Genomic DNA, 56228 nt, shown 5'->3' on the forward strand with positions numbered 1-56228 from the left:
GTGAGCCTGCGGTCCGGTGAGAGGGCCCGCTGCGCCGATCTTGACCGTTATCTCGTCTGAATTTGCTGCCTGGCTCGACGGCGATTCGGTTTTTCCACACCCGACGAACGCAACGCAAAGCACGACAGCCAAGGGAAACTTATTGATCAGCATATTGAATTCCAGCGAATGGACCGAGTGTCTGGATTATGCGGAGCCCCCTATTCCTTGTCAATTCAACATGTCCGGGCAACAATAAAGCCGGCGTTAGCCGGCTTTATCAGGTTGATGCTGTGAAATTCACTTACAGTTTCAGGATGAATTTCACCAAAGTCTTGATGTCTGCATCCGAAACCTTGGGAGAGTTGGGAGGCATCGGCATAGCACCCCACACACCGCCGCCACCCTTGGCAACCTTGGTGACCAGCTTGGCTTCAGCACCCTTATCGCCCTTGTACTTCTTGGCGATCTCCATCCAGCCCGGCCCAACCAGTTTCTTGTCGATGGCATGACATGCAACGCAGCCGCTCTTCTTGGCCAGTTCAGGCATTTCAGCAGCCATTGCGGAAGCGGCAGTCATCAGCCCTGCTGCTGCAATCATACTTGCGATGATGGTCTTCATATTCTCTCCTTTTTCAGATTGGACTTCATTTACCTGGATACAACGATTTGCAGTGCGACAAATTTATTTCGCCAAGTTCAATATGAATTTCACCAGTTGCCTGATGTCTGCATCCTTCACAGCGGGCGCATTACCGGGCATAGGAATGGAACCCCAATGGCCGGAGCCTCCATGGGAAACCTTCTGCACCAGCCCTTCGAACAATGGGTATTCCTTATCCCTGTATACGAAAACAGTCGCATTCTTATACTGTTTGGAAACATCCATCCAGGCAGGTCCAACCACTTTATGGTCGATCGCATGACAGGCATTGCAACTGTTCTTCTTGGCCAGGGGCGGCATATCGGTTGCCAGCGCAGAGCCTGCGGCCATCAGGCCAGCTGCTGTGATCATGCTTACGATGATGGATTTCATATGAGTTTCCCGATCTTCAGATTTGATTACGGTTGGCGGCCCGTTTTGCACGGTCTGGCGGCATTCTAAACAACCATGACAAAATTACAAACCGCCTTGATAGTGAAAGTAACGCAACACTCCCTGCAACGTTGACAACAGCCGCGCAGGGTTACTCTTCCGCATGTTCCAGCCAATTGAGCAGATAAGCCCATTGCTCAAGTTCCCGTCCGGCCAGCGAGGGCGGCAGATCGAACAAGGTCTTGCCTTCGAAGGCAGCATTGACGTAAACCTGTGCCTCGCGCAGATAGGCAAGGACCTGTAGATCCAGCCCCTTGAGGAATTGCTCCAGCGTCAGCGCGGCGCGGGTCCGCGGGTCCATGCGCATCCCCACGACACCGACGAATATCCTGCCTTTGCGTACGGTCTTTTCGTGATGCAGCACTTCCAGAAAGTCGCGGCTGGCATGGATGTCGAACGCCGAAGGGGCGATAGGCACGATCACTTTATGCACCAGCTTCAGGGCATGTTCAAGATTCTTGCCGTGTAATCCCGCGGGGGAGTCGATCACCAGCCAGTCCACCGGCATGTTTTTTTCCACATCGGATTGCATCAGCTCGATGGCCGGAAGTTGCACCGGGCGATTCGACAGCCATTGCGTCGCCGATTTCTGCCTATCCATGTCGAGGACCGCCACTCGCTGACCGCGCGAGGCCAGATAACCGGCAACATTGGTCGACAGAGTGGTCTTGCCACTGCCGCCCTTTGGATTTGCAATCAGTATGGCTTTCATGCCCCGCCCATTAGGTTTCGTAATCGCCGGTTATTTTTCCACTTGCGAAACGTCTCTGACTGCGCCTTTGTCCGCACTGGTCACCATGGCGGCGTAGGCCCTGAGTGCTGCCGATATCTTGCGCGGTCGCTCAGCGGCAGGTTTCCACGCTTGCCTGCCTTTTGCATCCATCGTTGCACGGCGTTGTGCCAGCTCGGCATCGGAGACCGCCAGACTAATGCTGCGATTCGGAATGTCGATCTCGATGCGGTCGCCTTCCTGTACCAGTCCGATCGCACCGCCACTGGCTGCTTCCGGCGAAACGTGGCCGATGCTCAGACCCGAGGTCCCGCCGGAAAACCGCCCATCAGTGAGCAAGGCACACGCCTTGCCCAAGCCTTTCGATTTCAGGTACGACGTCGGGTACAGCATCTCCTGCATGCCGGGACCGCCCTTGGGGCCTTCGTAGCGAATCACCACCACATCGCCAGCGACGATCTGGTCGGCGAGGATGCCTGCCGACGCCGCATCCTGGCTCTCGAACACGCGAGCGCGTCCGCTGAACTTCAGGATGCTCTCATCCACGCCCGCCGTCTTGACGATGCAGCCGTCCAGCGCGATGTTGCCGTGCAGCACCGCCAATCCGCCGTCTCTGGAATAGGCATGCATATTGTCGCGGATGCAACCCTTGACACGATCCGTATCCAGCTCCGGATACAGCATGGACTGCGAAAAAGCGATGGTGGTGACGACCCCCCCGGGTGCGGCACGGAAGAATTTCTGCACCGCCTCGTCCTTGCTCTGCGCGATATCCCACTGTTCGAGCCCGTCGCGCAAGGTCTTGCTGTGCACGGTACCAACTTCTCCATGCAACAACCCAGCTCTGTCCAGTTCGCCCAAGATCGCAGCGATGCCGCCGGCGCGATGCACATCTTCCAGGTGAAATTCGGACGATGGCGCGACCTTGCACAGGGTCGGCACATGGCGCGACAGCCGATCCATATCCTTCATGGTGAAATCCACTTCAGCTTCGCGCGCGATGGCCAGCAAATGCAGCACGGTGTTGGTCGAACCGCCCATGGCAATATCCAGGGTCATCGCGTTCTCGAAGGCATCGAAGGTCGCGATGCTGCGCGGCAGCACCGCGGCATCGTCCTGTTCGTAATAGCGCTTGGCAAGTTCAACGATCAGGCGCCCGGCGCGCAGGAACAGCTGCTTGCGCTCGGCATGAGTCGCCACCAGCGAGCCGTTGCCCGGCAAGCTCAAGCCCAAAGCCTCTGTAAGACAGTTCATCGAATTGGCAGTGAACATGCCGGAACACGAGCCACAGGTAGGGCATGCGGAACGTTCGATGGCATCCACTTCTGCATCGCTCACACGATTGTCGGCGGCAGCAACCATCGCATCCACCAGATCCAGCCCTTTCACTTTTCCTTGCCAGTTGACCTTGCCTGCTTCCATCGGTCCGCCGGAAACGAATACCACCGGGATGTTCAGGCGCATCGCGGCCATCAACATGCCGGGCGTGATCTTGTCGCAATTGGAGATGCACACCAGCGCGTCGGCACAATGCGCATTGACCATGTATTCCACGCTGTCTGCGATCAGGTCGCGGCTGGGGAGCGAATACAGCATGCCGTCGTGTCCCATGGCGATGCCGTCGTCGACAGCGATGGTATTGAACTCCTTGGCGATGCCGCCTGCCTTCTCGATCTCGCGCGCGACCAGCTGCCCCATATCCTTGAGGTGAACGTGACCGGGCACGAACTGCGTGAACGAATTGGCAATGGCGATGATGGGCTTGCCGAAGTCGCCATCGATCATGCCGGTGGCGCGCCACAGCGCGCGTGCGCCGGCCATGTTGCGACCGTGGGTGGAAGTGCGGGAACGGTATTGCGGCATGATGTCTCTCTAATGTAAAAATTAAGCACGTATAATCCGGTCACCAATTCTAACCCATTCGCCCTATGCTCGTTCACCCGCAATTCGACCCCGTCGCCATCCATCTTGGGCCTTTCGGCATTCACTGGTACGGATTGATGTACCTGCTCGGCTTCATGACTTTCCTCTGGCTGGGCAGGAAGCGCCTGCGCACAGTGAACCGCCCCGGCTGGGACGACAAGTTTCTCGATGACCTGCTGTTCTACGGCGTGCTCGGGGTGGTGCTGGGCGGACGTCTGGGCGAAGTGCTGTTCTACAACCCCGGCTATTATTTCTCTCACCCGCTGAAGATCGTCGCGGTATGGGAAGGCGGCATGTCGTTCCATGGCGGTTTCCTCGGCGTGATGGCGGCGATGATACTGTTCGCGCGTGGCCGCAACATCCGGTGGCTGGCACTGATGGATTTCATCGCCCCCCTGGTGCCTCCGGGCCTGGCATTCGGACGGCTCGGCAATTTCATCAATGGCGAGCTATGGGGACGCCCGACCGACGTGCCCTGGGCCATGATCTTTCCGCAAGTGGACAATATCCCGCGCCATCCTTCGCAACTGTACGAGTTCGCACTGGAAGGGGTCGCACTGTTCGCATTGCTCTGGTGGTATTCCGGCAAGGCGCGCCCGCAGGGCGCCATATCCGGGCTGTTCCTCATCGGCTACGGCAGCTTCCGATTCATCTGCGAATTCACGCGCAATCCAGACGACGGCATCTTCGGCCTGATGACCTTTGGAGTCAGTATGGGTCAATGGTTGAGCCTGCCGATGGTGCTCGCGGGCATCGCCCTGATGTATTGGTCATACAGAAGGGAATCCGGCTCGGGGATACGGGCCTGAGGCATGCATGCGTGCTGCAGCATGCCTCCCGCTTTCTTGACACTCCCTGCACCCTCCCAGATACTCCATGCATCCCATTAATCGAGGCCGCGCGTTTTGGACGATTTTTCGCTGAACACGCTGTTCACCGTTCTACTCATCTTTCTGGTCCTGGCGGGTTTCTTCTCGGCCTCGGAGACCAGCATGATGGCGATCAACCGCTATCGTCTCAGCCATCTGGTGCGCAAAGGCAACAAAAGCGCAAAACTCACCACCCGATTGCTGGCCCAAACCGACAAGCTGCTCGGCTCCATCCTGCTCGGCAGCACGTTGCTCAACGTTGCGGCTGCGACGCTGGCCGAGATCATCGTCCTGCGACTGTTTGGCCACGGTAACAACACTGCGGTACTGCTCGGTTCGCTGACCATCACTTTCGTGATCCTGATCTTCAGCGAGATCATGCCCAAGGTCATTGCAGCCAGCCATGCGGAACGCGTGGCCCTGCCTTCCAGTTATATCCTGGCCGTCATCATCAAGCTGTTCTATCCGGTCGTATCCATCGCCACCGCGATGGTGCGCGGGATGTTGTGGTTATTGAGAATCAAGGTGCAGGCCGACCACAGCCACCACAAACTGAGCCTGGAAGAATTACGCTCACTGGTATTGGAAGCAGGGAATTTCCTGCCGCGCAAGCATCAAAAGATGCTGCTGAACCTCGTCGATCTGGAACGCATCACGGTGAATGATGTGATGGTTCCGCGCAACCAGATCGAGGCGCTGGATATCGACACAGACCCGGCCGAATTGCGGCAACAGATCATCACCTGCCACCACACGCTGTTGCCGGTGTATACGGAAACACCCAGCAATGTCATCGGTGTCTTGCACGTAAAGCGTGTATTGCCCCTGTTACTGGAAGCCGCGCTGGATATTTCGCAATTCCGGAACATCCTGCACGATCCCTATTTCATACCTTCCGACACACCCCTGCTTAAGCAGCTGCAACAATTCCAGGAACGGCAGACGCGCATGGGGCTGGTGGTGGATGAATACGGCGAATTGCTCGGTCTGGTGACGCTGGAAAATATCCTGGAGGAGATCGTCGGCGATTTCACCACGCAGTCTCCTGCACAGACCGGAAAATTCCTGCGCCAGGATGACGGCAGCCTGTTGCTGGAAGGAAGCACCAGCCTGCGGGAATTGAATCGCAAGCTGGGTCTGCATCTGCCTCTGGGGGAAGCCAAAACACTCAATGGGCTGATTCTCGAACACCTGCAGGACATACCCGAGGCTGGAACCAGCCTTAAAATTGGCGACTATCCCATCGAGATCATCCAGACCCAGGATAGGGCGGTCAAAGTGGCGCGCCTGTTTCCCGCACAGAAACACCAGCCTTTACAAAGCGGGTAAAGCCATGCATCATGCAAAAGCCCTTAATAATCTGAAGCATTGCGCATAAATTTTCATTTTTGGCAGGCAATTCGCCATGACGGCATCTGAATCGAGGTCACAGGATGGCTACAGCAAGATCTGAAAAAACTAAAGAACAACAATATACCTGGGAAGGCAAGGATAAGGCTGGTAAAGCCGTCAAAGGCGAGATGCGCGGTGCGGGCGAGGCAAGCGTTTCCGCACACCTGCGCCGCCAGGGCATCACCGTCACCAAGATCAAGAAGAGTTCCACTGGCCGCGGCAAAGTCACCGAGAAAGATATCACACTGTTCACACGCCAACTGGCCACCATGCTGAAGTCGGGCGTACCCCTGCTGCAAGCCTTCGATATCGTCGGCAAAGGTCATGACAATCCTGCCGTCTCACGCTTGCTGTTCGACATCAAAACCGACGTGGAGACCGGCAGCAGTCTGGAACAGTCGTTCCGCAAATTCCCGCTGTATTTTGACGACCTGTATTGCAATTTGCTCGGCGCTGGCGAAGCAGCCGGTATCCTGGACAGCCTGCTTGACCGCCTGGCGACCTACAAGGAAAAGATCCTTGCCATCAAGAGCAAGATCAAGTCCGCGCTGTTCTATCCGATCTCCATCATCGTCATCGCTTTTGTGATTACCGCAGTCATCATGATCTTCGTGATTCCGGCGTTCAAAGATCTTTTCTCCAATTTTGGCGCAGACCTTCCCGGTCCTACGCTGGTCGTGATGGCCATTTCCGATTTCTTCGTGGCTTGGTGGTGGGCGATATTCGGCGGGGTCGGCGGAGCCGTGTACGGATTTTTCTACGCCTGGAAGCGCAACAAGACCATGCAACGGCGCATGGATCAGTTGATGCTCAAGATCCCGGTGTTCGGCCCGCTGGTACGCAAGGCTTCCATCGCACGCTGGTCGCGCACCCTGGCCACCATGTTTGCAGCTGGCGTGCCATTGGTCGAAGCGTTTGATTCGGTAGCAGGCGCCGCAGGTAATGCGGTCTATTACGACGCGACCAAGGCCATTCAGCGTGAGGTGACTTCAGGTACCAGCCTCACTGTCGCCATGCAAAATACCGATGCCTTCCCCAGCATGGTGTTGCAGATGGTGGCCATCGGCGAAGAATCCGGCGCGCTGGACGCGATGCTCGGCAAGGTGGCCGATTTCTTCGAGGCGGAAGTCGACGATGCAGTCGAAGCGCTGTCCAGCCTGATGGAGCCAGTCATCATGGTGGTACTGGGCACGCTGATTGGCGGCATGGTGGTAGCCATGTATTTGCCGATCTTCAAAATGGGCCAGGCCGTCGGCTAAGCAAATGACTCGTCAACTGGCGCGGCGCTGTCCGCGCCTTTTTTGTATATACAAGGTGATTCGATGCTATTAATGCTGCAATCCTCCCCCATGGTTTTTGCCTTATTCGCCGGCATCATTGGATTGCTTGTAGGCAGTTTTCTCAACGTCGTCATCCATCGCCTGCCCAAGATGATGGAACGTGACTGGCGCGCGCAATGCGCGGAGCTCAATGAGCAACCGGAGGAAAACGTTTCGCGCTACAACCTGCTGGTGCCGCGCTCTGCTTGTCCGCATTGCGGCCACGCCATCGGTGCCACCGAAAATATACCGATACTGAGCTACCTGCTCCTGCGCGGCAAATGCAAAGGGTGCGGTGCCGCCATCTCTCCCCGCTATCCCATTGTCGAGGCGATCAGCGCGATCCTGAGCGCCTATGCCGCCTGGCATTTCGGCTTCGGCATGGCCGGGATCGCCGCCATCGTTTTCGTCTGGGCACTGATCGCACTCACCTTCATCGACTTCGATACACAGCTGCTGCCGGACGACATCACGTTGCCGCTGCTATGGCTGGGCCTGCTGCTCAATCTCAATGGTGCTTTCACTTCGCTGCAGAATGCCGTCGTCGGTGCAACCCTGGGCTACCTCGCCTTGTGGGGCGTGTACTGGCTGTTCAAGCTTACTACCGGCAAGGAAGGCATGGGCTATGGAGATTTCAAGCTGCTTGCCACCATAGGTGCATGGCTGGGCTGGACGATGCTGCCGCTGGTCATCCTGTTGTCCTCGCTGGTCGGTGCCGCGGTCGGCATCTCTCTCATCGTCTTCGCCAAACATGGCCGCCACATCCCGATCCCCTTCGGCCCTTACCTTGCTGGCGGCGGCCTGATCGCGCTGTTCTGGGGGCAGGCATTGACCCAAAGCTATCTGCAACTGCTGGCTCCGTGAACTATCTGGTCGGATTGACTGGCGGCATCGGCAGCGGCAAAAGCACCGTCGCCGGCATGTTCGCCGAACTCGGTGCGCGTACCATCGACACCGACCTCATCGCCCACCAGCTGACCAAAGCTGACGGGGAGGCGATCGATGCGATACGCGCCTGCTTTGGGGAGCACTATATCGCCGCCGACGGCAGTCTGGATCGGGGAGCTATGCGCAAGCTGGTCTTCGCCAACCCGGAAGAAAAGCAGCGCCTGGAAACCATCCTGCATCCGCTCATCCTCGCACAGGCCAGGCAGCAGGCAGCATCACCCACCGACGCGCCTTACACACTGGTCGTCGTCCCCCTGCTGTTCGAAAGCGGACGTTACCGCGACTGGTTGCAACGCATCATTACCGTGGATTGTTCCGAGGAAGCCCAGATATCCCGCGCCATGCAGCGCAGCAGCCTGGACGAAGCCGCGATCCGGGCGATCATGGCGCAACAGGTCCGCCGTTCCGAGCGAACGAAGCTTGCCGATGAAGTCATCCACAACGATGGCAGCCTGGACGACCTGAAATTGCAGGTCGTCGGAATACATCGCCGTTTGTCGTCAATGGCCGATGAAAGCGATTGACGATACGCTGCGCTGCCTTTAATCTTTCGCATCCGATAAATCCAGTCCCGGACAGGCGAATGTGATCAGTTACGAGTTTCCTCTCAACGAACGAGTTCGTACCCTGCTGCGTCTGGAGGACCTCTTCTTCCGCATCAAGCGCTTCATCGATAGCGACGAGAGCCCGGATCATCATGCTGCTCTGGGCGTGCTTTTCGAGATACTGGAAGTCGCCTGTCGCGCCGATCTCAAATCCGACCTGTTACAGGAACTGGAACGCCAGAAAAAAGCGCTGAATGCGTTGCACAATAATCCGGAGATCCTCGAAGACGCGCTGGATGCAGTATTGAGCGAGATCGAGGGGGCCAGCACCCGGCTGCTCGGCATGAACGGCAAGATCGGCCAACACTTGCGCGATGACGAGTGGCTGATGGCGATCAAACAGCGCGCCTGCATCCCCGGCGGGGTATGCGAGTTCGACCTTCCCTCCTATCATTACTGGCAGCATCAGAGTGCCGAACACCGGCGCCAGAACCTGATTGCCTGGTTGAGCCCAATGCTGCCGTTACGTGACGGCATCACCATTCTCCTCAAGCTACTGCGCGAAAACGGCAAAGTGCATCACTTCACGGCCTTTCACGGCAGCTTCCAGCAAATGCAAGGCGGTCGCGTAGCCCAGATGCTGCGCATATCGCTTGATTCCGAACTGCTCTGCATCCCCGAGGTCAGCGCCAACAAATACGCCCTCAACATCCGCTTTGTCGAAGCGAAATACGCAGCCAAGACCGCGCTCTACAATCACGATGTCGCGTTCGACCTGACTTTCTGTTCGCTGCAATGAGCAAACCGCCGATCGTCACCTGCCCGAACTGCGGCAAAGAAATGGTATGGGACACCAGCAACCGTTTCCGTCCTTTCTGCAGCGAACGCTGCAAACTCATCGATCTGGGAAAGTGGGCGAACGAGGAATATCGCGTTGAGCAACGCGAGCAGGATCCGCCAGGATCGGATCACCAAGCCTGACGCAGCAGGGATATCCCATGTGCACCGTGCTGCCATGCCATCTGCATGTCGGCTTGCGACAGGCCACCCAGGGCATACACCGGGATAGTCGAACCGCCGGCCAACGCGGCGAATCTTTCCCAGCCCAGATACGACGCACCAAGATGGGATCGGGTCGGCAGCACTGGCGAGAGCAATGCGAAATCGCAGCCCAATGCTTCCGCACGACGCAACTCTTCCGCATTGTGGCAGGAAGCCGCACACCAGTCGATTGCCGGACGCAGCTTCAATGCCGCAAGCTGGGACGAAGTCAGTTGCACCCCGTCCGCGCCCACTTCCCGTGCCATCTCGATATCGCCGTTGAGCAGCACTCGCGCGCCCCGAGCGTGCGCCAGCGCCACCACTTTGAGTGCAAGTTCGCGCAATCGATCGCGGGAGAGGTCTTTTTCGCGCACCTGAATTAGCTGCAGCCCGTCATCCAGCCTGGCTTCCAGCTTCAGCAAAAATTGCTCCGTACCCAGCTCGGCGGCATTGCTGATGGCATATAACGCAGGCAATGTCAGGGCGCGCAGGATGGGTGTATTGGCTGGAAGGACAGGATCGACCAGGACCCCGGCCGGATGTTGCCAGGAAAATTGCTGGCCCTCATGCGGGTGCAGTTCGCCTGTCCATGTCGTCACGCGGAAGAAATTCAGGTGCACCGTCGCATGCGGGTAGGTAAATACGCGGGTGAGCCATGGATAAGCGGTTTGGACTGTGATACCCAGTTCTTCATGCAGTTCGCGCACCAGTGCGTCATGTGCGGTTTCACCCGGTTCGATCTTGCCGCCGGGAAACTCCCAATAACCAGCCCAGATTTTACCGGGAGGACGTTGCGCAAGCAGGAAAGAACCATCCGGTCGCTGCAAAACTGCCGCCGAGACTTCTATACATTTATTTTCCGGCATGTCGTCCGCACCAGTCCCTCGCGAACTGTCCCGCCACTCTTCCGCTCCGCGAACCTCGCATCAACGACCACTGCAGCGCCGCCGTCCGCACCTCATCAGTAAGCCCCTGCTTCCAGCCATGATGCGCCAGCCAATGCGTCGCCACCACCAGATACTCATCCTGCGTGAACGGATAGAACGAGATCCACAAACCGAACCGCTCCGACAGCGACACCTTCTCTTCCACGCTTTCTGCAGGGTGCACTTCGTCGCCGACATATTGGGTAGCCAGATTGTCCTGCATGGATTGCGGCATCAGATGGCGACGGTTCGAGGTCGCGTAGATGAGGAGATTGTCGGAAAAAGCCACGAGATCGCCGTCCAGCGCAGCTTTCAGCGATTGGTAACCGGGTTCGTCGGCATTGAAGGAGAGGTCGTCGCAATAGAGAAGGAAGCGTTCAGCGCGTCCCTGCACCAGCCCGACGATGTGCGACAGATCGATCAAACCCTGCTTGTCGATCTGGATCACGCGCAGGCCTTGTCCGGCGTATTCATTCAGCAGTGCCTTGACCAGCGACGACTTGCCCGTGCCGCGCGCGCCGGAGAGCAACACGTTGTTCGCCGTACCGCCGCGCACGAATTGCAGCGTGTTCTGCTGGATGCGCTGCTTCTGGTTGTCGATGCCGAACAGGTCGGAGAGAGCGATGCGCTGGAAATTGGGGACCGGATGCAGCGTGCGTTGCTGGTGGTCCCAGCGGAAAGCGGCGGCGGATTGCCAATCGGGTGCTTGCGGCTGCGCGCCGGGCAGGATGTTTTCCAGGCGGGAAAGCAGGCCTTCGCCGCGGGTGAGGAATTTGTCCAGCTTGTCCATAGAACCTCTTCAGCATCTCCCATGCGGGAGCTGTAAATCAACTTCTATAGCTCGCGTTGATCTTCACGTAGTCGTAAGAAAAATCACAAGTCCATAATGTCGCGTTCACCGTCCCGCGATCCAGCACCACGCGGATGGTGATGTCGCTCTGCTGCATCACGCGTTGACCATCTTCCTCCCGGTAACTGTTCGCGCGCCCGCCGTTCTCGGCCACCAGCACTTCGTCGAGATACAGCTTCAATTTCTCCACGTCGAGGTCGCCTACGCCCGCATAACCGATTGCCGCGAGGATACGGCCAAGGTTGGGGTCGGAGGCGAAGAAAGCGGTCTTGACCAGCGGAGAATGGGCGATGGCATAGCCGATCTTCTTGCATTCGGCTGCATCCTTGCCGCCTTCGATCTTGATGGTGATGAACTTGGTCGCCCCCTCGCCGTCGCGCACGATTGCTTGCGCCAACGCGGTGGCGACCTCGGTGACGGCGGCTTGCATGGCGGCGAGGTTCGCGGCATCGATGACTGCACCGCTCTTGCCGGTAGCGATCAGCATCAGCGCGTCGTTAGTGGAAGTGTCGCCGTCCACGGTGATGCAGTTGAATGAACGGTTGGCGGCCTCGCTCACCATCTGCTGCAGCAGCGGTTGTGCGATGGCCGCATCGGTGGCGATGTAGCCCAGCATGGTGGCCATGTTGGGATGGATCATGCCGGAGCCCTTGGACATGCCGGTGACGGTAACCGTCTTGCCGCCGATCTGCACCTGCTTCGACACGGCCTTGGCAACAATATCGGTGGTCATGATGGCGTGTGCGGCATCGAACCAGTTGTCGGTCTTCAGACTGGCGATCGCTTGCGGCATGCCGGCGACGATCTTGCCGACCGGCAGCAGCTCCATGATGACGCCGGTGGAATACGGCAGCACCTGTTCGGGCAAACAGCCCAGCAATTTGGCCAGCTCGATGCAGGTGGTATGAGCGGCCTGCATGCCCTGTTCACCGGTGCCAGCATTGGCATTGCCGGTGTTGATCACCAGTGCCCGGATCCCCTTGCCGGCAGCAAGATGATTGCGTGCCACGGTGACCGGGGCGGCACAGAAACGATTGGTAGTGAACACGCCCGCGACGGTCGCGCCTTCATCCAGCCTGATGACCAGCAGGTCCTTGCGGTCTGCACGCTTGACACCCGCCTCAGCGGTACCTAGAGAAACGCCCGCAACAGGCAACAGTTGTGCCGCGACGGGCGCTGAGAGATTCACCGGCATTGCAGACTTCCTTTAGTAACGGCCACCCGTTTGATGGATGTAGTTGGTCATCTCTACGGATTGCATGTTCATGCGGCGCACGATGCCATGCGTATGCCGGACGATACCGCGCATCACGTAATACACGATGGCGGGCTGCGTGTTCAACAGGGATTCAAACTTGGAACGCTCCAGAACCAGCACCTTGCTATCCGTCTTGGCTATGGTCGTAGCACTGATTTGCGCGACATTCCCGCCCACGAAAGTGATGATCCCCGCCAAATCACCCGGCTGGAGCAGATGCAAGATCGCCTGTTCACCGCCGACGTTAGCAGTCGCCTCGACTTCGCCGCTGGCCAGGATGATCAATGCGTTCTTCAATCGGTCATTGCCGGGCTGTACCAGCACGTCGCCTGCCTTGTAATCCTTGACCTCGATGATACGCGCCAGCGATTCGATCTCGGCATCGCGCAATTCCTCCGTGAGCGTGGAGTTATGCAAGGTTTGTATGATCAAGTCTTCTTTTGTCATTCTCGAATCCCCCGGAAGTTGGTGCATCAGTTCAATCTGCCATGGCACTGCTTGTATTTTTTTCCCGAACCGCAAGGACAGGGGTCGTTACGCCCGATCTTTTCACTGCCGCGCACGAATGGTTTGTGTTCATCCGCCTGCTGTTCAGTTTGCCCCAGCGCCTCGTCATAATCCGCATGATGATACTGCACATTTTCCGGGGCGTGGGGCACTTCAGCCGCCGCCACATCGGCCTCGCTACGGATCTGCACATTCATCAGGGTCTGCGTCACATCGCGCTTCACCCCTTCCAGCATATTGGAGAACAGGTCGAACGCTTCGCGCTTGTATTCCTGCTTGGGATTCTTCTGCGCATAACCGCGCAGATGGATGCCCTGCCGCAGATGATCCAGCGCTGCCAGATGTTCGCGCCAGTGCTGATCCAGGCTCTGCAACATGACGATGCGCTCGTAACCGTGCATCACCTCGCCGCCCACCTGATCGACCTTGACCTGGTATAGCTGACGTCCGGCCTCTGCCACGCGTTCGCGCAAGCCGCTCTCGTCAAGGCTCTTGTCTTCCTCCAGCCATTGCACGATCGGCAGTTGCAGCTGGAACTCGGCAGCCAGGGCTTTTTCCAGGCCTGGCGCATCCCATTGTTCTTCCATGCTGCCGTGCGGAATATATTCGGCAACCGTATCGGACAGCACCCCTTCGCGCATCGCGCTGATGGTCTCGGAGATGTCGGTGCTTTCCAGCAATTCCGCGCGCTGCAGGTAGATCACTTTGCGCTGGTCGTTGGCGACGTCGTCGTATTCCAGGATCTGCTTGCGCATGTCGAAGTTGCGCGCTTCCACCTTGCGTTGCGCATTCTCGATCGCGCGCGTCACCCAGGTATGCTCGATGGCTTCGCCCTCGGGTAGCTTGAACTTGTTCATGATCGCCGCTACCCGGTCGGAAGCGAAGATGCGCAACAGCGGATCTTCCAGCGACAGGTAGAAGCGGCTGGAGCCCGGATCGCCCTGGCGCCCGGAACGTCCACGCAACTGGTTGTCCACCCGGCGCGACTCATGACGCTCGGTGCCGATGATGTGAAGGCCGCCGCTGGCGATGACCCGTTCATGGATCGGTTGCCACTCGGCACGCAGCTTGGCTATACGCTGCTCTTTCGTCGTCGCATCCAGACTGTCGTCCATGCGCACAAGTTCGATCGGTTTTTCGACATTGCCACCCAGCACGATGTCGGTACCGCGCCCAGCCATGTTGGTGGCGATGGTGATCATCTTCGGACTGCCCGCCTGAGCCACGATCTCGGCCTCGCGCGCATGCTGCTTGGCATTCAGCACCTGATGCGGCAGCTTTTCCTTTTCCAGCAAACCGGACAGCAATTCGGAGGTTTCGATGGAGGTGGTGCCGACCAATACCGGCTGCCCGCGTTCGTAGCAATCGCGGATGTCGGCGATGACTGCGGCGTATTTCTCGCCCGTACTGAGGTAGACCTTGTCCATCATGTCCTTGCGGATGGTCGGGCGATGTGGCGGGATGATCACGGTTTCCAGGTTATAGATGGTCTGGAACTCGTAAGCTTCGGTGTCCGCCGTGCCTGTCATGCCGGACAGCTTGTTGTACATGCGGAAATAGTTCTGGAAGGTGATCGAGGCCAGCGTCTGATTCTCTTTCTGGATCGCCACTCCTTCTTTCGCCTCCACTGCCTGATGCAGGCCGTCAGACCAGCGTCGTCCCGACATCAGGCGACCGGTGAATTCATCGACGATGACCACTTCGCCGTTCTGTACCACATAGTGCTGGTCGCGCAGATACAGGTTATGGGCACGCAAGGCTGCGTACAAATGGTGGATCAGCGTGATGTTGGCCGGATCGTACAGACTGCCGCCGACCGGCAGCATGCCCGCCTGGGCCAGCAAACGTTCGGCGTTTTCATGGCCGGATTCGCTCAGCAATACCTGGTGATTCTTTTCATCGACGTAGTAATCGCCCGGAGAGTTTTCGTCAGCCTGACGGGTCAATTTGGGCGCCAGCTTGTCCATCGCCTGGTACACGTCGAGATTGTCTTCCGCCTGACCCGAGATGATCAGCGGCGTGCGTGCCTCGTCGATCAGGATGGAGTCCACCTCGTCAACGATGGCGAAGTTCAGTCCGCGCTGGAATCGTTCTTCAGCGCTCGCCGCCATGTTGTCGCGCAGGTAGTCGAAGCCGAATTCGTTATTGGTGCCGTAGGTAATGTCAGCCCCGTAAGCGGCCTGTTTGTCGGCATGTTCCATGCTGGTCAGGATGACGCCGACCGACAGGCCGAGGAACCTGTACAGCTTGCCCATCCACTCGGCATCGCGCGCCGCCAGATAGTCATTCACTGTTACGACATGGACGCCATTGCCGGACAACGCATTCAGATAGGCCGGCAGGGTTGCCATCAGCGTCTTGCCTTCACCGGTGCGCATTTCGGCGATCTTGCCGTAATGCAGCACCATGCCGCCGATCAGCTGCACATCGAAGTGACGCATCTGCAATGCGCGCTTGCCGCCTTCGCGCACCACGGCGAACGCTTCCGGCAGAAGTGCATCGAGCGACTCGCCCTGTTGCACCCGCTGCTTGAATTCGAGCGTCTTGCCGCGCAACTCGTCGTCTGACAGGGCTGCCGTCTGCGTTTCCAGCGCATTCACGCGCGCAACGGTCTGGCGGTACTGTTTGAGCAGGCGGTCGTTACGACTGCCGAATACGGATTTCAATAATTTTGAGATCATGCTGTAGTTTTCTTCTGTATTGCAGTCGAACAAATAAAAAAGGGTGAGGCACACACCTCACCCTTCTGCAAAATCTGTGCGGTCAACTGCTGGCTTTTTCCAGAAAGCGTACCGGATTTTGGGCGATGCCTTTGTATCTCACTTCGAAATGCAGATGAGGGCCGGTTGACCTGCCAGTACTTCCAGACAAAGCAATTTCCTGACCGCGCTTAACCATCTGCCCAACTTTGACCAGCAACTTGGACGCATGCGCATAGCGCGTTACGACCTGGTTGCCATGGTCTATCTCGACCATATTACCATACTCCGGATGGGCATCCGCATACACCACCATGCCGCTGGCGGAAGCGTGGATCGGCGTCCCCTCCGGAACCATGTAGTCCACACCTTCGTGCATGGCGTTCTTGCCCGTGAACGGATCGATGCGCCAGCCGAAATTGGAGGAATACCATGCGTCCCTGATGGGTGGTACGGAAGGCAACAGCTTCTTGCTCAACTTGTCCTGCATCAGCAGGGTCTCCAATGCCACCAGTTTGTCACTGCGATCGCTCAGCATCGCATTCAAATCCGCCATCTGCTGTTCCATGCTCGACATGGAAACCTGCTGATGCAACGCCGATGGCAGGTAGGGGCCACCCTGCGCAGGCTGTTTGTCGAATGAGAATTCTTCCGGTTTCATGCCCGTCAGTTTGGCCAGGCGCGCGCCCAGACCATTCAGGCGCATCACTTGAGCCTGCATCTGCCCGAGCCTCATGGCCAGGGTATCCAGGCTCTTGCGCATGAACGCTTCCTGTTTTTGCTGTTCAACCTCATGTGCACTGGCCAGCCAGTCGCGCATCTCCGTGCCCATCCAGCCCGGCTGGAATCGAACGATGGCGTATTGTGCCGTCAGCACGGCCGCAACGAATAGCACCGCAACCAGCATGGCCAACGCGGCGAGATGAGTGCCTGTCACAGTGACACTACGTGCTTTTGCAAACCGGTTGGAAACTAGAATAATATTCACGCATTCCCCTTTTATGACACGATTCCTGTGAACCCAACGTGCCGCACCGACTGAACAGCTTTTTGGCATCCAATCAAGAATTGCGGTTACTTTCCAGCAAAGCCACGCTGCTCAGGGCATTGCAAAGACATTACGAGTCTTTCGCCCCACCTGATCTGGCACGTAACAGCCAAGTATCAAGGATGAATCACCAGACACTGGTCCTTGTTGCAAATAATGGCGCGGTTGCAGCCAAACTGCGTCATATGACCACCGAACTCATTTCCCTTTTCCAAGCAAGGGGATGCGAGGTTACTGGAATTCAAATCAGGGTGCAAGTCTCAATCCCGTCACGCCCGGCCCCGCCCAAACCGCGCCAATTGGGCAAAGTAGCGCGGGAAGCTCTCCAAAAGCTTGACGCAAATCTGGGCGATTCGTCACTTAAAGCGGCTTTAAGGCGATTAGCCAGGAAAGCATAATGGTTACACCAGTACCATCCATGCAACCAGACCATATCGTTCCAGCAGGTATAGCGCGCCGAATATCAGCAACACGTAGGCCATTAAACGCACCACCCGCCAAACAAAGCGCTGGTATCGCGGATCGCGGGTGATCAAATACAAGACTGTCGCTGAGCCAATCAGCAGTATGGCGAATAGCAAAGCGAGGCGGATAAGCATCGCTGACGCTGGGTCAAGCCATCTGTAGCTGGAGCCGCAAGAAATCCGGAGCCTCTTCCTGCTTCTCGAATGTGGTGAACTCCCACGCCGTCTCGTCGGCAAGCAAGGCGCGGCATAGTGCATTGTTCAAGGCGTGGCCGGATTTGTAGCCGGAGAATGCGCCGATCAACGGATGGCCGAGCAGATACAGGTCGCCGATGGCATCCAGCACCTTGTGCTTGACGAACTCGTCCTCGAAACGCAGGCCGTCCGGATTGATAACGCGGTATTCATCCATTACGATGGCGTTATCCAGGCTCCCGCCCAGCGCCAATCCCTGCGAGCGCATATATTCGACTTCCTGCATGAAACCGAAGGTACGGGCGCGGCTCACTTCTTTTATATAGGACTGTTCACCCAGATCGACCGTCACATCCTGTTTGGTGTTGGCAAACACCGGGTGGGCGAAATTGATGGTGAAGTTCAGTTTGTAGCCGTTGTATGGCTCGAAGCGCACCCACTTGTCGCCATCCTTCACCTCGACGGCTTTCTTGATGCGGATGAACTTCTTGGCGGCCGCCTGCTCGACGATGCCAGCCGATTGCAGCAGGAAGATGAATGTGCCTGCGCTGCCATCCATGATGGGCAGTTCCGAACTGGTCAGCTCGATGATGGCATTGTCGACCCCCAGGCCGGCCAGGGCCGACATCAGGTGCTCCACCGTTGCCACGCGCGCTCCATGCGCCTCAAGGCAGGTCGAAAGGCGCGTGTCATGTACCGCATGCGCTTCGGCACGGATATCCTTGGAATCCGGCAGATCGACCCGACGGAAAACGATGCCGCTGTCGATGGCGGCCGGACGCAAGGTCAGGTAGACCTTCTCTCCGGTGTGCAGACCGACGCCCGTCGCCTGCACCGTCGTTTTCAATGTGCGTTGCTTGACCATTTGGCAATACCTGACTGAACCGCTGCGGAGTTTAACACAGCCCAAAGGCAGGATTTGGGAACCGGGAATTGGGATTTTGCGTAAACGCCTACCCCGAAAATCCTAAATCCTAAATCCAAATTCCTGCCGTTAGTCCGCCTGCTTGCGCAAGAACGACGGTATATCGAGCGGGTCGACACCGGATTGTTTCATTGCCTCCACCGCCTCGCGATGACGCCCGGTACGGATCACTGCCGGCATGTCCAGTTCGTTGTAATTCACCAGCGGAGCGTCGTGCGTTCCGGTGCGTTGTTGTTTTTCGTAGGCCAATACCGGTTTCGGCTGCTTTCTTGCCATCGGCGCGCCCAATCCCGTGGCCACGATAGTCACTCGCAACTCCTCGCCCATCGCTTCATCGAACACCGAGCCGACTATCACCGTCGCCTCTTGTGCCGCGAACTGGAAGCAATTCATCACTTCGTGCAGCTCTTCCAGAGTCAGGCTGCTGCTGGAGGTGATATTGACCAGCACGCCGCGGGCACCGGACAGATCTACGTCTTCCAGCAGAGGGCTGGCGATGGCCTGTTCCGCTGCACGCTGCGCACGGCCCTCGCCGGATGCGGAAGCCGCACCCATCATCGCCATGCCGTTCTCGGACATCAGTGTGCATACGTCGGCAAAGTCCACGTTCACCATGCCGGGCACGTTGATGACTTCGGCGATACCGGCTACCGCACCTTGCAACACGCCGTTCGCTGCCTTGAACGCTTCCGGCAGAGTGGTCTTGCCGCCCAGGACTTCCATCAGCTTGGCGTTGGGCACGATGATCAGCGAATCGACATAAGCCGCCAGCTCTTCGATGCCGTTTTGCGCCAGCGTCATGCGCTTGCCTTCGAACACGAACGGTTTGGTCACCACGGCCACCGTGAGGATGCCCATGTCCTTGGCGACTTGTGCCACGATGGGAGCCGCCCCGGTGCCGGTGCCGCCGCCCATGCCGGCGGTGATGAACACCATATTCGCCCCGTTGATGATTTCGGCGATGCGCTCGCGATCCTCTTCCGCCGCAGCCTGGCCGATCTCCGGCTTGGCGCCTGCGCCCAGCCCCTTGGTCAGATTAGCGCCGATCTGCAGCTGCACGCGCGCCTTGCTGCGACGCAGCGCCTGAGCATCGGTATTGATAACGATGAACTCGACGCCCTGTACACCCTGATCGATCATGTGGTCGACTGCATTCCCGCCGCAACCACCCACACCCACCACTTTGATAACCGCGCCTTGCGGCTGAGCATCCATCAATTCAAACATGTTTATTCTCCTTTTCTAAATGACACACCAACCCCGAACCCGAACCACTAAAAATTGCGTTGAAACCACGTCTTCATATTCGCCAGCACATCCCCGAACGAACCCGAATTGACCCGCGCCACTTCATCGCGCTTGTGTTGCTCCAGCCCGTACAACAACAACCCGACTCCAGTCGCATAACGCGCGGTCTTCACCACATCCGACAATCCGCCGATGTTGCGCGGCACGCCCATGCGCACCGGCATGTGGAATATCTCCTCGCCCAGCTCGACCATCCCCTGCATGGCACTGCTGCCGCCGGTGATCACGATGCCGGAAGAGAGCAGGTCTTCGAAGCCGCTGCGCCGCAGCTCCTGCTGCACCAGCGAATACAATTCTTCCACGCGCGGCTCGATCACTTCCGCCAGGGTCTGTCGCGACAGCATGCGCGCGCTGCGCTCACCCACCCCGGGCACTTCGATCGGCGCATCGTTGGCCAACTGGCGCAGGGCGCAGCCGTATTTGATCTTGATGTCCTCGGCATCCTTGGTCGGCGTGCGCAAGGCCATCGCGATGTCGTTGGTGATCTGGTCGCCGGCGATGGGGATCACCGCCGTGTGGCGTATCGCCCCGTTGGTGAATACCGCCACATCGGTAGTGCCGCCGCCGATGTCCACCAGACACACACCCAGCTCCCTTTCGTCGTCCGCCAGCACCGCCTTGCTCGATGCCAGCGGCTGCAGGATCATCTCGTTCACTTCCAGTCCGCAGCGGTGGATGCATTTCAGGATGTTCTGCACCGCTGCCACCGCGCCCGTGACGATGTGTACTTCCACTTCCAGCCGCATGCCGCTCATGCCCAACGGTTTCTTTATGCCCTCCTGTCCGTCGATGCTGAACTCCTGCTCGAGAATGTGCAGGATCTGCTGGTCGCCCGGCAGGCTGATCGAACTCGCCGTTTCCACCGCGCGCACAATGTCGGTGTGCGCCACTTCCTTGTCCTTGATCTTGATCATCCCGTTCGCATTGGAACTGCGGATGTGGCTGCCCGCGATGCCGGTATAGACCTCGCGTATCTTGCAATCGGCCATCAGCTCGGCCTCTTCCAGCGCGCGCTGGATGGCGCCGACCGTGGCATCGATGTTCACCACCATGCCCTTCTTCATGCCGGAGGATTGGTGCAGACCGGCACCGATGACCTCCAGCGTCCCCTCGGGCCTGATCTCGGCGACAATGCACGCGATCTTCGACGTACCGATGTCCAGGCCGACGATCAAATTCTTGTTTTCCCTGTTCTTGCTCATCGCGATCCCCTTGCTACTCTTTCAAACCTTGCTGGACGACGCACGTACCGCAAACCCATTGCGGTAGCGCAGGTCGACGTGACTTACCTTTTGACCCAGTGCTGCCATGCTGTACGGATAAACGGCAACGAAGCGCTTCAGTCGCTGCTGCATCTCTTCGCGCCCCAGTTCCAGCACCAGGCCACTACCCAGCTTGACCTGCCACGCATAACGCGGGGACAGGTTGATCTGCGCGATCTGCTGCCGGATCGGCTGCAGCACCGCATTCAATTCGTCGTACATCTGTGTCACTTGCAGCGAGGTATCGGGCTGTCCGACGAACACCGGCAATACCTGCCCGGTCTTCCCTTCGAACACTTCGCCATGCGTGTTCACCAGTTCCGTGCCGTTCCAGTGCGCCAGGGCGACCTGCTCTTCCACCTCGACTTCGAGGCTCCATGGGAACTTGCGCCGTACGCTCACCTTGCGCACCCAGGGCAGCTTTTCGAATGCCTGCCTTGTGCGCTCCAGGTCGACGGTGAAGAAATTCCCGCTCACCTGCTCATGCACCACCTGTTCCAGCATCTCGGTCGGGACCTGCTGTGGCACCGCGGTCAGTTCCACCGTACGCAACGGGAACACCGGCAAGTGCAGCACATAGCGCGCCGTACCGTACAGCACCAGCACCAAGCTGAGGCCGAACAGCGCATTGGCGATGCTGCGCAGCAACGGTGCGTTATCCCACATAACCCTCACCACAATCCTCTCCCCGAGGGAGAGGAAGCAATTGTGAAAAGCTATTTCCCAATTCCTGCCCCCTCCAGAATCTGCACCACGAGTTGCTCGAAACTGATACCCGCCTGGCGGGCCGCCATCGGTACCAGGCTATGGTCGGTCATGCCCGGCGCAGTATTGATCTCCAGCAGGTAGAATTTGCCGTCGTCGCCGCGCAGGAAGTCGACACGCCCCCAACCCTGGCAACCGATGAGCTGGAACGCGAGCAACGCCAGATGCTGCATCTCGGCTTCCTGTTCCACGCTTAATCCGCACGGGCACAGATAGCGCGTGTCATCGCGCAAGTACTTGGCTTCATAGTCGTAGAACTCGTTCGCCGGTTCGATCTTGATTACCGGCAGGGCGCGGCCATTCAGGATCGTCGCGGTGTACTCGCCGCCGCTCATGAAGCTCTCGGCGATCACCACCTTGTCGTACTTCGCTGCCTCTGCATACGCAATGGGCAACTCATCCACCGTCTTCACCTTGGTCACACCGACACTGCTGCCCTCGCTGGAAGGTTTCACGAACAAAGGCAGGTCGAGATGATCGGCCACTGCGTTCCAGTCGGAGGGCGCGGTCAGCGCCTCGTATTCGGGGATAGGCAGCCCCGCCGCCTGCCAAACCAGCTTGGTGCGCCACTTGTCCATCGCAATGGCCGAAGCCATCACACCGCTGCCGGTGTAAGGAATATCCATCAGTTCCAGCGCGCCCTGCACCGTGCCATCCTCCCCGTAACGACCATGCAGGATGATGAATACGCGGTCGAACTTTTCCTTTTTGAGTTCGGACAGGTCGCGCTGTGCCGGATCGAAGGCATGTGCATCCACACCGCTTTTCAGTAATGCGGCCAGCACTGCTGCGCCGCTCTTCAACGACACCTCGCGCTCTGCCGAACGCCCGCCGAACAGCACTGCGACTTTGCCAAAAGAGGTAGGGATGCTCTTATCCATGATTTGCGTGCTCACCAATAATCCTTACTTCGGGATGCAGGTCAATGCCTGTTTGTTGCAATACCACTGCCCGTACTTCGTCGATCAAATTCTCTATATCCGTTGCCGTCGCACCATCCGCATTCACAATGAAGTTGGCATGCTTCTCCGACACCTGCGCACCGCCCATGCGCCTGCCTTTCAATCCGCAGTCCTCGATCAGTTTCGCCGCATGCCTGCCCGGTGGATTGCGGAACACCGAACCTGCGTTCGGCAACTGCAACGGCTGGCTGGCGCTGCGCTTCTCCATCAGGGCTTTGATCTCCTGGCGCGCCGCCTCGACATCGCCCGCTTCGAATCGCAGCCATGCTCCGACGAAGAACTCTTCGCCCGCAGCGCGCCGGAGCACATGCCGATAACCGATTTCGTATTCCTGCGGCGTACGCTCCAGCAGTTCTCCGCGCCGCGTCAGCACCTGCACGCGCTGCACCTTCTGCCAGGTCTCGCCGCCGTAACATCCGGCGTTCATCGTCAGCATGCCGCCCAGGGTGCCCGGGATGCCGACGAAGAACTCCGCGCCGTACAGGTGGTTCGAGGCGGCAAAACGTGCCAGCTTGGCCCCCGCCACGCCGGCCTGTGCATAAATGATGTTGTCGCCATCCATGCGCAGTTCGGCAAGCGCTCCCACCATCAGCAACACTGTCCCGCGGAACCCGCCATCACGTACCAGCAGATTGCTGCCGAGACCGACTGCGACCAGCGGTTCGTCGTCCGGCATTTGCTGAAGGAAGCGCTGCAAGTCCTCAAGGTCGGCCGGCCGGTACATGCGCTGCGCCGGGCCGCCTGCGCGCCAACTCGTGTGGCGGTTCATGGGCTCGTCGTGGAGCATCTCTCCGCGCAACCCTTCAGCACTGAACTGTGTCGGTTCGTTCATGTTCATTTTTGCGCCATCTGCTTCACCAGATTCGGCACGCCGCCGATGGAGCCGGCCCCCATGGTCAACACCACATCGCCGTCCTGTGCCATTTGCATGATGGTTTGCGGCATGTCGGCGATGTTCTCGACGAACACGGCTTCATTCTGACCAGCCACACGCAAGGCATGCATCAGGGCGCGCCCGTCTGCAGCGACGATAGGCTGCTCTCCCGCCGCATACACTTCCGCCAGCGCCAGCGCATCCACACCGCCCAGCACTTTCACGAAATCCTCGAACAGATCGCGGGTACGGGTGAACCGGTGCGGCTGAAAGGCCAGCAGCAAACGTTTGCCGGGGAAGGCTCCGCGCACCGCAGCCAGCGTCGCTTTCATCTCCACCGGGTGGTGTCCGTAGTCGTCGATCAAAGTAAAGCTGCCGCCCGCGGCAGCGGCGTTTGCCCCCTCGCCCGCTTGCGGGAGAGGGTTGGGGAGAGGTATCTCGCCATACCTCTGCATGCGCCGGCCAACGCCCTCGAATTCGGCAAGCGCAGCGACGATGGCGGATGGTGCCACGCCCACCTCCAGACCTACCGCGATGGCAGCCAGTGCGTTGAGCACGTTGTGCATGCCGGCAAGATTGAGCGTGACCTCCAGGTCGATCGGCTTGCCCTCGAACAGACATTTCTCGTCATGGCGGCATTGCGCAGTGAAGCGCATCCGGCCGCCTTCATGGCGCACATCCACTGCGCGGATCTGCACATCCTCGCTCAAGCCGTATGTAGTTATCGGCTTGCTGATGCGCGGCAGGATGTCGCGCACATTTTCGTCGTCCGCACACAGGATGGCGCGGCCATAGAACGGCAGGCGTTCGACGAAATCCACGAAGGCCTGCTTCAGTTTGCCGAAGTCGTGGCCGTAGGTCTCCATGTGGTCGGCGTCGATATTGGTGACCACCGCAAGGATGGGCGTGAGATACAGGAACGAAGCATCGGATTCGTCCGCCTCGGCGACGATGAACTCGCCCGTGCCCAGGCGCGCGTTGGCACCGCTGCTGTTGAGGCGGCCACCGATGACAAAGGTCGGGTCGTAGCCGCCCTTGGCCAGCACGCTGGTCACCAGCGAAGTGGTTGTGGTCTTGCCGTGCGTGCCTGCCACCGCGATGCCCTGGCGCAGGCGCATCAGCTCGGCCAGCATGACTGCACGCGGTACGATGGGAATGTGCTGTTCGCGCGCCGCCATCATTTCCGGGTTGTCGGCCTTGACGGCAGTGGAGACCACCACCGCATCGGCATCGAGCAGATTGTTCGCGTCATGCCCGTGCTGGATGATCGCACCCAGGCTTTGCAAGCGCTGCGTGACCGCGTTGTCGGCCAAGTCGGAACCGCTCACCTTGAAGCCCAGGTTGAGCAGTACCTCGGCGATGCCGTTCATGCCGGATCCGCCGATGCCTACAAAGTGGATATGTTTGATCTTGTGCTTCATTCACGAACCCCGAATTGAGCCACAGAGAAGTTCGGCGACTGTCTCTGTGTACCCTGTGATCTCTGTGGCAAATTGTTTTTGGACTTTTTCACGAGGCCAACTCCTCACAGACCTTTGCGACTGCCTGCGTCGCATCCGGCTTCGCCAGGCTACGCGCGGCTTGTGCCATCGCCAGCAGTCCTTCGCGGCCGGTCTGGCGCAGCAGTTGCGCCAGTTTTTCTGCACTCAGCTCCGTTTGCGGCAGCAAAACCGCTGCATTCTTTTCGCTCAGGAAGCGGGCGTTATGCGTCTGGTGATCGTCCACCGCGAACGGGAACGGGACCAGCAAACTCGCCACGCCTGCAGCCGCCAGCTCTGCAATGGTCAAGGCACCCGCGCGGCAGATCACCAGATCAGCATTCGCGTACTGGTTCGCCATGTCATCGAGGAATGGCCGGATGTCGGCGCTCACGCCTGCCTGTTCATAGAGCTGCTGCACCGACTCGAGATGTTTCTTGCCGGTCTGGTGGATCACATTCGGTCGCTCCGTTTCACTCAGCATGGCAAGCGCCTTCGGCAATGCTGCGTTGAGCGCCTGCGCCCCCAGGCTGCCGCCGACCACCAGCACGTTCAGTTTGCCGCTGCGGGCCGCGTAGCGTTCTTGCGGTTCAGGCAGTGCGGCGATATCGGCGCGCACCGGGTTGCCGCACCACTGCGTACCTTTCAAAACTTCGGGGAAGCCGCTCAATACGCGCGCGGAGATTTTCGCCAGCAGCTTGTTGCTCATGCCGGCGATGGAGTTCTGTTCATGGATGACCAGCGGACGGCGCAGGATCGCCGCCATCAGGCCGCCCGGCATGGTGATGTAACCACCCATGCCCAGTACCACATCGGGACGGAATGTGAAGATCGCGACTGCGCTTTGCCCCAGTGCGCGCAACAGGGTGAACGGTAGTGTCAGCAACCTCACAAGACCCTTGCCGCGCACCCCGGTGAAATTCACCCATGCCACCGGGTAACCATGCTTCGGCACCAGTTCCGCTTCCATGCTGTTCGGCGCACCCAGCCACACCACGTTCCAGCCTTGTGCACGCAATGCATCTGCCACCGCCAGCCCCGGATAGATATGTCCGCCGGTGCCGCCTGCCATGATGAGGATGGTGCGGTTCATATCGGCAATCCTCGTGCGACCCGGCGGTTTTGGCTACGACCGTCCCGATGGGACTTAACTTGCTTACGCAAGTTAGTCTTCGCCGAAACAGAAGGGTTGTGAGCGAGCATCTTCATATTGGAAGTCCTCGCGCAACCCTTCTGTTTTCATAATCGATGCGCAACAACACCGCAACCGCCACACAGTTGACCACCACGCCACTGCCGCCGAAACTCAGGAACGGCAGCGTCAGCCCCTTGGTCGGCAACACGCCCATGTTCACGCCGATGTTGATCATCGCCTGCACGCCCAGCCAGACGGCGACGCCTTGCGCCACCAGAGCGGCGAACAGGCGTTCCGACATCGCGGCCTGGCGGCCGATGGAAAATGCGCGCACGATGAGCCAGCCGAACAGCAGAATGACCCCGCACACGCCGAACAGCCCCAGTTCTTCCGCCGTCACGGCAAGCAGGAAGTCGGTGTGCGCTTCCGGCAGGTAGAACAATTTCTCGACGCTGCCGCCGAGGCCGACTCCCAGCCATTCGCCGCGACCGAAGGCGATCAGTGCGTGGCTGAGCTGATAGCCTTTGCCGTATGGGTCGGACCACGGATCCATGAAACCGACGACCCGTTGCATGCGGTAAGGCGACGAGAGGATCAGCGCGGCGAATGCCAGTGGCAGCAACACCAGCAGACCGCCGAATATCTTCAGATTGAAACCGCCCAGCCACAGCGTACCCATCGCGATCGCGCAGATCACCACGAATGCGCCCATGTCCGGCTCCAGCAGCAACAGCGCGCCCACCAGGGTCATCACGCCGAACATCGGCAGGAAGGGCTGCAGCAGATGGTCTTTCACCGTCCCCTTGCGCACCGCATAATCGGCCGCATACAGCACGGCAAACAGTTTCATCAGCTCCGACGGCTGCAGGTTGATGATGACCAGCGGCAACCAGCGCCGGCTGCCGTTGACCGCCCTGCCCACATGCGGGATGAGCACCAGCAACAGCAGCAGCACCCCGATCAGGAACAGCACAGGCGCATATTTCTGCCACATCTGGGTCGGGATCTGGAACGCGAGCACGCCTGCCACCACGCCGGTCAGGATGAAGATGCCATGGCGCACCAGATAGTAGGTCGGCTGGTAATTGGTGAACTTGCTTGCTTCCGCCGTATCGATCGATGCGGAATAGACCATCACCAGGCCGATGGCAAGCAATGCCGTGACGATCCAGGTCAGCACGGAGTCGTATTCCTCCACGGTACGGCGCGGTTCCTTCAATGCCGTGCTGAACATGGCGCCTCCGTCTTCAATTTCTCCACCGCCGCGACGAACACTTCGGCGCGATGCAGGTAATTCCTGTACATGTCGAAGCTGGCACAGGCGGGCGACATCAGCACCGCATCGCCGGTCTGGGCGTTCGCTGCCGCCATGCTCACTGCCTCATCCATGTCATGCGCTTCCAACACCGGCTTGCCGCAGCCCTGCAATGCCCGTTCGATCAACGGCGCATCGCGCCCGATCAGCACGACGGCGCGCGCATGTTGCGCCACCGCCGCTTTCAACGGCGAAAAATCCTGGCCCTTGCCGTCGCCACCGAGGATCACCACGGCAGGTTTGCCCAGCCCCTTCAGCGCCGCCTCGGTTGCGCCGACATTGGTCCCCTTCGAATCGTCGTAGTAGGTGATGCCGCCCACTTCCGCCACCTTCTCCACCCGGTGCGGCAGTCCCCTGAATGCGCGCAATGCTTCGCACAGCGGCACGATCGGCAGACCAAGCGCGCGGCACAGCGCCAATGCGGCCAACGCGTTCGCGACATTGTGCATGCCGGTCACCTGCAACTCGTCGGCGCGCAGGATCTTCTGCGCTCCCTGCATCAGCCATGTCGCCGCGCCCTCGCGAGTGATGCCCCAATCCTCATCGCTGGCAGGCGGAGTCAACCCGAAGCTGGTCTGCTTGCGCCCTTCCAGCCTCATCGCCGCACTGCGCACGTCGTCGCGATTCACGACCTGCACACCGTTGCCGATGAAGATGCGCGCCTTGGCGGCGGCATAACTATCCATGCTGTCGTAACGGTCGAGATGGTCTTCCGTCACGTTGAGCACCACCGCCGCATCGGCATCTAATGTGTATGTCGTCTCGAGCTGGAAGCTGGAGAGCTCCAGCACCCACACCTGTGGTTGATGGTCGCGCGCACGCAGTGCGTCCAGCACCGCAGGCGAGATGTTGCCAGCCACCTGTACATCCAACCCTGCCGCCGCGCACATCGCCCCGACCATGCTGGTGACGGTGGTCTTGCCGTTGGCGCCGGTGATGGCAATGACTTTGGTATTGCGCCGGTAGTCGTTGGTCGCCAGCTGTTGCGCCAACAATTCGATGTCTCCCTCCACCGCGATGCCGCGCGCGATGGCGCGCTGCACCAGCGGTTCGGCAACCGGTACGCCCGGGCTGATGACGATGCGGTCGATGCCCTGCAGCAACTGGTCGCGGAACGGGCCGCGATGCAGTTCGGTCTGCGGCAATTCCTCGTGCAAGGTGGCGGCGCCGGGCGGCGCTTCGCGGCTGTCGGCGACGCGCACACGCGCTCCCTGCGCGCTCAGATAGCGCGCAAGTGATAATCCGGTCTCACCGAGACCGAGTACCAGTACCGATTTGTCGCGTAGCGATGTCATCTCAATTTCAGCGTTGCCAACCCGATCAGCACCAGCAGCATGGTGATGATCCAAAAACGAACGACGACCTGCGTCTCCTTCCAGCCCTTTTGCTCGAAGTGATGATGCAGCGGCGCCATCAGCAGGATGCGCTGGCCCGTGCCGTATTTTTTCTTGGTGTACTTGAACCAGGACACCTGCAGCATCACCGACACCGCTTCCACCACGAACACGCCGCCCATGATGAACAGCACCAGTTCCTGGCGGATGATCACCGCCACGGCACCGAGTGCCGCGCCCAGCGCCAGTGCGCCGACGTCACCCATGAACACCTCCGCCGGATAGGCGTTGAACCACAGGAATGCCAGGCCTGCGCCGGAGATCGCCGCGCAGAACACGGCCAGTTCGCCCGCGCCGGGGATGGATGGCTCGCCCAGATATTTGGAGAATTCGGCATGGCCGGCGACATAGGCAAAGATCGCCAACGCGGCGGAGACCATCACCGTCGGCATGATGGCCAAGCCGTCCAGGCCATCCGTGAGATTGACCGCGTTGCTGCTGCCGACGATGACCAGGTAGACCAGCACGATGAAGCCGACCATGCCAAGCGGCAGCACCAGATGCTTGAAGAACGGCACGATGACTTCGGTGTGTGCGGGCAATGTGGCATGCGACCACAGGAAGATGCCGACCGCCAATGCGATCAGCGACTGCCAGAACATCTTCGCCCGCGCTGACAGGCCGTCCGGATTGCGGTGCACCACTTTGCGGTAATCGTCCACCCAGCCGATGGCGCCGACACCCAATGTCGTGAACAGCACCACCCAGACGTAGGCGTTATGCAGGTCTCCCCACAGCAAAGTGGTGATGGCGACCGACATCAATATCAGCGCGCCGCCCATGGTCGGCGTTCCCGCCTTGACCAGGTGCGTCTGCGGTCCATCGGCGCGCACCGACTGGCCGATCTTCATCGCAGTCAGTTTGCGTATCATCCACGGACCCAGCATGAAGGAGATGAACAACGCCGTCATCGCCGCCATCACCGCGCGCAGCGTGATGTAGTTGAACACGCTGAACGTACGCACATCCTGCGCCAGCCACTGGGTTAATGCGAGCAGCATGCTTCCTCCTTGTGTAATGCGCCAGATTGCACGACCCGTTCCATCTTCATGAAGCGCGATCCCTTGATCAACGCCGTCGTCTGCGCATCCAGTTCCGCGTCCAGCGCAGCGTTCAGCTCTTCGACACTGGCGAAATGCAGCGCGCCCGCGCCGAATTCCCGCACGGCTTCAGCACTCAGGGTCCCCAGCGCGAAAAGCCGCTCGATGCCCAGTTCGCGGGCAGAGATACCGATCTCGCGGTGAAACTGCGCCGCGTCTTCTCCCAGCTCCCCCATGTCTCCCAGCACAAAGATGCGCTTGCCCTTTGCCTGCGCCAAGACTTCCAGTGCCGCGTGCATCGATGCGGGATTGGCGTTGTAGGTATCATCGATCAGCGTCGCGCCATTTTTCGCCTGCTTGCGCTGCAGTCGCCCGGCGACTCCGCCAAAGCCCTGCAGACCCGTGACGATGGTTGCCGACGGGATTTGCAGCGCCAGCGCTGCCGTCGCTGCAGCCAGTGCGTTGCGCGCATTGTGTTCGCCCGGCACCTGCAGCACGATGCGCATCTCGCCTGCCGGAGTGCGTACCAGCAGTTCGCCTCCATAACCCTGCACCACCCATTTCCCCTGGATGTTTGCCGGGTGTTCGAGGGAGAAATCGAGGACGCGATGTTTGCCTGCCAGGCTGCGCCATAGTGCTGCATGCGCATCGTCGGCATTGATCACGGCGGTGCCGTCATCCTTCAGGCCTGCGAATATCTCGCCTTTGGCCCGCGCCACGCCTTCCACCGTTCCGAGTCCCTGCAGGTGCGCGCCGGTCGCGTTATTGACCAGCGCCACATCGGGGCAGGCTATGCGGGTGAGGTAGTCGATCTCGTTCGGATGGTTCATGCCCATTTCGATCACCGCATAGCGATGGTTCGCGCGCAGTCTCAACAAGGTGAGCGGCATGCCGATGTCGTTATTGAAATTGCCCTTGGTCGCCAATACAAATCGATCTGCATCGTCGCACTCCCCAACCCTCTCCCGTGGGGCGAGGGAGCGATCGTAAGAATCATCTTTGATTTTCTGGCGCAAGATGGCCGACAGCATCTCTTTCACCGTGGTCTTGCCGTTGCTGCCGGTGATGGCGACAAGCGGGATATCGAACTGTGCGCGCCAATATGCTGCAAGTTCGCCCAGCGCGAGGCGCGTATCTTCAACGAACAGCAGCGGCACTCCCGAATCCTGCGTCCGGAGTCCTGCGTCCCGATTCACCACTGCCGCCACCGCACCCGCCATTGCCGCCTGTGCAACGAACCTCGCGCCGTCGAAGTTCTCGCCCTTGAGCGCGATGAACAGATCGCCTTGCTGAATGGTCCGGGTATCGGTGGAAACAGCGGAAAAACGCACATCCGCTCCGTCCATGCGGGCATGCAATGCATTGACGGCCTGGGAGAGCATCATCATTGCCGCTGCTCCTCGGTGCTCCACATGCTCAGCGCCCGATGGGCGATCTCGCTGTCCGAGAAGGGATAGCGTACCCCTTTGATCTCCTGGTAATTCTCATGCCCCTTGCCTGCAAGCAGCACGGTATCGATATGCCGTGCATTGGCGATGGCCAGGGTGATGGCTTTGGCGCGATCCTCGATCACCTGATATTCGCCCTGCATGCCTGCGGCGATCTCGCTGACTATTTCCGCCGCCTCCTCGCTGCGCGGATTGTCGCTGGTGATGATCCGCACATCGGCCAGTTTTGACGCAACGGTTCCCATCATCGGCCGCTTGCCGCGATCTCGATCGCCGCCGCATCCGAACACGCAGATGACCTTGCCGCCCGCGGACTCCGTCACCTCGCGCACCGTGGTCAACACCTTGTCCAGAGCATCTGGCGTGTGAGCGTAATCCACGACGACTGTCGGCAGGCCTTTGCCACCCAGTGTCTGCATGCGTCCCGCCACTGCTTTCTGCAATCCGAGCTCGCGCGCCGCATCGTCTATCCTGACCTCGCTTGCCAGCAATACCGCAAGCGCGCCAAGCAGATTGGAAGCATTGAAGCTCCCTATCAATCTGCTGCACAGTGCAGCTGCACCCCAGCTGGTATGCAGCTGCAACGTAAGACCTTGTGCATCCATTTGCGTGAGGCTGCCATACACCATGCGTATTCCAAGACGCTCCGCCATCTTCAGCGAATCGTCGTTCAAACCATAGCCGATCACTTCGACGGACGCGTCCTGCAATTGCTCGGCCAACTCGGCACCGAACATGTCGTCCAGGTTGAGCACGGCATACTTGAGCGATGCCCAGTCGAACAGGCGTTTCTTTGCCGCCGCATAGCTTTGCATGTCGCCGTGAAAATCGAGGTGGTCGCGCGTCAGATTCGTGAGCAGCGCCACGTCGAAATGCACGCCATTGACCCTGCCTTGCGTGAGTGCATGCGAAGACACTTCCATCACTGCGGCCCGGGCGCCCTGTTGCTCGTATTCCGCCAGCAGTCCGTGCACGATCAATGCATCCGGCGTCGTGTTTGCCGTTGCTCGCAGCGCTTCCGGAAAACCGTTGCCCAATGTGCCGATCAATGCACTCTTGCGGCCCAGTGCGCCGAAGGACTTTGCCAGCCAGTGACTGATCGATGTCTTGCCATTCGTGCCGGTGATCCCGACCATCCAGAGCTTCTGCGAAGGCTGGCCATAGACCAGGTCTGCGATCAGGCCGGCCTGATGGCGCAAGTCACTCACTGCCAGGTTCGGCACACTCCAGGTCGGATTCCATTTGAAGCCGTGCTCTTCCCAGATGACCGAGTTGGCGCCCCGTTCGATGGCTTGTGCAATGAAATGACGCCCGTCAGCCTGCGATCCGGGATAGGCAACGAAGGTATCGTCGCGATTGACCGACCTGCTGTCGGATACCAGATGCCTGACATTCACTCCCAGCAATTTCAATCCATCCGGGTTGAAGGCGTTCATGCGTCCTCCCCGATCACTTCACCCGGCGACTGGATGACGTTGTCAAGCGGGGCATCGTTGGGCACGTTGAGCATGCGCAGTGTCGCACCCATCACATTGCTGAACACAGGAGCAGCCACCTCGCCGCCATAGTAGTCTCTGCCGCTCGGCTCGTTTATCTTCACCGCTACGATCAGGCGCGGATCGGATGCGGGCGCCAGCCCAACGAACGAGGCGATATAGCGATCGACATATTTGCCGTTTTCGAGTTTATGGGCAGTGCCGGTCTTGCCAGCCACGCGATAACCGGTGATTTGCGCCAGCGGCGCAGTGCCTCCCGGTTTAACCACCGTTTCCATCATGTCGCGCACTTCCTGCACCGTTGCCGCCGAATAGACCTTCACGCCCAGAGACGGGGTCTCCTGCTTGAGCAAAGTGACCGGCTTCAATTCTCCGTCGTTGGCGAACACAGTGTAAGCACGCGCCAGCTGCAGCAGATTGACCGAGATGCCGTTGCCGTAGGCGATGGTTGCCTGATCGATCGGGCGCCATTTTTTATAGTCGCGCAGTTTGCCTTCGGCTTCTCCCGGAAATTCGCTGCCGGTAGGCGAACCGAAGCCATCTTCGCTCAGTCCATTCCATAGCGTTTCCGGCGGCAGGCTGAGCGCTATCTTGGCTGCGCCGACGTTGCTGGATCTCTGGATGATCTGCGTCACCGACAGCGCGCGGTCCGGGTGGGTGTCATGTATGGTCCGTCCGTTCACGGTAAACATGCCATTCGCCGTATTGATGACCGTATTCGGCTTGATCGTTCCGGCCTGCAATGCAGTCGCGATGGTGAAGGGCTTCATGGTGGAACCGGGCTCGTATTCATCAGTCACGGCACGGTTGCGCAGCACCGCCACGCTCGGTTTTTCCCGGTTGTTGGGGTTATAGGAAGGCCAATTCGCCAGCGCCAGCACCTCGCCGGTCTTGGCATCCAGCACCACGATGGAACCGCTCTTGGCCTTGTGATTCACGACAGCCTGCTTGATCTCGCGGAAAGCAAGCGACTGGATCTTGCTGTCGATGCTCAGCGCGACGTCTCCTCCCGCCTTGGGTGCGCGCAAACTGGCCACATCCTCGACGATGAAGCCGCGCCTGTCCTTGATGACTTGCTGGCTGCCCGCCTTGCCGCCAAGCTGTGCCTGCAATGCCAGTTCGATGCCTTCCTGTCCGTTGTCGTCGACATCGGTGAAACCGATGAGATGCGAGGTGACTTCGCCGCCGGGATAGTAGCGGCGATATTCGCGCTGCAGGGAAATTCCGGGAATGCCCAGCTGGATCACCTTGGCCGCCTGGTCGGGGGGAAGCTGGCGTTTGATATAGACGAATTCGCGCGCGGTGTCGCTGAGCTTGCTCTTCACTTCCTGGGGAGGCAATCCGACGATCTGTGCCAGTCGAACGGTTTGCGCAGGAGTGATTTCGACATCGCCCGGACTCGCCCAGACAGATTCCACCGGCGTGCTCACCGCCAGCGGTTCGCCATGCCGGTCGGTGATCATGCCGCGATGCGCATGGATCTCGACCACACGTCCGTAGCGGGCATCGCCTTTCTGTCGCAGGAAATCGTTATGGATTCCCTGCAGGTAGACAGCGCGCATCATCAAACCGAACAGTCCTCCAAGCAGCAGCAGGAACAGCACGCGCGAACGCCATGCAGGCAACGCGATCTGTCCTGTGGTCTGAATGGGAATCGTGGCATAGTTCATTGCAGCGTCACCATTCCGGAATCGAGCCGAATATAGCGAACCTGTTTGGGCTGCGGCATTTGCATCTGCAAAAGACGATTCGCGAGTTTTTCCACTCGCGCGGGCATCGCCAGCGTTCCTTGCTCCAGTTGCAACTGTCCCCACTCCACATCCATCTGTTGCGCCCTATCTTTTTCCTTCTGCAATTCCACGAACAATTTGCGCGCCTTGTGCTGCGAGGTGACGACACCCAGCGCACATGCGATGACCAGAACAAGCAACAAGACATTGAGCCTAGCCACCCCCGGCTCCTACCCTGGTTCCAGACCGATCGTCTTGCTTCATGCAGCTCATCACATCCGCTCCGCCACGCGCAGCACTGCGCTTCTTGCGCGGGGATTTGCCGCCACTTCTTCCGCCGATGCATAGATCGGCTTGCCCGCCAGGCGCATCTTGCCCTGCGGCACATCGACAGCCCGTATCGGCACGTTCTTCGGCAGCTTGTCGCCTTGCGCCATGTCGCGCATGAAATGCTTGACCATGCGGTCTTCCAGCGAATGAAAGCTGATCACTGCCATGCGTCCGCCCGCTTTCAGGTGATCCACGCACTGCGGCAGCACGCTTTCGAGCTCTTCGAGCTCGCGGTTGATATAAATCCGTACAGCCTGAAAGGTGCGCGTAGCCGGATTCTTGCCGGGTTCGCGCGTACGTACACACTGCGCGACAATGTCGCTGAGTTGTTTCGTGGTGAGGATCGCTCGTTCCTGGCGCGCAGCAACAATCGCCCTTGCAATCTGCCTAGCAAACCGTTCTTCGCCGTAATCACGTATCACCTCCGCGAGTTCGCCTTCATCTGCCGTCGCCAGCCACTCTGCCGCCGTTTGCCCCCTGCTGGTATCCATGCGCATATCGAGCGGCGCATCGAAGCGAAAACTGAAACCGCGCGATTCATCGTCCAGCTGCGGCGACGACACCCCCAGGTCCAACAGCACTCCATCAACCTTCTCGATCCCCAGCCCGCGCAACACCTCGCCCAGATGCTCGAAACCGCTGTGTTGCAGCTGGAAGCGCGCATCGCCGATCTCCCGCGCTGCAGCCACCGCCATGGGATCCTTGTCCAGCGCGACCAGCCTGCCGCGCTCACCCAGTTTTTCCAGAATCAGGCGGCTGTGCCCGCCGCGCCCGAACGTGCAATCCACATAGATTCCGTCCGCCTTCACCCGCAACGCTTCGACTGCTTCATTCAACAGGACGGTCGCATGAACCAGTCCTTCGCTCACAAAGTGAACCCTTCGAGTTCCGGTGGCAGGTTGTCCGCCGTGAAACCCGTCATCTTCTCGTTCTGCGCCTGCCAGCGCGCCTCGTCCCACAACTCGAACTTGTTGCCCTGACCTACCAGCATCGCGCGCTTGTCCAGCACTGCAAAATTGCGCAGCGTGGGCGAGACCAGCACGCGCCCGGCGGCATCCATCACCGTATCCTCGGCATGGCCGACGAGAAAACGTTGCAGTGCGCGGATGCGCGGATTGAAGGCGGAAAGCTGCATCAGCTTTTCGCGTATCGGTTGCCACTCAGGTTGCGGATAGATCAACAGACAACCGTCGGCATCGGCAGTCAGCACCAGCTGACCTGCGCAATGCGCAAGCAACATGTCGCGATACCGCGCCGGTATCGCGAGCCTGCCCTTGCTATCCAGATTGAGTTGTGTCGCTCCCTGAAACATTCTCGTTTCCCACGTTTACCCACTTTTTACCACTTACAGCCACTATATTGAAAAACAACAAGGCGGTCAAGCAAGTAAATGGGATTTTTCTTTATGGGACAATGAGTTAGCGCACTTAGTTAATGCAAAACAAATATGCTTAAAAAGCAATGGATTGCGCGGGCAAGCTAAAGTTGTTTGTAATGGAAAGAGCGGGAGGGCTATATCTTTTGCGGTGTTGCGACCATTCAAGGCTCCAGTCCGAGTCGACAAATCCCATTCTGAAAACCGATCGCATGTGAGGCGTTACATTTCAAAAAAAACGGCACGCAACAACTTGCGTGCCGTTCGAGATTCCATTCCCGTCAGAAACGAACTTGTACTTCGTAGCGACGGTTTTTTGCCTTCTTGGCCGGAGTGTTGTCGGGTTTGACCAACATTTTTTCAGAGCCCATGCCAACCGCTTCGATATCGCCGGCGTCCACTCCCTGCGCGATCAGCTCCTTGACCATGACGCGTGCACGGCGAGCCGACAGTTCCTTGTTCTTGGTCGCATCGCCTGACGAGTCAGTATGTCCGGAAACGATGAACTTGAATCCTTTTTGCCCTTGCGACTGCAACGATTTCTTCACGTCGATGATGACATTGGCCAGCTTCTTGGACTTCGCGCCACATCCGGCCTCCAGCACATCCGTTCCGCTCTTGAACGAGCATTGATTCTTGCGGCCTTCGGCCAACAATTTCTTGTTCACCTGGGATGCGATTTGCTGATTACCTTTGGCGCGCGCCTTTTCCCGCGCCTGATCGGTGATCTTTGCCCCGAGGTCACCACCCCCTGGTTTCTTCAAATCATCCATCAGTCCAGCGTGCGCACAGGTTGCAGTGAAAGACAGCAGGGAAGCGACCAAAAGAATTTTTCTCATATCTTTACCTCTTTAAGTTTTATTGAAATCGATTGGCGATAAATCCGTATCAGGCAAATGCTCCGCAAAGCAGCATTATCGGTCAACACTAGGGAGCCGGATTACAGAGTAATCATCGATACATGATTCAAATGGGGTGAAGCCAGCCGATAAGCCGGGTTCTGTCGTGGACAGTCATTCCTCTAGGCGTTTCGTTACCTGACGCTCAAGCGACCTACCCGCTGGCGACGCGAGCCACGTCATAGCCAGCCTATTTGGTCTTGCTCCGGATGGGGTTTACCCTGCCACTGATGTCGCCACCAGCGCGGTGAGCTCTTACCTCGCCATTTCAACCTTACCTGTACTGCTTGCGCAGCCATCGGCGGTGTATTTTCTGTGGCACTTTCCATCGCCTCACGGCGTCCGGCCGTTAACCGGCATCCTGCTCTGCGGAGCCCGGACTTTCCTCTACGCAGCATAAAGTGCGCAGCGACTGTCTAGCCAGCTTCGGGGCGAAGTTTATCACGGAGGGGATGTAAAAGCCCGCAGGGCCTGATCACTTGGCCTTGTCCTGCAGGGCCTGGCCGGTCTTTTCCAGCGCCTTGCCGCCTTTTTCCAGGGTTTCACTGCCCAACTGCTTGGCACGGTCGACCAGGGAATCTTTGGTGAAAGGATTGGACAGCAGTGGTTTTTCGCGCCCGATGTTGATGCCCAATGCCATGCCGATGAGCGTACCGATTATCAGGCTGACGAGAATGATTCTGATCTGTTTCATCACGGATACCTCCGGTTAGTTGCCTACGTTTTGCCGCAGTTGCGGATTGTGTCTCAACCTTCGACCACTTGCATGCTTACGCCCAGCCCTTTCCATTGCTTTATTTCTTCCAGAAGAGCTGCTTCAGTGAGCGGGTTCTGCACCAGCCAGCCGGGTGCGAGGACGAGGTGGAATTTGGTACCGCTGAAACGTCCCTGCATGGCGGGCAGTTCCACATCGCCGCGATTACGATAGATCAGTGCGGCCAGACGCAGCGCCATCGCCTGGGCCAGTTTTTCCGGCGTATCCAGCATACCGCGCAGTTTTTCCAATCCGCCCCGATGCGCCAGTGCCAACAGACTCAGATGATTTTGCTCTGTCTTTGAAAAGCCGGGCATATCGGCGTTGGCCAGGATGTAGGCAGTGTGCTTGTGGTAACCGCTGTGCGCGACGCTGATGCCTATCTCGTGAAGGTTGGCAGCCCAGTTGAGCAGGTGCAGGTCTTCGTCACCAAGCTCGCCTTCCAGAAATTGCCTGGCAAAGAAATCCGCAAGATGCGCGACGCGCATCGCCTGGCGGACATCCACATGGTAACGGCGCATGAACTGCTGCATGGTGACTTCGCGCATGTCGTTGTGGTGGAAGCGTCCGAGCAGGTCATACAATAATCCCTCGCGCAATGCTCCGAGCGCAGGCTGCATGCGTTCGATACCGAGTTCGGTAAAGGCGGCATACATGATGGCAAAGCCGCCGGGCAATACCGGAATGCGATCCGGTTTCAGGCCAAGCACATCGAGTTTGTTGACATCGCCCGCCTTGAGCAACTGAACGCGCAATTGTTCCAGTCCTTCTAGCGTGATGCCGCCGTTGCTGTAACCGTTCTGTTCAAGGATGTCGCACAGCACCCGTGCACTGCCGGATGAACCGAATGCGACCTTCCAGTGCCCCGTGGAAAATTCGGAGGCGATCGCCTGCACTTCGCTGCGGGCAGCCAGTTCGGCCTGCTTGAGGTTGGATTTGTTGATCTTGCCATCCGGGAAGAAACGCACGCTGTAACTGACGCAGCCCATATAAAGGCTTTCCAGCTTGAGCGGCTGCAGACCGTTGCCGATGATGAACTCGGTGGAGCCCCCGCCGATGTCCATCACCAGCCGCTTGCCTTCCGATTGCGGCAAGGTTTGCGCCACTCCGCGGTAAATGAGGCGCGCTTCTTCACGCCCGGCGATCACATCAATCGGAAAGCCAAGCGCGGCTTCAGCCTGCTGCAGGAATTCCGGCGCATTCTTGGCAACTCGCAGCGAGTTGGTGCCGACCGCCCGTACCGCTTCGCGCGGCAGCCCGCGCAAGCGCTCACCGAAACGTTGCAGACATGCCAGTGCGCGTTGTTGCGACGACTTGTCGAGACGCTTATCTTCCGTTATCCCGGCAGCCAGACGCACGGGTTCGCGTAGCCCATCCAGCATGTAAAGCTGGTCATTTTCCACACGGGCGATTTGCAGGCGAAAACTGTTGGAGCCGAGATCGACCGCGGCAAGGACTGATTGTTGCACTGGAGTTATTCCAGGACCTCGCGCTCGATTTCTTCCACGGTCACATGTCGGACATCGCGACCTTTGACCATATACACCACGTATTCCGACATATTCTTGGCGTGGTCGCCTATGCGCTCGATCGCTTTCGCCACAAAAAGAATCTCCAGCGAAGTGGAGATGGTGCGCGGATCTTCCATCATGAAGGTGATGAGATAACGCATGATGGAACGGAACTCTTCATCCACCTGTTCGTCCTGGCGCACCACCTGGGCAGCAGTGGAAAGATCCAGGCGGGCGAATGCATCCAGCGATTTGCGCAACATGTCCAGTGCGATGTCGGATGCATGCTTGATCTCGTTATAGCGCGGCAGGTACAACCTGTCTTTTTGCGACAATAACTTGGCCATGCGCGCGATCTTTTCCGCCTCGTCGCCGATGCGCTCAAGATCGGTGATGGTCTTGATGACTGTGGTGATCATGCGCAAGTCGCCGGCAGCAGGTTGGCGGCGTACCAGGATGCGGTTACAGCTTTCGTCGATCTCGACTTCCAGCGCGTTCACGCGATGGTCGTCTTCGATCACACGGTTCATCAGCGCCACGTCGCCCGATATCAACGACTCGACTGCCAGACGGATCTGGCTTTCCACCAGACCGCCCATCTGCAATACGCGTGCGCGTACTGCTTCGAGCTCTGCATCGAACTGTTTCGAGGTATGTTCGCTACCGGCCATGATCGTTCCTTAAAGGATTGTTGCAAATAAAGGATATTACTGAAACGCCATTAAGGTTTTGTTACATCCCCTCAGGCGGTGAGCGTTCTGACGCCGTCGGGAGTGCCCAATAGCAGCACATCCGCCCCGCGGCGCGCGAACAAACCATTGGTCACCACACCGGCCAATTGGTTCAAAGTCGTTTCCAGCTCCACCGGATTCATGATCTGCAAGTTATGCACATCGAGTATGACGTTGCCGTTATCAGTGGTAAAGCCCTCGCGCAATTTCGGCTGGCCACCCAGCTTCACTAATTCACGCGCAATATAGCTGCGCGCCATCGGAATCACTTCAATGGGGAGCGGGAACTTCCCCAGCACATCCACAAGCTTGCTGGCATCGCACACACAGATGAACTTCTGGCTGGCAGCCGCCACGATTTTTTCGCGCGTCAGGGCACCGCCGCCGCCCTTGACCATATGCATATGGCGCGTGATCTCGTCGGCGCCATCCACGTAGACCGGCAGGTCGCCCGCATCGTTCAACGACAAAACTTCGATGCCATGTCCTTGCAGGCGTTTGGCCGACGCTTCAGAGCTGGCAACCGCACCGCGTATCTTGTTCTTGATCCTGGCCAGTTCGTCGATGAAGAAGTTGGCTGTAGAGCCCGTACCCACACCCACGATGCAATCGTTCGGCACATAAGCGATCGCCGCCTGGGCGACCGCGCGTTTCATATCGTCTTGCGTCAAAGCCATGTCTAGTCTCGATTCAGGAATATTCTTTCGAGGGCGATTATTGCAGGAATTCACCAATTAAGAAACCTTCCCGACCGTTTGCCTCCGGCTCTTTCCAATCGGGCGATTTGCCTTTAGGATTCGCCAAACGTGGGGGTGTAGCTCAGTTGGGAGAGCGTCTGGTTCGCAATCAGAAGGTCGTCAGTTCGATCCTGATCACCTCCACCAATCAAATTCCCCTTATCCTCGCGGATGATGCATCGCATGCAGCGCCTTGAGCCGTTCCCGTGCCACATGGGTGTAAATCTGCGTCGTGGAAATATCCGAATGCCCCAGCAACATCTGCACCACGCGCAGGTCGGCGCCATGGTTGAGCAGGTGTGTGGCGAAGGCATGGCGCAGGGTGTGCGGCGACAGCGGCTTGTGCAGACCGCCTTCCTTCGCATGCTTCTTGATGAGATACCAGAACATCTGCCGCGTCATGCCTTCGCCGCGTTGGGTAACGAACAGCGCGTCGGCCACCTGCCCTGCAAGCAAGGCAGGACGGGCTTCTGCGAGGTATCTCTTCACCCAGTCCAGCGCTTCTTCGCCTAGCGGCACCAGGCGTTCCTTGCTGCCCTTGCCCATCACGCGCGTCACACCCATGTCCAGGCTCACCTGCGCCACGCTCAGGCCAACCAGTTCCGACACGCGCAGGCCGCTGGCGTACAGCACTTCCAGCATGGTGCGGTCGCGCATGCCGAGCGGCGTATCGACATCGGGTGCGTTCAGCAGCAGTTCAACATCTTCTTCGGTAAGGCTCTTGGGCAAACTGCGCGGCAGCTTGGGGGTGGCGATCTGCAGCGTCGGATCGGCGGTGATCTTGTTTTGGCGCAGCAGGTAGCGGAACAAGCGCTTGAGGCTGGAGATGGCGCGCGAGGTGGAGGTGGCTTTGGCTTTTTCGCCGCTCACCAGATGCGCGAGGAAACCCTGTATGTCGGCGTGTGTAGCCGCCTGCAAGCCGCATCCACGCTGCTTTTGCAGCCATTCGGTGAATTTGTTCAGGTCGCGGCGGTAGCTTTCCAGGGTGTTGCGGGAAAGACCGTCTTCCAGCCAGAGGGCGTCGCTGAATTCGTCGAGGAGGTCGGTGTCGGACATCAATACTCCCCTCACCCCTTGGGGGAGAGGGAACTGTAGCTTTCATGTGCCAGCAACCAGCGCTTGATGTCGAGTGAGTCACCTTCCGCGTGCCCCATGAAGCCGCCCAGCCCGGTTTTGCCCACCACACGGTGACAGGGAATGACAACGGGTATCGGATTGCTACCGCAGGCCTGTCCTACTGCCTGGGCGCTTGAGCCGATCTGTTTTGCAAGTTCGCCATAGGTCAGCGTCTGCCCGCAGGGAATGTCCAGCATCGCCTGCCATACGTTGCACTGATGATGCGTGCCATCGAGTTCGAAAGACAGGTCGATCTCATGCTTGGCATCGGCCAGCCAGGCTTCCAGTTCCGCGCAGATCGTTTTTGCCATTGCGCTCTGCGGCGGCTGCGATTTTGTTTTCCCGGGCAGGAATTCGATGCCCAGCAGATCCGTGTCTGAACAGCGGATGCCGAGCTTGCCGAACGGTGCGGAGATGATTGCCTGATAGTCCATGCGCACATGATAGCCCAAAAAAAAACGGGAGACCAAGCTCCCGTTTTTTGTATTGCCTGAAAGATCGCTGCTTATGCTTCCTTGCGTGCAGCCAGTTTCTCTTTGATACGTGCCGACTTGCCGGAACGATCGCGCAGGTAGTACAGCTTGGCGCGGCGCACATCGCCGCGACGTTTGATTTCGATGCTGGCAACGCTTGGAGAGTAAGTCTGGAACGTACGCTCCACACCTTCACCGGAGGAGACCTTGCGCACGATGAAGCTGGAGTTCAGCCCCTTGTTGCGCTTGGCGATGACCACGCCTTCGAAGGATTGCACACGCTTCTTGTCGCCTTCGACCACGTTCACGCCGACCACAACGGTGTCGCCGGGTGCGAAATTGGGGATGGTCTTGTTCAGACGCGCGATTTCTTCTTTTTCGAGAATGCCGATCAGATTCATTTTGTTTCCTTTTTTTGTGCGGAAGCTTGTTCCTGCTGGTACTCTGCCAGTAGCCGAGCTTCCTGTTTAGTCAACTGGCGTGATGCCAGCAAATCCGGGCGACGTTCCGCAGTCCTGCCTAATGCCTGCTTCAATCGCCACTTCTCTATCTCGGCGTGGTGCCCGGACATCAATACTTCCGGAACCGCCTCGCCGTTATAAACCTCGGGCCGCGTGTAGTGGGGGCAATCCAGCAGTCCCTGTACGAAGGAATCCTGCTGCGCCGATGCGTCGTCGCCCAATACGCCGGGGATCTGCCGCACCACGCTGTCCATCACCACCATCGCTGCCAACTCGCCACCGGACAACACATAATCCCCGATGGAAAGCTCTTCATCCACTTGCTGGCGCAACAGGCGCTCATCCACGCCCTCGTAACGACTCGCCAGCAAAATCAATCCTTCGTCCCGCGCCAGCAGTTCCATCACCACTTCATGGGTGAGCTGCCTGCCTTGCGGCGAAAGGTGTATCACACAACTCTTCTTCGCTCCGCTTTGAACCTGCGCTGCTTTCGCTGCGCTGATCGCCTTCTCCAGCGGTTCCGCCAACATCACCATCCCGGGACCGCCACCGTAGGGACGGTCGTCGATGGTGCGGTAGTTGTCGGTGGTGAAATCGCGCGGATTCCACGTCTGCAACTGAAACTTGCCCTGCTCTGCCGCCCGCCGCGTCACGCCGTATTGGGTGAGCGCTTCGAACATCTCCGGGAACAGCGTGATGACGTCGAACCTCATTTGAGGTAATCCGCCTGCCAATCCACACGAATCAATTTATTCTGCAAATCCACTTGCCGGATGACGCTGGCAATGAACGGCATCAATGTTTCGCCGCCCTCACCCTTGACCACCAGCACGTCATTCGCGCCGGTCTCCAACAGGGAGTCCACCGTGCCGAACTTTTCGCCGGCCAGATTCTCCACCGACAGGCCGATCAAGTCGGACCAGTAGTATTCGCCTTCCTGCTGCTCCGGCAAGCTGTCGCGCGGAACCGCGATCAACAACCCTTTGCATTTTTCGGCGGCGGTGCGGTCGACGATACCCTGCAATTTTGCGATGAGTACCTTGCCGCCATGCACGTTCGCTTCCAGCACTTCCAGCGGACGCCAGCTTTGTTCGTTGCCCACATACCAAGTGCTGTAGTCGAGCAGGCTGTCCAGATACTCGGTAAAAGCCTGCACTTTCACCCAACCTTGAATGCCCTGCGCCCCGACCACCTTCCCCATGACGACCATGGGGCTTGCAGGAGTCAAAGATTGATTTCCACGTTCGCCCCTTCTCCCTCGGGGGGAGGGTTGGGGTGGGGGACTCCCGCCAGACGCAGCGGGAACCCCGGCACGGCGAACCGCCATGCTAGTTAGGCCTTGGCTGCTGCACCGGCTTTTTTGACCAGGCGACCTACGGTCTCGCTCAACTGCGCACCCTTATCCTGCCAGTGCGTCACGCGATCCAGCTGGATACGCAGACCTTCGGAGCCTTCGGCTGCCAGAGGATTGTAGAAGCCGACACGCTCGATGAAACGGCCGTCACGACGGTTGCGGGAATCCGCCACCACCACGTTGTAATACGGACGGTTCTTGGAACCACCGCGAGAAAGACGAATGACTACCATAATGATTACCCGATAAAATTTAGATTTGGACTATGCCAAAAGGGCGCGAATTCTACGATACCTTGCCAACCTCTGGCAAGGACTGTTTTGACAGGAAAATCAGCGGTGCAGGATGGCTTCCAGCACGAACTGGGTACCCAGATAGGCCAGCACCAGGAAGAAAAAGCCGCTCAGCGTCCACCGTACGGCGATATGGCCGCGCCAGCCATAGAATCGATGGCCCATCAACAGCGTGGCAAACACGCCCCAGGACAGGATCCCGAACAGCACTTTGTGGCTGAACCGCCACGGATGGCCAAAAAGCTCCTCGGAAAACATCATGCCGGACGCGATCGTGATGCTCAGCAATACGAATCCCACCCCGATGACGCGGAACAGCAATATCTCCATGGTCAGCAGCGGCGGCAGGTTACGCAGCACCTTCGGCATCTTGGCATGATGCAGGCGCTTTTCGACCAGCGAGATCAGTGCCGCATGCAAGGCGGCAATAGTGAACAGACTATAAGCAAGCATCGCGCCCAGAACATGGGTATCGAACAGACTGGAAGCCGGCTGCGACAGGATGCGTACATCCGGGAAGATGGCCGGCAGCGCGGTGCTGACGGCTGCCAGCGGCAATACCAGCGTCTGCAAGCTGGACAGCGGGTAGAAATAACGCGCCAGCCAATATATCAGCACGGTCAGCCACAGGATGAGCGACAGCGCATACACCAGCCCCAGATTCAAGGCCCCCCAGATGAACAGGGTGTCGTACAGCAGCCAGCCATGCAACGCCAGCGGAATGATGACCAGAAAACCCAATGCCCCCCGATTCTGCTGCTCTGCATTGCCTGCCGCCTGCGCGCGCCAGAACAGAATAGCCAGAACGGAATAAAGGGCAAACGTGAGCAGATGCAGGGCTTGGTTCGACATGGAGAGTGCAAATGTTTTAGACTGTGCGGATTCTACAGGAAGCGCCGCGAAAGTGTCTGCACCGGCGTTCGCTGAAACAATCTCGGGATCTAGATCATGCTGGACAACCTTACGCAACGCCTCTCGGGCATCGTCAAGAACCTGCGCGGACAGGCGCGGCTGACCGAGAGCAACATCCAGGACGCCCTGCGCGAAGTGCGCCTTGCCCTGCTGGAAGCCGACGTAGCATTGCCGGTAGTGAAGGAATTCATCGCCAAGGTAAAGGACGCGGCGCTGGGGCAGGAAGTCATCGGCAACCTGCAACCCGGACAAGCGCTGATCGGTGTGGTCAACCGCGAGCTGACCAAACTGATGGGCGAGCATAACGATGCGCTCAACCTCGCCGCCGTGCCGCCGGCAGTGATCCTGATGGCCGGCCTGCAAGGCGCGGGCAAGACCACCAGTAGCGGCAAGCTGGCCAAGTTGCTGCGCGAGCAGAACAAGAAGAAAGTGCTGCTGGTAAGCTGTGACGTATATCGTCCTGCCGCGATCGAGCAACTGCGCATGCTGGCACAACAGCTCGATGTCGACTTCTTCCCGTCCGACGCATCACAAAAACCGCAAGACATCGCCCTCGCCGCGCACGACTTTGCGAAGAAACACCACCATGACGTGCTGATCGTCGACACCGCCGGCCGCCTGGCCGTGGACGAAGCGATGATGGCCGAGATCAAGGACCTGCATGCCGCGCTGAAACCGATCGAGACGCTGTTCGTGGTCGATGCGATGACCGGCCAGGATGCGGTGAACACGGCCAAGGCCTTCGGCGATGCCCTGCCGCTGACCGGCGTGATCCTCACCAAGCTGGACGGTGACGCCCGCGGCGGCGCCGCCCTGTCGGTGCGGCAGGTTACCGGCAAGCCGATCAAGTTCGTCGGCGTCAGCGAAAAACCGAACGGACTCGAAGCTTTCCATCCGGAACGCATGGCCCAGCGCATCCTCGGCATGGGCGACGTGCTGTCGCTGCTGGAAGAGGCTCAGCGCAACGTGGACCACGCCGCAGCCGAGAAACTGGCCAAGAAGATGCACAGCGGCAAGGGCTTCGACCTCAACGACTTCAAGATGCAGATCGTGCAGATGAAGAAGATGGGCGGCATGTCGGCGCTGATGGACAAATTGCCGGCGCAACTGTCGCAAGCCGCGGCAAATGCGAAGGTCGACGAGCGCCAGATCAACCGCACCGAGGGCATCATCAACTCGATGACTCCGTTCGAACGCGCCCACCCCGAGCTCATCAAGGCCTCGCGCAAACGCCGTATCGCCGCCGGAGCAGGCGTGCAGGTGATGCACGTCAACCAGCTGCTGAACCAGTTCGAACAGTCGCAGAAGATGATGAAGATGTTCAGCGGTAAAGGCGCCATGGCCAAAATGATGAAGGGGATGGCAGGCAAATTCCCCGGCATGCGCTAACCAATCCTTAACCAAGACAATCGACATGACTATCAAAGCCATCATTTTCGATGTGGACGGCACGCTTGCCGATACCGAAGATGCACACCGCATCGCATTCAACAAGGCATTCGCCGAGAACAGACTTCCCTGGAACTGGGACGTGGCGCTATACGACAGGCTGCTGAAGGTGACGGGCGGCAAGGAACGCATCAAGCACTATGTCGAAAGCTGCCTGCCGGATTTCCCCAGGCCGGTCGACTATGACGGCTTCGTCAAGCACCTGCATGTGGTGAAGACCGGCCATTACACGGCAATGCTGCGCGATGGCCTGATCCCGCTCCGCCCCGGCATCAGGCAACTCATCGGCGATGCGCACAAGGCCGGCATCAAGCTGGCCATCGCCACTACCACTTCGCCGGAGAATGTCGCCGCCTTGCTGGAAGTCGGCCTCGGCAAGGATTGGGAGAAACATTTCGATGCCATCGGTTGCGGCGACATCGTGCCGCAGAAGAAGCCGGCGCCGGACATCTATAACTGGGTGTTGAACCAGCTCAAGCTCGCGCCGCAGGATTGCATCGCACTGGAAGACTCCAACAATGGCCTGCGCTCGGCACTGGCCGCCGGCATCAAGACCTACGTCACCACCAATCCATACACGCACCGGCAGGATTTCGCCGATGCTGCCGCAGTGTTCGACGACCTGGGCGACCTGGCGAACTTCTACAAGGTCACCGGCCTGCGCATTTAAGCAACCCGGCCGGTTTCCTGCTAATCTTGCGGACAATCCAATTGTCCGCAAAACATCATGCAAAGCTATCTCAAGAGAATCCTGACCGCCCGCGTCTATGACGTGGCGGTCGAAACGCCGCTGGAACTCGCCCCCAACCTGTCGGCACGCATCGGCAACAACGTATTGTTCAAGCGCGAAGACATGCAGCCTGTATTCTCGTTCAAGCTGCGCGGCGCCTACAACAAGATGGCGCAGCTCAACCCGGAGCAACTCAAGCGCGGCGTGATCGCCGCCTCGGCCGGCAATCATGCCCAGGGCGTGGCGCTCTCGGCACACCGCCTCGGTTGCAAGGCCATCATCGTGATGCCGACCACCACGCCGCAGGTGAAGATCGATGCGGTCAGGCATTTCGGCCAGCGCTCGGTTGAGATCGTGATGCACGGCGACAGTTACAGCGATGCCTGCGCCCATGCCTACGCGCTGGAGAAAGAGAAACAGCTCACTTTCGTGCACCCGTTCGACGATCCCGATGTGATCGCCGGACAAGGCACCATCGCGATGGAGATATTGCGCCAGCGCCAGGCACCGATCCATGCCATCTTCTGCGCCATCGGCGGCGGCGGCTTGATCGCGGGCGTGGCCGCCTACGTCAAGCAGGTGCGCCCCGACATCAAGGTGATCGGCGTGCAGACCACCGATTCGGATGCAATGGCGCGCTCGCTGAAAAGCAGGAAGCGCGTCACGCTCAACGACGTCGGCCTGTTCTCGGACGGCACCGCTGTCAAACTGGCCGGGGAAGAGACCTTCCGTGTATGCAAACAGTACGTCGATGAAGTGGTACTGGTGGATACCGACGCGGTATGCGCGGCGATCAAGGACGTGTTCCAGGACACGCGCTCCATCCTCGAACCGGCCGGCGCGCTGGCCGTCGCCGGCGCTAAGCTCTACGCCAAGCGCGAACAGCTGAAGGGCGAGACGCTGGTCACCGTGTGCAGCGGCGCGAACATGAACTTCGACCGTCTGCGTTTCGTCGCCGAACGCTCCGAGATCGGCGAAAAGCGCGAAGCCATCCTCGCCGTCACCATCCCGGAGACACCCGGCAGCTTCCGCAAGTTCTGCACGCTGCTGGGCAAGCGCAACATCACCGAGTTCAACTACCGCTATGCCGACCCGAAAGCGGCGCAGGTGTTTGTCGGCATCCAGGTCAAGGATCAGTCCGAAACGGCCGATCTGGTTGACAAGCTGCAGCGCGGCAAGCTGCCGACGCTCGACCTTTCCGACAATGAAATGGCCAAGCTGCATCTGCGCCACCTGGTCGGCGGCCATGCCCCTGAAGCAAAAGACGAGATCATCTTCCGTTTCGAGTTCCCGGAGCGCCCCGGCGCGCTGATGAACTTCCTCAACAGCATGGACCACAGCTGGAATATCAGCCTGTTCCACTACCGCAACCACGGGGCGGACTACGGCCGCGTGCTGGTCGGCATGCAGGTGCCGCGCACCGACAAGAAAGCGCTCAAGACCTTCCTCGACACGCTCGGCTATCCGTACTGGGACGAGAGCGACAATCCGGCCTACCGGCTGTTTTTGGGTTGATTCCGGGTGAGCACGGACTCTTTCCGTGATTTCGTGCTGGAACACCTCGCCGGTCTGGGCGATTTGCGCTGCAAACGCATGTGCGGCGGCCATGGGCTGTATGCCGGAGAAAAGTTTTTCGGCATCCCGTTCGATGGCAGACTGTATTTCAGGACGCATCCGGACACCCTGCCCGACTTTCCGGCCCGTAACGCCCCCGTTTTTTCTCCCTCAAAAAAGCAGATTTTGCAGAATTACCACGAAGTTCCGGCAGATATTCTCGAAGATAGCGAGTTTTTCCCGCTTTGGGCGAGGAAGGCAGCCTGGCAATGAACATCCAAGCTAGGAAGCAGGCACTCAGGCAAAGTATAATCGCCGCCCGCGAAAAGTTGCCCGCGGCCGAACGCTTGCGGCTGAGCCGTGCCGTTGTCGGCTCCATCTGCGAGTTGCCGGAGTATCAGCAAGCCGCAACGGTACTGGGTTATCTGAATTTCGGGGCGGAACTAGCCGCCGAGTTGTGGGTGCAGCATGCATTGGCCGATGGCAAACAAGTATTGTTGCCGAGGGTGAACCGGGCCAGCAAGCATCTGGACTTATATAAGGTGCGCGATTTACAGCATGACGTGGCTCCCGGCTTATGGGGCATACGTGAACCGGTCACCGAACGCTGCATAAAAGAAGAGGCGCTGGGGACAGTGGATTTCATCCTGTTACCGGGCGTGGCGTTCACCCGCAAGGGTGCGCGCCTGGGATACGGCGGTGGCTTTTACGACAAGCTGCTGGCGTCGATGCCGAACCGGCCGAATCTGGTCGCAGGGGCGTTTGCATTACAAGTAGTACCGGAGATTCCGCAGGAAAAGACCGACCACAATGTGGGCTGGCTGGTGACGGAAGACGAAACGATACGTTGCAACTTAGGGAGAGGGTAAGCGATGGCGACACAACAACCACCAAAAGTGGATCAGGATCCGCAGGAAACGCAGGAGTGGCTTGATGCGCTCCAGTCCGTGCTGGACAAGGAAGGTGCCGAACGTGCGCACTTCCTGATGGATCAGCTGATCCACCACGCACGCATGGCCGGCGACGACATGCCGATCAGCGCCACCACGCCCTACATCAACACTATCCCGCTGGACAAGGAAGAACGCTCGGCCGGCAATTTCGAGCTGGAGCACCGCATCCGCGCGCTGATGCGCTGGAACGCGATGGCCATCGTCATGAACGCCAACAAGGAATCGTCCGAACTCGGCGGCCACATCGCCAGCTTCGCCTCGGCCGCCACCCTGTATGACGTCGCGTTCAACCATTTCTTCCATGGCAAGACCGACGAGCACGGCGGCGACCTGGTGTATTTCCAGGGCCATTCCTCGCCCGGCATCTACGCACGTGCCTTCCTCGAAGGCCGCCTGAGCGAAGAACAGCTGTACAAGTTCCGCCAGGAAGTGGATGGCGGCGGGCTGTCTTCCTACCCGCATCCCTGGCTGATGCCGGATTTCTGGCAGTTCCCCACCGTATCCATGGGTCTGGGCCCGCTGATGGCGATCTACCAGGCGCGCTTCATGCGTTACCTGCAACACCGCGAGCTCGCCCAGACCAATGGCCGCAAGGTATGGGCCTTCCTCGGCGACGGCGAGACCGACGAGCCGGAATCGCTGGGCGCAATCTCCATGGCTGGACGCGAGAAGCTGGACAACCTGATCTTCGTCATCAACTGCAACCTGCAGCGCCTGGACGGTCCGGTTCGCGGCAACGGCAAGATCATCCAGGAACTGGAAGGCGTGTTCCGCGGCGCCGGCTGGAACGTGATCAAGGTCATCTGGGGCCGCTGGTGGGATCGCCTGCTGGCCAAGGACAAGACCGGCCTGTTGCTGAAGCGCATGGAAGAAGTCGTCGACGGCGAATACCAGACCTACAAATCCAAAGACGGCGCCTATGTGCGCCAGCATTTCTTCGGCAAATATCCCGAGCTGCTGGAGCTGGTCGCCGACATGTCGGACGACGAGATATGGCACCTTAACCGCGGCGGCCACGACCCGTTCAAGGTGTTCGCTGCCTACGCGGCAGCCTGCAAACACAAAGGCCAGCCGACAGTGATCCTCGCCAAGACGGTGAAGGGCTACGGCATGGGCGAAGCGGGCGAAGGGCAGAACCCGACCCACCAGCAGAAGAAGATCGGCGAGGATGCACTGCGCCGTTTCCGCGACCGTTTCAATATCCCGGTCACCGACGAACAATTGACCCAGCTGCCGTTCGTGCGTCCTGCCGAAGACAGCCAGGAGATGAAATACCTGCGCGAGCGCGGTGCGGCCATGGGTACTCTCCCGGCACGCAAGCCTATCGTCAAGAAATTGCAGATCCCCGACCTGCCTGCGTTCGATGCCTTGCTGAAGGACAGCGAGGGCCGCGAATTTTCCACCACCATGGCTTTCGTGCGTCTGCTCGGCGTGCTGGTGAAAGACAAGAACATCGGCAAGAAGATCGTGCCCATCGTGCCGGATGAATCGCGTACCTTCGGCATGGAAGGCATGTTCCGCCAGCTCGGCATCTTCTCCCAGGTGGGCCAGCTGTACACGCCGCAGGACGCCGACCAGCTCATGTTCTACAAGGAATCCGAGGCCGGCCAGATCCTGCAGGAAGGCATCAACGAAGCCGGCGGCATGGCCGACTGGATCGCGGCGGCCACTTCCTATGCCAGCCATGACGTGGCGATGATCCCGTTCTACATCTATTACTCCATGTTCGGCTTCCAGCGCATCGGCGACCTGGCTTGGGCAGCGGGCGACATGCGCGCGCGCGGCTTCCTCGTCGGCGGCACGGCCGGCCGCACCACGCTGAACGGCGAAGGCCTGCAACATCAGGACGGTCACAGCCACCTGCAAGCCGCCATGATTCCGAACTGTGTCAGCTACGATCCGACCTTCGCCTACGAACTGGCGGTGATCGTGCAGGACGGCATGCGCCGCATGTACCAGAACCAGGAGGACGTGTTCTATTACCTCACGGTGATGAACGAGAATTACGCCCATCCGGCCATGCCCAAGGGCGTCGAGGCAGGCATCATCAAGGGGATGTACAAGTTCAGCGCAAGCAAAGCCAAAACGAAGGCCAAGGTGCAGCTGCTGGGCAGCGGCACCATCCTGCGCGAAGTGATCGCCGCCGGCGAACTGCTGGAGAGGGATTTCGGCATCGCCGCCGACGTCTGGAGCGTGACCAGCTTCAACGAGCTGCGCCGCGAAGGCATCGACTGCGAGCGCTGGAACACGTTGCATCCGGAAGCCAAGGCACGCGTGAGCTACGTCGAACAGTCGCTGGATGCGAAGACACCGGTCATCGCCGCCACCGACTACATTCGTTCCTATGCCGACCAGATCCGTCCTTTTGTGAAGGCACGCTACAAGACGCTGGGCACGGATGGTTTCGGACGTTCCGACTTCCGCGTCAAGCTGCGCCAGTTCTTCGAAGTGGATCGCTTCTACGTTGCCGTTACCGCATTGAAGGCGCTGGCAGACGAAGGCACCATCCCGGCGAGCGAAGTGAGCAAGGCGATCAAGCTGTACAAGATCAATCCGGACAAACCGAACCCGACGACGGTTTAAGGCAAGGGGAACAACGTGGCCGAAATCAAGAATGTGTTAGTGCCGGACATCGGCAATTTCAAGGACGTGAGCATCATCGAAGTAGCGGTGAAAGCCGGCGACATGGTGTCTGCCGAACAGTCGCTGATCTCGCTGGAGACCGACAAGGCGACCATTGATGTGCCGGCACCTTTTGCCGGCGTGGTGAAGGAAGTCAAGGTCAAGGCCGGCGACAAGGTGTCGGAAGGCTCGCTGATCGTCACGCTCGAAACAAGCGGTGATACTGCGCAAGCAGCGGCAGCCCCCGTGCAGCCCGTGGCTGCACCCGTCGCTCCTGCTGCCAAGCCAGCACCTGCCGTTACGCCCGTTGCCGCCGCTCCGGCGGCCGCGCCCGCCATTTCCGCCGCAGGCAGCGCACATGCCAGCCCGTCCATCCGCCGCTTCGCGCGCGAGCTGGGCGTGGACCTGTCCAAGGTGGGCGGCAGCGGCGAGAAGGGTCGCGTGACCAAGGACGACGTGCAGAACTTCGTCAAGAAATCACTGGCTGGCGGCGGGGCAACTTCCGCAGGTGGTGCACTGCCCGGCCTGCTGCCATGGCCGGATGTGGACTACGCCAAGTTCGGCGCGGTCGAGAGCAAACCACTGTCGCGCATCAAGAAGATATCCGGCGCCAACCTGCATCGCAACTGGGTGATGATCCCGCACGTGACACAGTTCGAGGAGGCCGACATCAGCGAGATGGAAGCCTTCCGCAAGGAACTGGGCGCGGAATATGTGAAAGAGAACTTCAAGATCACCCCGCTGGCGTTCATGCTCAAGGCCTGCGCGATCACGCTGAAGCACTTCCCCGATTTCTGCGCATCGCTGGATGCCGCCGGCGAGAACCTGGTACTGAAGAAATACATCCATATCGGCGTCGCCGTGGATACGCCGGACGGCCTGATGGTGCCGGTGATACGCGACGTGGACCAGAAAGGTATCGTGCAACTGGCGAAGGAACTGGGCGAGGTCAGCGCCAAGGCGCGCGAGAAGAAGATCACCGCCGCCGACATGCAGGGTGGCTGTTTCACCATCTCCAGCCTGGGCGGCATCGGCGGCACCTCGTTCACCCCGATCATCAACGCGCCGGAAGTGGCCATCCTCGGCGTATCGCGCTCGAGCATGAAACCGGTGTGGAAGGACGGCGAGTTCGTGCCGCGCCTGATGCTGCCGCTGTCGCTGTCCTACGACCACCGCGTGATCGACGGCGCCGCAGGCGCGCGCTTCACCACCTACCTCGCGCATGTGCTGTCCGACATGCGCCGCCTGGCGCTGTAACCGGTGACCGCCCCGATCGGCATCCTCGGCGGCACGTTCGATCCCATCCACAATGGGCATCTGCGTATCGCCCAGGAAGCGCTGGAGCAGTGCGATCTCGCGGAAGTGCGCTTCGTCCCCTGCGGCACGCCGCCGCATCGTCCCGCACCCAAGGCCGATGCGAAGGCGCGCTGGGAGATGCTGCGCCTGGCCCTGAACGGCCATCCCGATTTCCTCGTCGATGTGCATGAGATCTTCCGCACCGACCCCTGCTACACGGTGGATACCCTCGCCGCCCTGCGCGCCGAACTCGGTATGCAACAACCTCTGTGTCTCATCCTCGGCGGCGATGCCTTTCTGCAATTGCACACCTGGCATGAGTGGAAACGGCTGTTCGAGCTGGCACACATCGTGGTGCTGCAACGCGCCGGCAGCCCGCCACTGGGCAATGCGGTGAACGATGCCGATGCCGCGCTGCAGGAAGAATACCGGGCGCGTCTCGCCCCCGGCGCCAACGCGCTGCATGAAGTGCCAGACGGCAGGATCTTCGTCGCCGACATGCCCGCGCTGGAGATATCCTCCACCGACATCCGCCGCCGTTGCGCGGAAGACAAGAGCGTCCGCTACCTGGTGCCGGACGTCGTCGCCAATTACATCAACACCAACTCACTCTACCGTACATGCTAAGCACAGAAGAAAAGACCCAAGCCGTCGTCGCCGCCCTGGAAGACGTCAAAGCGCTCGACATCAGCGTCATCGACACCAGCAAGCTGAGCCCGCTGTTCGATCGCATGGTCGTGGCCAGCGCACAATCCACGCGGCAAACCAAAGCCCTGGCGAGCAGCGTGGTGGTGAAGCTCAAGGAACTCGGCGCAACGGTATACAGCACCGAAGGCGAGGACAGCGGCGAATGGGTACTGGTCGACCTGGGCGAAGTGATCGTGCACATCATGCAGCCGGCAGTGCGCGCCTATTACAACCTTGAAGAACTGTGGGGCGTGCAGCCCAAGCTGCGCGCCAATTCTGGCAAATGAAGCTGCTGATCCTGGCGGTGGGCAACAAGATGCCATCGTGGATCACCGAAGGCTTCAACGAATACACCAAGCGCATGCCGCGCGAAGCCAGGATCGAACTGGTCGAGATCAAGCCGGAAGCGCGCAACAGCGGCAAGACCGCCGCACAGATCATGGAAGCCGAGGCGCAGCGCATCAACGCCGTGCTGCCCGCCGGAGCGTTGTGCATCGCGCTCGACGAACGCGGAGCGACTCCCACCACCAGACAGCTCGCACAGCAGATGCAGGACTGGATGCAGCAAGGTCGCGATGTGGCTTTCATCATCGGCGGCGCAGACGGCTTGCACGAATCGGTCAAACAGCAGGCACGGCAGCTGATGGCACTTTCCGCACTCACCCTGCCGCACGGCATGGTGCGCGTGCTGCTGGCGGAGCAGCTGTATCGGGCGCATTCGCTCATGCACAACCACCCTTATCACAGAGAGTGAGTCATGGACACCAGGCACCATATCTACCTTGCCTCGCAAAGCCCGCGCCGCCGCGAACTGCTCAAGCAGATCGGCGTGCATTACGAAGTGCTGTTGCTGCGCAACGATCCGCGCCGCGACGTGCATGTGGACGAGACGCCGCATGACGGTGAAGACCCGGAGGATTACGTGCAGCGCATCTGTCGCGCCAAGGCACTGGCGGGATGGAAGACCCTGGGGTTGCGCGAGCTGCCGCTATCGCCGGTGCTGGCGGCGGACACCACCGTCACACTGGGCGGCCACATCATCGGCAAACCGGATGACAACCTGCATGCCG

At 59.3% G+C, this 56228-nt stretch carries 60 protein-coding genes, 1 tRNA gene and 1 other RNA gene (2 of these 62 cut by a window edge); 20 read left to right on the top strand and 42 right to left on the bottom strand.

What is annotated here, in order from left to right; genetic code table 11:
- The 5 genes from SLIT_RS13445 to ilvD all read right to left on the bottom strand — a co-directional run.
- Positions 1-153: the 5' end (the start) of a branched-chain amino acid ABC transporter substrate-binding protein gene (locus SLIT_RS13445; RefSeq protein WP_013030815.1), read on the bottom strand. The gene continues 1029 nt to the left of window position 1, outside the view; 153 of the gene's 1182 nt are visible here — the first part of the coding sequence; its start codon is at positions 151-153; its stop codon lies off the left edge, out of view.
- Positions 154-283: 130 nt separating this feature from the next.
- The gene (locus SLIT_RS13450; RefSeq protein WP_013030816.1) at positions 284-601 is read right to left on the bottom strand and encodes a c-type cytochrome; all 318 of its coding nucleotides are present in this window, start codon (positions 599-601) and stop codon (positions 284-286) included.
- 63 nt (positions 602-664) lie between these two features.
- The gene (locus tag SLIT_RS13455; RefSeq protein WP_013030817.1) at positions 665-1015 is read right to left on the bottom strand and encodes a c-type cytochrome; all 351 of its coding nucleotides are present in this window, start codon (positions 1013-1015) and stop codon (positions 665-667) included.
- 151 nt (positions 1016-1166) lie between these two features.
- Positions 1167-1787 carry a ParA family protein gene (locus tag SLIT_RS13460; protein ID WP_013030818.1) on the bottom strand — a complete coding sequence of 207 codons (621 nt, stop codon included), beginning with the start codon at positions 1785-1787 and terminating at the stop codon, positions 1167-1169.
- A gap of 30 nt (positions 1788-1817) precedes the next feature.
- Entirely contained in the window at positions 1818-3668 is a 1851-nt protein-coding gene (gene ilvD / locus SLIT_RS13465) for a dihydroxy-acid dehydratase (protein ID WP_013030819.1), read from the bottom strand.
- Positions 3669-3733: 65 nt separating this feature from the next.
- Here ilvD and lgt point away from each other — a divergent pair, with 65 nt between their 5' ends.
- The 7 genes from lgt (at position 3734) to SLIT_RS13500 (ending at position 9782) form a co-directional block, all read left to right on the top strand.
- Positions 3734-4537 (top strand): prolipoprotein diacylglyceryl transferase, encoded by an 804-nt coding sequence (gene lgt, locus SLIT_RS13470; RefSeq protein WP_013030820.1) that lies wholly within the window; start codon positions 3734-3736, stop codon positions 4535-4537.
- 96 nt (positions 4538-4633) lie between these two features.
- Complete coding sequence (locus SLIT_RS13475; protein WP_013030821.1) at positions 4634-5926, top strand: HlyC/CorC family transporter; 1293 nt, start codon at positions 4634-4636, stop codon at positions 5924-5926.
- A gap of 104 nt (positions 5927-6030) precedes the next feature.
- Positions 6031-7248 (top strand): type II secretion system F family protein, encoded by a 1218-nt coding sequence (locus SLIT_RS13480; RefSeq protein ID WP_013030822.1) that lies wholly within the window; start codon positions 6031-6033, stop codon positions 7246-7248.
- A gap of 90 nt (positions 7249-7338) precedes the next feature.
- Positions 7339-8172, top strand: a complete 834-nt coding sequence (locus SLIT_RS13485; protein WP_317623665.1) for a prepilin peptidase — start codon at positions 7339-7341, stop codon at positions 8170-8172.
- Complete coding sequence (coaE, locus tag SLIT_RS13490; RefSeq protein WP_013030824.1) at positions 8169-8780, top strand: dephospho-CoA kinase; 612 nt, start codon at positions 8169-8171, stop codon at positions 8778-8780. Before SLIT_RS13485 ends, coaE begins: the two co-directional genes overlap by 4 nt.
- Before the next feature lie 61 nt (positions 8781-8841).
- Positions 8842-9600: a cell division protein ZapD gene (zapD, locus tag SLIT_RS13495; RefSeq protein WP_013030825.1), complete on the top strand. Its 759-nt coding sequence runs from the start codon at positions 8842-8844 to the stop codon at positions 9598-9600.
- Positions 9597-9782, top strand: coding sequence for a DNA gyrase inhibitor YacG (locus SLIT_RS13500; RefSeq protein ID WP_013030826.1), 186 nt, complete (start codon positions 9597-9599; stop codon positions 9780-9782). Before zapD ends, SLIT_RS13500 begins: the two co-directional genes overlap by 4 nt.
- Here the strand turns inward: SLIT_RS13500 and SLIT_RS13505 are convergent.
- From SLIT_RS13505 to SLIT_RS13530, 6 genes are all read right to left on the bottom strand, one after another.
- Complete coding sequence (locus SLIT_RS13505; RefSeq protein ID WP_013030827.1) at positions 9770-10708, bottom strand: Nudix family hydrolase; 939 nt, start codon at positions 10706-10708, stop codon at positions 9770-9772. The two genes, SLIT_RS13500 and SLIT_RS13505, sit on opposite strands and share 13 nt — an antisense overlap.
- Positions 10695-11558, bottom strand: coding sequence for an ATP-binding protein (locus SLIT_RS13510; protein WP_013030828.1), 864 nt, complete (start codon positions 11556-11558; stop codon positions 10695-10697). The genes SLIT_RS13505 and SLIT_RS13510 overlap by 14 nt, the downstream gene beginning before the upstream one ends.
- Positions 11559-11595: 37 nt before the next feature.
- A complete protein-coding gene (gene argJ / locus SLIT_RS13515; protein WP_013030829.1) occupies positions 11596-12813 on the bottom strand; it encodes a bifunctional glutamate N-acetyltransferase/amino-acid acetyltransferase ArgJ in 1218 nt (405 codons plus the stop codon).
- A 12-nt stretch (positions 12814-12825) separates the two neighbouring features.
- Positions 12826-13323: a Crp/Fnr family transcriptional regulator gene (locus SLIT_RS13520; protein ID WP_013030830.1), complete on the bottom strand. Its 498-nt coding sequence runs from the start codon at positions 13321-13323 to the stop codon at positions 12826-12828.
- Between the two features lie 26 nt (positions 13324-13349).
- Entirely contained in the window at positions 13350-16064 is a 2715-nt protein-coding gene (secA, locus tag SLIT_RS13525; protein ID WP_013030831.1) for a preprotein translocase subunit SecA, read from the bottom strand.
- An 82-nt stretch (positions 16065-16146) separates the two neighbouring features.
- Positions 16147-17070, bottom strand: coding sequence for a M23 family metallopeptidase (locus SLIT_RS13530; RefSeq protein WP_041420897.1), 924 nt, complete (start codon positions 17068-17070; stop codon positions 16147-16149).
- Positions 17071-17108: 38 nt separating this feature from the next.
- On the opposite strand from SLIT_RS13530, the gene SLIT_RS16410 reads away from it, so the two are divergent.
- Positions 17109-17528, top strand: coding sequence for a DciA family protein (locus tag SLIT_RS16410; protein ID WP_013030833.1), 420 nt, complete (start codon positions 17109-17111; stop codon positions 17526-17528).
- A 3-nt stretch (positions 17529-17531) separates the two neighbouring features.
- Here SLIT_RS16410 and SLIT_RS13535 read toward each other — a convergent pair whose 3' ends face one another.
- The 24 genes from SLIT_RS13535 to rpiA all read right to left on the bottom strand — a co-directional run bounded on the left by SLIT_RS13535 (position 17532) and on the right by rpiA (position 41192).
- Positions 17532-17729, bottom strand: coding sequence for a hypothetical protein (locus SLIT_RS13535; RefSeq protein ID WP_013030834.1), 198 nt, complete (start codon positions 17727-17729; stop codon positions 17532-17534).
- A gap of 13 nt (positions 17730-17742) precedes the next feature.
- A complete protein-coding gene (gene lpxC / locus SLIT_RS13540; protein WP_013030835.1) occupies positions 17743-18654 on the bottom strand; it encodes a UDP-3-O-acyl-N-acetylglucosamine deacetylase in 912 nt (303 codons plus the stop codon).
- Positions 18655-18783: 129 nt separating this feature from the next.
- Positions 18784-19941: a cell division protein FtsZ gene (gene ftsZ / locus SLIT_RS13545; RefSeq protein ID WP_013030836.1), complete on the bottom strand. Its 1158-nt coding sequence runs from the start codon at positions 19939-19941 to the stop codon at positions 18784-18786.
- 47 nt (positions 19942-19988) lie between these two features.
- Positions 19989-21224, bottom strand: a complete 1236-nt coding sequence (ftsA, locus tag SLIT_RS13550) for a cell division protein FtsA (RefSeq protein ID WP_013030837.1) — start codon at positions 21222-21224, stop codon at positions 19989-19991.
- Between the two features lie 21 nt (positions 21225-21245).
- Complete coding sequence (locus tag SLIT_RS13555; RefSeq protein ID WP_041420898.1) at positions 21246-21950, bottom strand: cell division protein FtsQ/DivIB; 705 nt, start codon at positions 21948-21950, stop codon at positions 21246-21248.
- 50 nt (positions 21951-22000) lie between these two features.
- Positions 22001-22930 carry a D-alanine--D-alanine ligase gene (locus SLIT_RS13560; RefSeq protein WP_013030839.1) on the bottom strand — a complete coding sequence of 310 codons (930 nt, stop codon included), beginning with the start codon at positions 22928-22930 and terminating at the stop codon, positions 22001-22003.
- Positions 22923-23849 carry a UDP-N-acetylmuramate dehydrogenase gene (gene murB / locus SLIT_RS13565; protein ID WP_013030840.1) on the bottom strand — a complete coding sequence of 309 codons (927 nt, stop codon included), beginning with the start codon at positions 23847-23849 and terminating at the stop codon, positions 22923-22925. The genes SLIT_RS13560 and murB overlap by 8 nt, the downstream gene beginning before the upstream one ends.
- Entirely contained in the window at positions 23846-25306 is a 1461-nt protein-coding gene (gene murC, locus SLIT_RS13570) for a UDP-N-acetylmuramate--L-alanine ligase (RefSeq protein WP_013030841.1), read from the bottom strand. The genes murB and murC overlap by 4 nt, the downstream gene beginning before the upstream one ends.
- An 88-nt stretch (positions 25307-25394) precedes the next feature.
- A complete protein-coding gene (gene murG / locus SLIT_RS13575; RefSeq protein WP_013030842.1) occupies positions 25395-26456 on the bottom strand; it encodes an undecaprenyldiphospho-muramoylpentapeptide beta-N-acetylglucosaminyltransferase in 1062 nt (353 codons plus the stop codon).
- Positions 26457-26568: 112 nt separating this feature from the next.
- Positions 26569-27732 carry a putative lipid II flippase FtsW gene (gene ftsW / locus SLIT_RS13580; protein ID WP_013030843.1) on the bottom strand — a complete coding sequence of 388 codons (1164 nt, stop codon included), beginning with the start codon at positions 27730-27732 and terminating at the stop codon, positions 26569-26571.
- Entirely contained in the window at positions 27714-29108 is a 1395-nt protein-coding gene (murD, locus tag SLIT_RS13585) for a UDP-N-acetylmuramoyl-L-alanine--D-glutamate ligase (RefSeq protein ID WP_013030844.1), read from the bottom strand. Before murD ends, ftsW begins: the two co-directional genes overlap by 19 nt.
- Positions 29105-30208 (bottom strand): phospho-N-acetylmuramoyl-pentapeptide-transferase, encoded by a 1104-nt coding sequence (gene mraY, locus SLIT_RS13590; protein ID WP_013030845.1) that lies wholly within the window; start codon positions 30206-30208, stop codon positions 29105-29107. The genes murD and mraY overlap by 4 nt, the downstream gene beginning before the upstream one ends.
- Positions 30193-31635: a UDP-N-acetylmuramoyl-tripeptide--D-alanyl-D-alanine ligase gene (locus SLIT_RS13595; protein ID WP_013030846.1), complete on the bottom strand. Its 1443-nt coding sequence runs from the start codon at positions 31633-31635 to the stop codon at positions 30193-30195. The genes mraY and SLIT_RS13595 overlap by 16 nt, the downstream gene beginning before the upstream one ends.
- Positions 31632-33131, bottom strand: coding sequence for a UDP-N-acetylmuramoyl-L-alanyl-D-glutamate--2,6-diaminopimelate ligase (locus tag SLIT_RS13600; RefSeq protein WP_013030847.1), 1500 nt, complete (start codon positions 33129-33131; stop codon positions 31632-31634). Before SLIT_RS13600 ends, SLIT_RS13595 begins: the two co-directional genes overlap by 4 nt.
- Complete coding sequence (locus SLIT_RS13605) at positions 33128-34861, bottom strand: peptidoglycan D,D-transpeptidase FtsI family protein (protein ID WP_013030848.1); 1734 nt, start codon at positions 34859-34861, stop codon at positions 33128-33130. The genes SLIT_RS13600 and SLIT_RS13605 overlap by 4 nt, the downstream gene beginning before the upstream one ends.
- Positions 34858-35142, bottom strand: coding sequence for a cell division protein FtsL (gene ftsL / locus SLIT_RS13610; RefSeq protein ID WP_013030849.1), 285 nt, complete (start codon positions 35140-35142; stop codon positions 34858-34860). The genes SLIT_RS13605 and ftsL overlap by 4 nt, the downstream gene beginning before the upstream one ends.
- Positions 35143-35193: 51 nt before the next feature.
- Positions 35194-36120 (bottom strand): 16S rRNA (cytosine(1402)-N(4))-methyltransferase RsmH, encoded by a 927-nt coding sequence (gene rsmH / locus SLIT_RS13615; protein WP_013030850.1) that lies wholly within the window; start codon positions 36118-36120, stop codon positions 35194-35196.
- The gene (gene mraZ / locus SLIT_RS13620; RefSeq protein ID WP_013030851.1) at positions 36117-36563 is read right to left on the bottom strand and encodes a division/cell wall cluster transcriptional repressor MraZ; all 447 of its coding nucleotides are present in this window, start codon (positions 36561-36563) and stop codon (positions 36117-36119) included. Before mraZ ends, rsmH begins: the two co-directional genes overlap by 4 nt.
- A 344-nt stretch (positions 36564-36907) precedes the next feature.
- Positions 36908-37465 carry an OmpA family protein gene (locus SLIT_RS13625; protein ID WP_013030852.1) on the bottom strand — a complete coding sequence of 186 codons (558 nt, stop codon included), beginning with the start codon at positions 37463-37465 and terminating at the stop codon, positions 36908-36910.
- A gap of 134 nt (positions 37466-37599) precedes the next feature.
- Positions 37600-37953, bottom strand: an RNA gene (gene rnpB / locus SLIT_RS15475) — RNase P RNA component class A.
- A gap of 47 nt (positions 37954-38000) precedes the next feature.
- The gene (locus SLIT_RS13630; protein WP_013030853.1) at positions 38001-38219 is read right to left on the bottom strand and encodes a hypothetical protein; all 219 of its coding nucleotides are present in this window, start codon (positions 38217-38219) and stop codon (positions 38001-38003) included.
- Between the two features lie 53 nt (positions 38220-38272).
- Complete coding sequence (gene ppx / locus SLIT_RS13635; protein ID WP_013030854.1) at positions 38273-39748, bottom strand: exopolyphosphatase; 1476 nt, start codon at positions 39746-39748, stop codon at positions 38273-38275.
- 5 nt (positions 39749-39753) lie between these two features.
- Positions 39754-40461 carry a phosphate signaling complex protein PhoU gene (gene phoU, locus SLIT_RS13640; protein ID WP_013030855.1) on the bottom strand — a complete coding sequence of 236 codons (708 nt, stop codon included), beginning with the start codon at positions 40459-40461 and terminating at the stop codon, positions 39754-39756.
- Between the two features lie 71 nt (positions 40462-40532).
- Complete coding sequence (rpiA, locus tag SLIT_RS13645) at positions 40533-41192, bottom strand: ribose-5-phosphate isomerase RpiA (RefSeq protein WP_190272166.1); 660 nt, start codon at positions 41190-41192, stop codon at positions 40533-40535.
- Between the two features lie 137 nt (positions 41193-41329).
- On the opposite strand from rpiA, the gene SLIT_RS13650 reads away from it, so the two are divergent.
- Positions 41330-41405: transfer RNA gene (locus SLIT_RS13650), tRNA-Ala, on the top strand.
- A gap of 12 nt (positions 41406-41417) precedes the next feature.
- On the opposite strand, the gene xerD is transcribed toward SLIT_RS13650, so the two are convergent.
- The 7 genes from xerD to SLIT_RS13685 form a co-directional block, all read right to left on the bottom strand.
- Positions 41418-42314 (bottom strand): site-specific tyrosine recombinase XerD, encoded by an 897-nt coding sequence (xerD, locus tag SLIT_RS13655; protein ID WP_041420900.1) that lies wholly within the window; start codon positions 42312-42314, stop codon positions 41418-41420.
- An 11-nt stretch (positions 42315-42325) separates the two neighbouring features.
- Complete coding sequence (locus SLIT_RS13660) at positions 42326-42808, bottom strand: methylated-DNA--[protein]-cysteine S-methyltransferase (protein ID WP_013030858.1); 483 nt, start codon at positions 42806-42808, stop codon at positions 42326-42328.
- A 71-nt stretch (positions 42809-42879) separates the two neighbouring features.
- A complete protein-coding gene (gene rplS, locus SLIT_RS13665; RefSeq protein WP_013030859.1) occupies positions 42880-43248 on the bottom strand; it encodes a 50S ribosomal protein L19 in 369 nt (122 codons plus the stop codon).
- Complete coding sequence (trmD, locus tag SLIT_RS13670; RefSeq protein WP_013030860.1) at positions 43245-44021, bottom strand: tRNA (guanosine(37)-N1)-methyltransferase TrmD; 777 nt, start codon at positions 44019-44021, stop codon at positions 43245-43247. The genes rplS and trmD overlap by 4 nt, the downstream gene beginning before the upstream one ends.
- Complete coding sequence (gene rimM / locus SLIT_RS13675) at positions 44018-44518, bottom strand: ribosome maturation factor RimM (protein ID WP_013030861.1); 501 nt, start codon at positions 44516-44518, stop codon at positions 44018-44020. Before rimM ends, trmD begins: the two co-directional genes overlap by 4 nt.
- Positions 44519-44640: 122 nt before the next feature.
- Entirely contained in the window at positions 44641-44895 is a 255-nt protein-coding gene (gene rpsP / locus SLIT_RS13680; RefSeq protein ID WP_013030862.1) for a 30S ribosomal protein S16, read from the bottom strand.
- Positions 44896-44994: 99 nt separating this feature from the next.
- Positions 44995-45807 (bottom strand): cytochrome C assembly family protein, encoded by an 813-nt coding sequence (locus tag SLIT_RS13685; protein ID WP_013030863.1) that lies wholly within the window; start codon positions 45805-45807, stop codon positions 44995-44997.
- 96 nt (positions 45808-45903) lie between these two features.
- Between SLIT_RS13685 and ffh the strand changes: the two genes are divergently transcribed.
- The 11 genes in view from ffh to SLIT_RS13740 are tightly spaced (at most 57 nt apart) and all read left to right on the top strand, a layout consistent with a single transcriptional unit that may run on beyond the window.
- Complete coding sequence (ffh, locus tag SLIT_RS13690) at positions 45904-47256, top strand: signal recognition particle protein (protein ID WP_013030864.1); 1353 nt, start codon at positions 45904-45906, stop codon at positions 47254-47256.
- Between the two features lie 25 nt (positions 47257-47281).
- On the top strand, positions 47282-47986 hold the full coding sequence (locus SLIT_RS13695) for an HAD family hydrolase (protein WP_013030865.1): 705 nt from the start codon (positions 47282-47284) through the stop codon (positions 47984-47986).
- A gap of 57 nt (positions 47987-48043) precedes the next feature.
- On the top strand, positions 48044-49561 hold the full coding sequence (gene ilvA, locus SLIT_RS13700; protein ID WP_013030866.1) for a threonine ammonia-lyase, biosynthetic: 1518 nt from the start codon (positions 48044-48046) through the stop codon (positions 49559-49561).
- A 6-nt stretch (positions 49562-49567) separates the two neighbouring features.
- Positions 49568-49873 carry a TfoX/Sxy family protein gene (locus SLIT_RS13705; RefSeq protein WP_013030867.1) on the top strand — a complete coding sequence of 102 codons (306 nt, stop codon included), beginning with the start codon at positions 49568-49570 and terminating at the stop codon, positions 49871-49873.
- Complete coding sequence (locus SLIT_RS13710; RefSeq protein WP_013030868.1) at positions 49870-50469, top strand: 5-formyltetrahydrofolate cyclo-ligase; 600 nt, start codon at positions 49870-49872, stop codon at positions 50467-50469. Before SLIT_RS13705 ends, SLIT_RS13710 begins: the two co-directional genes overlap by 4 nt.
- Before the next feature lie 3 nt (positions 50470-50472).
- Positions 50473-53136 carry a pyruvate dehydrogenase (acetyl-transferring), homodimeric type gene (gene aceE / locus SLIT_RS13715; RefSeq protein WP_013030869.1) on the top strand — a complete coding sequence of 888 codons (2664 nt, stop codon included), beginning with the start codon at positions 50473-50475 and terminating at the stop codon, positions 53134-53136.
- Positions 53137-53151: 15 nt separating this feature from the next.
- The gene (aceF, locus tag SLIT_RS13720) at positions 53152-54432 is read left to right on the top strand and encodes a dihydrolipoyllysine-residue acetyltransferase (protein WP_013030870.1); all 1281 of its coding nucleotides are present in this window, start codon (positions 53152-53154) and stop codon (positions 54430-54432) included.
- Positions 54433-54435: 3 nt separating this feature from the next.
- Positions 54436-55098, top strand: a complete 663-nt coding sequence (gene nadD / locus SLIT_RS13725; RefSeq protein WP_013030871.1) for a nicotinate-nucleotide adenylyltransferase — start codon at positions 54436-54438, stop codon at positions 55096-55098.
- Positions 55092-55445, top strand: a complete 354-nt coding sequence (gene rsfS / locus SLIT_RS13730; RefSeq protein WP_013030872.1) for a ribosome silencing factor — start codon at positions 55092-55094, stop codon at positions 55443-55445. The genes nadD and rsfS overlap by 7 nt, the downstream gene beginning before the upstream one ends.
- On the top strand, positions 55442-55912 hold the full coding sequence (gene rlmH / locus SLIT_RS13735) for a 23S rRNA (pseudouridine(1915)-N(3))-methyltransferase RlmH (protein WP_013030873.1): 471 nt from the start codon (positions 55442-55444) through the stop codon (positions 55910-55912). Before rsfS ends, rlmH begins: the two co-directional genes overlap by 4 nt.
- Before the next feature lie 3 nt (positions 55913-55915).
- Positions 55916-56228, top strand: the 5' portion of a protein-coding gene (locus tag SLIT_RS13740; protein ID WP_013030874.1) for a Maf family protein. The gene runs 305 nt beyond the window's last position; the window shows 313 of its 618 coding nt (coding positions 1-313); it begins with the start codon at positions 55916-55918; its stop codon lies off the right edge, out of view.

It is taken from the genome of Sideroxydans lithotrophicus ES-1 (assembly GCF_000025705.1).
GTDB classification, from domain to species: Bacteria; Pseudomonadota; Gammaproteobacteria; order Burkholderiales; family Gallionellaceae; genus Sideroxyarcus; species Sideroxyarcus lithotrophicus.

Bases quoted from the DNA above. Each gene is read 5' to 3' on its own strand.
- SLIT_RS13450 (WP_013030816.1), bottom strand. From the start codon at position 601: ATGAAGACCATCATCGCAAGTATGATTGCAGCAGCAGGGCTGATGACT.
- SLIT_RS13455 (WP_013030817.1), bottom strand. From the start codon at position 1,015: ATGAAATCCATCATCGTAAGCATGATCACAGCAGCTGGCCTGATGGCC.
- SLIT_RS13460 (WP_013030818.1), bottom strand. From the start codon at position 1,787: ATGAAAGCCATACTGATTGCAAATCCAAAGGGCGGCAGTGGCAAGACC.
- ilvD (WP_013030819.1), bottom strand. From the start codon at position 3,668: ATGCCGCAATACCGTTCCCGCACTTCCACCCACGGTCGCAACATGGCC.
- lgt (WP_013030820.1), top strand. From the start codon at position 3,734: ATGCTCGTTCACCCGCAATTCGACCCCGTCGCCATCCATCTTGGGCCT.
- SLIT_RS13480 (WP_013030822.1), top strand. From the start codon at position 6,031: ATGGCTACAGCAAGATCTGAAAAAACTAAAGAACAACAATATACCTGG.
- SLIT_RS13485 (WP_317623665.1), top strand. From the start codon at position 7,339: ATGGTTTTTGCCTTATTCGCCGGCATCATTGGATTGCTTGTAGGCAGT.
- SLIT_RS13500 (WP_013030826.1), top strand. From the start codon at position 9,597: ATGAGCAAACCGCCGATCGTCACCTGCCCGAACTGCGGCAAAGAAATG.
- SLIT_RS13505 (WP_013030827.1), bottom strand. From the start codon at position 10,708: ATGCCGGAAAATAAATGTATAGAAGTCTCGGCGGCAGTTTTGCAGCGA.
- SLIT_RS13510 (WP_013030828.1), bottom strand. From the start codon at position 11,558: ATGGACAAGCTGGACAAATTCCTCACCCGCGGCGAAGGCCTGCTTTCC.
- argJ (WP_013030829.1), bottom strand. From the start codon at position 12,813: ATGCCGGTGAATCTCTCAGCGCCCGTCGCGGCACAACTGTTGCCTGTT.
- SLIT_RS13520 (WP_013030830.1), bottom strand. From the start codon at position 13,323: ATGACAAAAGAAGACTTGATCATACAAACCTTGCATAACTCCACGCTC.
- secA (WP_013030831.1), bottom strand. From the start codon at position 16,064: ATGATCTCAAAATTATTGAAATCCGTATTCGGCAGTCGTAACGACCGC.
- SLIT_RS13535 (WP_013030834.1), bottom strand. From the start codon at position 17,729: ATGCTTATCCGCCTCGCTTTGCTATTCGCCATACTGCTGATTGGCTCA.
- lpxC (WP_013030835.1), bottom strand. From the start codon at position 18,654: ATGGTCAAGCAACGCACATTGAAAACGACGGTGCAGGCGACGGGCGTC.
- ftsZ (WP_013030836.1), bottom strand. From the start codon at position 19,941: ATGTTTGAATTGATGGATGCTCAGCCGCAAGGCGCGGTTATCAAAGTG.
- ftsA (WP_013030837.1), bottom strand. From the start codon at position 21,224: ATGAGCAAGAACAGGGAAAACAAGAATTTGATCGTCGGCCTGGACATC.
- SLIT_RS13555 (WP_041420898.1), bottom strand. From the start codon at position 21,950: ATGTGGGATAACGCACCGTTGCTGCGCAGCATCGCCAATGCGCTGTTC.
- SLIT_RS13560 (WP_013030839.1), bottom strand. From the start codon at position 22,930: ATGGATAAGAGCATCCCTACCTCTTTTGGCAAAGTCGCAGTGCTGTTC.
- murB (WP_013030840.1), bottom strand. From the start codon at position 23,849: ATGAACATGAACGAACCGACACAGTTCAGTGCTGAAGGGTTGCGCGGA.
- murC (WP_013030841.1), bottom strand. From the start codon at position 25,306: ATGAAGCACAAGATCAAACATATCCACTTTGTAGGCATCGGCGGATCC.
- murG (WP_013030842.1), bottom strand. From the start codon at position 26,456: ATGAACCGCACCATCCTCATCATGGCAGGCGGCACCGGCGGACATATC.
- ftsW (WP_013030843.1), bottom strand. From the start codon at position 27,732: ATGTTCAGCACGGCATTGAAGGAACCGCGCCGTACCGTGGAGGAATAC.
- murD (WP_013030844.1), bottom strand. From the start codon at position 29,108: ATGACATCGCTACGCGACAAATCGGTACTGGTACTCGGTCTCGGTGAG.
- mraY (WP_013030845.1), bottom strand. From the start codon at position 30,208: ATGCTGCTCGCATTAACCCAGTGGCTGGCGCAGGATGTGCGTACGTTC.
- SLIT_RS13595 (WP_013030846.1), bottom strand. From the start codon at position 31,635: ATGATGATGCTCTCCCAGGCCGTCAATGCATTGCATGCCCGCATGGAC.
- SLIT_RS13600 (WP_013030847.1), bottom strand. From the start codon at position 33,131: ATGAACGCCTTCAACCCGGATGGATTGAAATTGCTGGGAGTGAATGTC.
- SLIT_RS13605 (WP_013030848.1), bottom strand. From the start codon at position 34,861: ATGAACTATGCCACGATTCCCATTCAGACCACAGGACAGATCGCGTTG.
- mraZ (WP_013030851.1), bottom strand. From the start codon at position 36,563: ATGTTTCAGGGAGCGACACAACTCAATCTGGATAGCAAGGGCAGGCTC.
- SLIT_RS13625 (WP_013030852.1), bottom strand. From the start codon at position 37,465: ATGAGAAAAATTCTTTTGGTCGCTTCCCTGCTGTCTTTCACTGCAACC.
- SLIT_RS13630 (WP_013030853.1), bottom strand. From the start codon at position 38,219: ATGAAACAGATCAGAATCATTCTCGTCAGCCTGATAATCGGTACGCTC.
- phoU (WP_013030855.1), bottom strand. From the start codon at position 40,461: ATGGCCGGTAGCGAACATACCTCGAAACAGTTCGATGCAGAGCTCGAA.
- xerD (WP_041420900.1), bottom strand. From the start codon at position 42,314: ATGTCCGACACCGACCTCCTCGACGAATTCAGCGACGCCCTCTGGCTG.
- SLIT_RS13660 (WP_013030858.1), bottom strand. From the start codon at position 42,808: ATGGACTATCAGGCAATCATCTCCGCACCGTTCGGCAAGCTCGGCATC.
- rplS (WP_013030859.1), bottom strand. From the start codon at position 43,248: ATGAATCTGATCGGCATTCTCGAAAAAGAAGAAATCGCGCGTCTGAAC.
- trmD (WP_013030860.1), bottom strand. From the start codon at position 44,021: ATGAGGTTCGACGTCATCACGCTGTTCCCGGAGATGTTCGAAGCGCTC.
- rimM (WP_013030861.1), bottom strand. From the start codon at position 44,518: ATGGTCGTCATGGGGAAGGTGGTCGGGGCGCAGGGCATTCAAGGTTGG.
- rpsP (WP_013030862.1), bottom strand. From the start codon at position 44,895: ATGGTAGTCATTCGTCTTTCTCGCGGTGGTTCCAAGAACCGTCCGTAT.
- SLIT_RS13685 (WP_013030863.1), bottom strand. From the start codon at position 45,807: ATGTCGAACCAAGCCCTGCATCTGCTCACGTTTGCCCTTTATTCCGTT.
- ffh (WP_013030864.1), top strand. From the start codon at position 45,904: ATGCTGGACAACCTTACGCAACGCCTCTCGGGCATCGTCAAGAACCTG.
- SLIT_RS13695 (WP_013030865.1), top strand. From the start codon at position 47,282: ATGACTATCAAAGCCATCATTTTCGATGTGGACGGCACGCTTGCCGAT.
- ilvA (WP_013030866.1), top strand. From the start codon at position 48,044: ATGCAAAGCTATCTCAAGAGAATCCTGACCGCCCGCGTCTATGACGTG.
- SLIT_RS13710 (WP_013030868.1), top strand. From the start codon at position 49,870: ATGAACATCCAAGCTAGGAAGCAGGCACTCAGGCAAAGTATAATCGCC.
- aceE (WP_013030869.1), top strand. From the start codon at position 50,473: ATGGCGACACAACAACCACCAAAAGTGGATCAGGATCCGCAGGAAACG.
- rsfS (WP_013030872.1), top strand. From the start codon at position 55,092: ATGCTAAGCACAGAAGAAAAGACCCAAGCCGTCGTCGCCGCCCTGGAA.
- rlmH (WP_013030873.1), top strand. From the start codon at position 55,442: ATGAAGCTGCTGATCCTGGCGGTGGGCAACAAGATGCCATCGTGGATC.